This window comes from Granulosicoccus sp. 3-233, from assembly GCF_052681095.1.
Genome location: NZ_JBQYLE010000014.1, coordinates 53,365 through 110,280 on the forward strand (window position 1 = coordinate 53,365; position 56,916 = coordinate 110,280).

Here is a 56,916-nt window from a genome sequence, read left to right on the forward strand (position 1 = left end):
GTGTTCCGTGTTCCGTGTTCCGTGTTCCGTGTTCCGTGTTCCGTGTTCCGTGTTCCGTGTTCCGTGTTCCGTGTTCCGATTCTGTGTGATACAACTCTGGCTCTATACGTAGCAGATGATCCTTGTTCGAGTACATGGCCAGCTAGTTGGAGAGCGCTACAAATCAGCGCTCCAGGCTGCTACCGATTGTCACGTCTGGTCGTGAATAAAATATCAACCGATCGTCGACGATGCCGCTGCGCCCCCTTGTTGATTGATGTGCATGAACTCGAGGTGGGCAGTCTGGCTGCTTGACTCGCACAACGTCGTGAAGTTCCACGAGGGTTATCGATACACCCATTGCCGTTGACAAGCCCCTGTTTCAGATATTACTATTGGGTGTAACGATAACCCTTCAGTTACGTTTGCATCATGAGCGAGGAGCAAGCAGTGAACTTGAGCTTCAAAGCATGGGATGTACGACGACTGGCCAGCAATGATGGCTTCAGGTGTATCGTTAACCCACAATGGTGACATCTGTTAAGACTTTCGATATTCGCTTCGGCCAATTTGCGGGCAACGGTGGTCGGGCGCGATACCACCTTTCCCTGGTCTGACCTGGAGAACGATCATCTATGAATTTCATGCATGAAGAAGCCTGTCCTGTCCTGACGCTTGACTCCGGTTGGCAGCTCTCACTCGTTGGGGGCGAGACCAGTCTGCAAGTCGACATACCGTTCGATGTGCACTCCTCACTATTGCAAGCCGGACACATTCAAGATCCTTACTGGCGCGATCGCGAACCGGAAACCGATTGGGTCCATCAGAGTGATTGGCTATTGAGCCGTGAGTTTGATATCCGTTCGCTCGAAGGGCGTTATACCCTGACCATGGACAAGGTGGATTGCCATGCGGTTGTCAGTCTGAACGGTACTCGAATCGGAGAGCTCGGGAACCGATTTCAGCGTCACGATCTGGATGTGACTGATGCGCTTGTTGAAGGTTGCAACCGGCTGGAAATACGTTTTCTGTCGAACTCTGCGGAAGCCAGACAGCGTGCTGACAGTGCACCGTTTCCGGTACCTCATATCGACTGGAATAACCGTATTCCGCATTACAACTTTCTGCGAAAGCCTCAGTGTGATGCCGGCTGGGACTGGAATATCGCACTGAGCCCTCTGGGGATCTATGGTGAGGTGCGTCTGCAGCGAACTGGTCCGCTGCGCCTGGACGATATTCTCGTGCGTCAGTTTCATCATGACGGACGGGTTCGTGTCGAATTCGACTTGCATATCGATGCCACTCGGCCGGTAGAGACCGATGCCCGCATGAGCGTGGGTGAACAGAACATAACAAAACCGGTGCAGATCTGGCCGGGAACCAATACAGTGCGTATGTCTGTCGAGATCGAACAGCCGCGTCTCTGGTGGCCGGTAGGGCATGGCAATCAGGAGATGTATGATGTGTCGGTATCGATCGGCGGTCAGGTGCGCAATCTACGCATCGGATTGCGAGAGATCGAGTTACTGACCGATAAAGACGAGATCGGACAGCGATTCGCCTTTCGCGTCAATGGCCGTGAGATCTTCATGCGCGGTGCCAACTGGATTCCTGCAGACGCTCTACCGCAACGCGCAACCCCCGGAGCCGTGGAAGACCTGCTGGACAGTGCAATCGACGCCAACATGAACATGCTGCGCATCTGGGGGGGCGGCACCTATGAGCCGGATTGGTTCTACGAGATGTGTTCGGAGCGAGGTCTGATGATCTGGCAGGATTTCATGTTCGCCTGCAATCTCTACCCTGCGCAGGACCGTGCCTGGCTGAACGGCGTACGTAGCGAGGCACGACAGCAGGTCCGCCGCCTGTCAGTCCATCCCTGCATGGCGCTCTGGTGTGGTGACAACGAACTGGTCGGGGCTCTCAGTTGGTTCAAGGAAGCGCAGGAAGACAGGGATCGATATCTTGCGCTCTACGACCGCCTCAACCATGCGTTGGAAGAAGTCATCGCCGAGGAGTCGCCGGATATTCCCTGGTGGCCATCTTCACCGAGTGTCGGTCCGCTGAATTTCGGCGACGGCTGGCATGACGATACCTCGGGCGACATGCATTTCTGGGATGTCTGGCACTCGGCCAAGGACTTCGAACACTACCGTTCGGTGCGTCCGCGCTTCTGCTCCGAGTTCGGTTTTCAATCCTTCCCCTCCATGCGACAGATCGAGAGTTTCACCGAGGAACGGGATCGCAACGTCTCATCCAGGGTGATGGATGTACATCAGCGCAACCGCGGGGGCAACAGCCGGATCGTGGAAACCATGGCGCGCTATTTCCGTTTTCCGGAGAAATTCGAGGACATGGTCTGGCTCAGTCAGATTGGACAGGGTCTGGCGATGAAGACTGCCATCGAGTTCTGGCGTTCGAGCAAGCCACGCTGCATGGGTACTCTCTACTGGCAACTCAACGACACCTGGCCGGTGGCCAGCTGGTCGAGCCTGGAGTACGGTGGCGGCTGGAAAGCGACCCATTACCTGGCGCGGCGATTCCACGCGGCTGTGTTGGTCACGGCGCAGCCGGACGCTGAAAGCGGTGACATCGTGCTATGGGCGGTCAACGATACCGACAGTGATGTGTCGCTATGCATCAACGCCCGTTCTGTCCGTTTTCAGGGAGAGATCATGGAGCTGGGCCAATGGCAGGCAAGTTGTCCCACAGACCGTGCGGTGGAAGTCGCACGCATCGAGTCCGGTTCCCTGGCCGAGGATGCCTTTGTGCATTTCGATTGGACTGATCCGAGCGATACACACGAGGGGGAGAGCGAATATCTGCCCAAAAGACCCAAGGAGTACGACATCGGCCTTCCATCCATCACGGCAGAAAAAGGCACTGCCGCTGATGGCACACCTCAGGTCACTCTGCACACCAATCGCCCGGCACTGTGGGTGACGTGGGACCTGGGCGGCGATATGGTATGGTCTGACAACTGTTTGACTCTGCTGCCCGGGCGCCCGAGAGTTTTACGAGCTACCCGTAAGCGGCAGTCGCAACTCCCCGATCGCGCTCCCGAGGCGCTGTCTCTGAAAGGATAGAACATGGCCCGGAACAGTCTCGGCGGTGAGCCGGTGACCTTGAAAACCATTGCAGCCGAACTGGGTGTGTCGGTGACGACGGTTGCGCGTGCTCTGAAGGATGGCCACAAGGTCGGGCCTGAAATGGTGCTCAAGGTGCGCAAGACCGCCGACCGTCTGGGCTACGTTCGCAATCTTGAAGGTGCGAAACTGCGCACCGGCAAGACGCTGGTCATCATGGCCTTTCTCAGCTTCACCGAGGAAGAGGAAATCGGCGATTCAGGCTCGGTGGGGTTGCTGCAAGGCATTCACAAGCGGCTTGCCGACACCGATTATTCGGTGCGTGCGGTGCCGGTGGCAATGGGCGATCTGGCACTTGAACAGGTCAGCGATGTGGTTCGAGGACGCAGTGCTGACGGCCTGATACTGGATCACACCGAGCTGCAGGATGAACGTGTCAAGCTTCTGCTCGAGGTCGATGTTCCCTTCGTGACTTACGGTCGCACCGAATTGCTGTCGCCACACGCCTGGTTTGATATCGACAACGAGTTTGCCGTCTGGCAGAGCACCACTGCCCTGCTGCAGGACGGATACAGGCGCGTGGCACTGGTCGATGGTGATCTGCGTTACAGCTATGTTCGTCAGCGCGTACGAGGTTATGAAAAAGCGCTTCACGAGTATGGTATCGAACTCGACCCGGCGCTGATTCACCACGACATGCTCAATGCAGACCGCGCTCGCAAGGCTGCCGTCAAACTGCTGGATTCCGGTGCCGACAGTTTTGTCTGCGTCAACGAGCTCACGTTTCTCGGTGCTCGCGCTGGTGCGCGTGATCGGCTCGGAGCCGGTGTGAATCGCCTGGGCTTCGCGTTGCGCTCCGGCACCAATATTGGTGAATACGTAGCTACCAAGGTCTACACCTCACACTATTCCAGACAGGAGGCGGGTTGGAAATTGGCAGACCTGTTGCTCAAGCGCATTGAAGGCACTTCTCCTGAGGACTGTCAGGAACTGGTGAAAACCACCTTGCGTGTCAACGGTGCAAGCCATGAAGCGCTGTGATCATGGCTACGTTCAGCCTGTCGTGCATGATGGATTCACTGTTTCAGCAGTTGGCCATCGCAGGTGAATCGCAACGGCTCTGACTCGCCAGACACACTCAATTGGGGGTGGGAGTCAACGTCTGGCAATAGCGCTGGGGAGACTCGAATGTGACTGATTTCCAGTGTATTTCTGATCCTGACGATCCTTGCATTGTCCACTGTTGTGCGGTTGCAGGTTTTCAAGGCAACCGCTATTGCCTCTCGGTCCGAATTCATGATGATCGGGAGCTTGGCCGGACCGGGGATCGTCGCAGTGATTGCGTTGGTATACATGGCTCCGAGGTCGATTTTCTCCACGCAGTGGCGTGTGGTGAAGTCAGCCATGCCAATACCCACGGCGTTGCCCTGCGATTGCGGCGTGACATCAAGCACCACGATTTTCTGGATGTTCGGAGATTCAAAACCTGGCAGACCCGACCCGGGGCGGCCTGTCACATTCGGATCCATGCCTTCGCCACTGATGTTCTTGCCGATTTCATCGACAATCAGTAAATCGATATCGGTAAAAAGGAGGCGCGCCAATGAACCTTTTGCTCGTTCCAGAAGTGACATTTCTCGCGACATTATCTGCTCCGCCGGTATGACCTCAAGCTCCATCAATTCATCAAAGGCGTTCTCCAGTATGGCAAGCCCGAGGACTACCGGTAGCTTGTCCAGCAATAGCCTGGCAGCTGAGGGCAGTAGCTCGTGGAACCGGGAAAAACCATGGTCGTGCAAGGCAACAGCTCCCTTGTGTTTGGCCAGACCGATGCTCAGCATCTTGACCAGGCCACTTTCGTAGCTTCCCTTGAAATCGGCGTGGGGTTTGATCTTGTTTGCAACCACAATGGCGTCAGCTTCAAAGGCAATACGATCACAATACAGGGGCGTGCCATCCTCAAGCCGAGCGACTTGCACCACCTCCATTGAGGAACGTATCGGGGCGCCAATACGCTCTTCAGTAATGCCATAGCCGGCCAGGACCCGAGTTTGACCCTCGGCGGTTGCCCCGCCATGACTGCCCATGGCGGGCACAATGAAGGGTTCAGCGCCCTTGTTACGCAGGCCGTCAATCAGGGCTTTTGTTATCTCCTCGATTCGTGAAATTCCGCGACTGCCCACAGTCAAGGCAATGGACTTGCCACTGATCAGAGAATCCGGAATTTTCTGCAGTTCATCGGCAATGTGTGCCCCGACATCCTTCAGGCGTTGTCTCTCGAAGTGCTGTTCCACCGGTGTTAGCGGTGGAAAGGAGAAGTCGAGCCCTCCTTCCACCGTGACATTGATTGAATCCAGTTTCATGGGTCTCACCACAATGAGGGAAGGGTCAGAGACAATGAGGGTACATAGGTAATCAGCAGCAACAAGATGAGCATTCCCGCAAAATACGGCAGTATCGCGCGACTGATCCGCTCTATCGATACTCCGGAGATGCCGCTGGCAACGAACAGATTGACACCCAGTGGCGGAGTACAGAATCCGATGGCAAGATTGACAGTCATCATCACGCCAAAGGCAATCGGGTCTACGCCAATGGCTATTGCCACAGGCAACAGAATCGGGGTCATTATGATGATCGAGGAAATCGTTTCCATGAACATCCCGATGACCAGAAGCAGCAGGTTCATCAACAACAGTATGATGACGGGGTTGTCGGAGAGACCCGTGATTGTCGTTGCAAGAGTAGATGGTATTTGCAAAATGGTGATCATTCTGCCAAAGGCCGTGGCCATGATGACCAGTATCAGAATCGTGCCGCTTGTCTTGGCACTCTCGGCCAGGATTTCAGGCAAGTCGGTCAGTTTGATATTCTTGTAGACAAACAAGCCGACTATTGCCGCATACACAACCGCGACCGCACCTGCCTCTGTGGGGGTGAACACACCGCTATAGATTCCTCCGAGGATTATGCCCGGTACCAGCAATGCCCAGATGGATTCACGAAATGTCTGCCGTACGCGGCGCCATGCAAACGGATGGCTCGATTCCTTGCTGGTTGGGTCCTTGCGTAGTAGCAGCCACGATATGAACATGAACATCAGCGCAAAGAGAATTCCGGGTACCACGCCTGCGAGAAAGAGCTTGCCGATTGACACTTCAGCGGTGACACCATAGATGATGAACGGAATGCTGGGAGGTATGAGCACTCCAATCATTCCCGACGACGCTGTGAGCGAACTGCTGAAACTACGTGTGTAGCCCACCTTCTCCATTTCAGGGATGAGATTCGAGCCAATAGCCGCTACGGTTGCCGGTGAGGACCCGGAAATTGCTGCGAAGAAGACACAAGCCAGGACATTGACGTAGGCCAGACCCGCTCGCACATGGCCGATCAACGAATTTGCGAATGCAACAAGTCCACGCGACATGCCACCTTGCTGCATCAGATCACCGGCAAGTATGAACAGTGGTACTGCAATCAGTGGAAAGGAGTCGGCGCCCGTGACGACCGATCTGGCAAGCAGAACTATCGGTGGCGCCCCGTCAACAAACAACATCACGAACAGTGTTGCAAGGCCGAGACAGATGCCTATGGGCGCGCTGATCAACAGCAAGATCAGCAATACGGTAAACAGAACGCTGGCTATCATGTCAGGCAATTCCTGTAGTTGTCTGGCGCAATACCTTCAGGGTTGCGAGCAGATGCTGCACGATTCGCACAGACGATAACAATGCCCCGGCAGGCGCAGAGGCGTACAAAATGGGAATCGGCAACCCGAGAACAACCGAATTCTGGCTGGCCACGAAGGGCTGTCTCATCAGATCGAGACACTCCCAGGACAAGACGAGCATGAAGGCGAGAACAAGTAGATCGACCACCATGTTCATCATCAATCGACCGCGCTCAGGCAGTAAATCTCTGAATACGGTGATTCGCACGTGTGCGTTTCGCTGGAAGGCATAGCTGACAGACAGCCAGACAAACCAGACGAAAATCCACAATGTGAGTTCTTCCCCCCATGAGAGGGAATCGTTCATCACATAGCGCATTATCACGTTGACAGTAATCAGCACTACCGTTGCGGCCAGTAGTGTCGCGATCAGATACTTCTCCAGATTGGCGTCTAGCCACCTCAGAACTGCCATGATTTCCCTCCGATTCAAGCGTGTAAGGGGGCGCTCATTCCGAGCTGAGCACCCCTGCTGGAGATAACGATTGCGCAGAAATCAGTTGCCTGCTGCGTCGTCTATTGCCTGGATCCAGCCGTCATAGATCTCGGCACCGACTTCTTCCTTGTAGTCGCTGCGAACGGCCTCTGTCTGAATCGCAAAACCCTTGCGCTGCTCTGCAGTCAGATCGGATATCTGCACACCGGCTTCGCCGATTTTCTTCAATTGCCCTGCCTCTTCGGCATCGACCAGTTCCTGCTGGTAAGCGGCGGCCTCCTGCATGGCATCACGGAGCAGGGTTTGCTGTTCTTCAGGCAGACTGCTCATGAAATGCTGGCTGATTACCGGTATGTAGACGGTGAATACATGCCCGGTAAGAGACAGGTATTTCTGAACCTCCTGAAATCGTTGTGAATCGATGATCGCAATGGGGTTCTCCTGTCCATCGATTACGCCCTGCTGTAACGCCGAATAGACTTCACCGAAGTTCATGGGTGTGGGATTGGCACCCAGTGTCTCGAAGGTCGCCACGTGGGCGGGTACCTTCATCGTGCGTAGCTTGACGCCTTGCAAGTCTTCCGGGGTTTCGATGGCACGTACATTGTTCGTGATATGACGCAGGCCGTTTTCCATCCATCCCAGCCCTGTCAGGCCCAGAGGTTCCAGACGCTCCAGCATTTGCTTGCCTGTGTCTCCATTGAGTACGTCAAGCGCTACTTCCTTGCTGGGATACACATAAGGCAGTTCCACGACTGCAAAGGCAGGATCCCATCCGGCAAAGAATGAGGACGGCGAGACCGCCATTTCAAGAACACCGGACTGAACGCCTTCGATCATTTCCCGGTCTGGGCCCATCTGCGATGAAGGAAATATCTGTACATCGATCTCTCCCTCCGACCTCTCCTCCACCAGTTCTTCAAAGTGGAGCAGCGCTCGGTGCATATGGTACTGCTCGTTTGCACCATGACCGATTTTTATCGTCGTTGCCGCATTTACCTGCGTCATCACGCCAAGGGTCAGCGCAGTAGCGAGTGAGCAAGTGAGTAAATTCTTGTTGATCAAGACAGCCTCCAGTAGTTGATGTCAGACCCAATACATTGGAATCTGATGTGTAATGTATCAGACATCAAATTGCACTACAAGCATTTGTGGTAGCGTATCGTCCATCTTCAATTTCGTAGAACCACAGTTCGCATGCACAGCCATCAGATCGACAAGATAAAGACGCCGTCTGCGTTGTCAGACATCGCTGCCGATGCCATTCGGAATGCAATCGTCACGGGCCAATACGAGTTGGGTGCGCCGCTATCGGAGAACGCCCTGTCGGAGGCAACCGGGATCAGCAAGACACCGATTCGCGATGCGCTGGCTCAGCTCAGACACGAAGGTCTGGTGAGGATCGTGCCGCGCAAAGGCACGTTCGTTTTCACGCTGAGTGTTGATGATGTCGCGCAGTTGGGACGCTACCGCTATCTGCTGGAATCTGCCGCGTTGGAACTGTCGTGGCGGCATAACGAGGAAGCTCTTCTCCAGGCTCTGAGAAAGACCTGCGAAGAGATGACACTGGCGCACGGAGAATCAGACCTGGCATCCTATCTCGCAATTGACGGACGTTTTCACCAGGAGCTCGTCAGCTTTTGCGACAACGATTTTCTGCTGCGGGGATACAAGGGAATCAGTAGTCAGGTAGCGGCAATTCGAACTCACTTGTCTCAGTATCCTGAACACACGGACAAATCCAAGCATGAGCACTTTGAAATTCTGAGGCTGCTGCAGAACCGCTCAATTGAAGAGGCGAAGCAGGTGCTGGAGCGACACGTCACGCGAGGTGAGCGTACATTTGCCGCGGGTACTGCTGATATCACCGCCGCAGGGCGCGACGGGAAAAAGACAAGAGGCAAGTGATCGAGGGCTTCTTGCAACAGGTACAAGAGCCCTCCGTATCGATTGAACTCGTCTCCTACTGATCCTGTGGGTTGACAAGTTTCGTATGTGCCTCGATAAATGCCGAGGCACGTTCGGCAATTTCCACGCTCTTGAGCTCTGGTTTGAACAGAGCCGATCCCAAGCCGAAACAATTGGCTCCCGCAGCATGATAGTGAGCCAGTGTCTCGGGTGTGATGCCCCCAACGACAGCAACCATCGTGTCGTCCGGCAGCACTGCCCGCACTGCCGAAATCGCTCCAGGAGAAACCAGTTCGGCTGGAAAGAACTTCAGTACCGATGCACCAAGGCTTAGCGCAGAAAACGCTTCGGTGGGTGAAAGCACACCGGGGCACCATGTTGCGCCGAGCTTCACCGCCCTTCTCCCTACCCGGGCATCCGTATTGGGCGAAACGATGATCCGCCCACCCGCTTCGACAACCGAGTCGACCTGGTTGGCGCTCAGTACCGTGCCAGCCCCCACGATGATCTGCTGGCCGTAGCGCCTGGCAATGCGTTGAATTGATTCCAGAGGTGCCGGGGAATTCAGGGGCACCTCCAGTATGCGAAAACCGGTTTCGACCAGCAGGTCGGCAACGTCGAGTGCTCGATCCGGGTCCAGTCCACGCAGGATTGCGATCAGTGGGCGCTCCGAGCTGGCTTCTTCCCAGGTAATCATGGTATGAGTCCTGCCGCTCGTGCGATCGCAATGTGGCCTCGTGAAACTACATTATCCGGTACTCTGGTGCAGGGTATTCCTGCGACACCCAACGCTACTTCGTAGCGTTGGGCCAGGTCGTCACGACACATGACGGCAACGCCGGTACATGTCTCGCGACCTCTGGCCAATGGTGAAGCTATCTCTGCGCCAATCAATAGTCCCGACAGATAATCACTGACCATGCTCTTGTCGATGATGTCGAACAGCGGCAAGGTGCGAACCCGAAACAATCGGTGCAGCAGATCCTGTCCCGCCTCCAGGCCTGCATTCACGCCCGACAGAAAGCCCTTCTTGCTGAATGAGGCGTCTTCGTCATCCATCAGCTTGCCTAGAACGGAGTGAGAACGAAGCAGGCTGAACATTTCCCCTGTCATGAAGGTGGAGAAACCCTCGATACAGCCCTTGTTGACTCTGATCCACTTGCTATGTGTGCCAGGAAGCACGAACAGATTCTCGTTCATGCCCGTATCCACCGCACCTAGAATCTGTGTTTCCTCGCCTCGCATGACATCGGGAGCACCGCCATGTTCCGCTTTCACGCCCGGAACAAGATGAACACGGTAGCCCTGGCTTGTCGTCCGGGTCGTCAAGGCACCAGCCAGAGTGTCCACTTGCGCAGGTGCCTCGATGTAGGGGGTTTCCATCCAGCCATTGCGACTGCCAATCATGCCCGATGCCACGATCGGTAGATCACGCCACTTCGCCCAGACCGCTACCTGTCGGTGTAGCTCTGCCTCGAAATCACAATCCCTGATTTGCATGATGCCCTTATCGCTGGATCGACAATCGAGTACAAGCCCTTCCCGGTCCAACAGGTGCGCACGAAACGAGGACGTGCCCCAATCAAGCCCGATGAGGGCGGGGTCAGATGCGACCGAACTCATTGAGCAGGTCCTCGATGGTCTTGCCTTGAGCGACCCATTCTCGCGTCGTTGCTTCGCGATCAGCCTGCTCCTGGGCCTTTTCAACGATTTCCTCCGCCTTGTCGAGAGGAATCACGGTCACTCCCATCAGGTCGGCGACAATGAAATCGCCGGGGTTGACGGCAACGCCACCACAGGCAATCGGTACATTGATGGACAGTTCTTCCTTGCGTCCGGAGAACATTGTATGAGTTCCCCTGGGTGTAATGGCCCGTGTCCAGATTGGCCAGTTGATGTCCTCGAGCTCATCGGTGTCACGCCCTGCACCATCCACGATCATGCCGCGAATGCCTCGGTTCTGCGCAAGCCCACCCATCAAGCCACCGCATACGGATGTATTGGTATCTCCGCCGGCGTCGACGACGATGATATCGCCATCCTGGCCCATTTCGAGTGCTTTCAGCGGATCCACCAGATCGCCCTTGGAAAGCTGCACGGTAATAGCCTGACCCGTGATCTTTGCGCGAAAAGCGGGCTTGATGCCACTGTCCATCACGCCTGTCCGGTATTGCACGTCGGCAAAGACAGCGGCAGCGGAGTAGCATTCCAGAACCTGGTCGAATTTCTTCAGAAGTTCCGGGCGACGTTCAAAGTCATTGTATATCTGTAGCATGTCTGTTTTCAGTCAGTGGTAGCGAGTTTGGGCGAGTGCATCGGCATTGACAGGGAAATCGGGAGATTGCCCGGTCAGGACCTTTGCAACCTGGGTTGCAGCACGTTCACGTGCGGATTGAATCGATTCTTCCGAATAATAAGCAGCGTGCGGTGTGACCAGCACGTTGGGTAGTGAGAACAAGGGATTGTCTTGCGGGCTCCATGAAGAGCACTTTGCCGGCTCCTCCTCGGGGTCATCGAGCCCTGCTGCGGCAACTTGTCCTTCCTTCAGTGCTCGATAGAGGGCCTTGTTGTCTATCGTCGGTCCGCGGCCTGTATTGACGACGATCGCGCCTGGCTTCATGGCGGCGAACTCGCTGTCAGACAGAAAGTGATGAGTCTGTGTCGACATCGGGGCCTGCATCAGCAAGTAGTCCGATCGGGCGAGCAGTTGAGTCTTGTCCACGAGCTCTACGCCATGTGCTTTTGCGGCGGATTCCGAGAGGTAGGGGTCATAGGCAACGACATTGACGCCAAAGGCCTTTGCACGTAGTGCAATGGCTTGACCAATCTTCCCGAACGAGACCACACCCATGGTGCGACCGCGAAGTCGGTACACGGGTTTGCCACTCTGCCAGCGCCAGATGCCCTGGTGCGTCGCACGGTCGTAATCGGTCAGTTTACGAGCCAGTGTCAGCCATAGTGAAATTGCATGATCGGCAACCTCCTCCGTGCAGTAATCAAGCACATTGGTGACGAGGATACCGCTACGGGTTGCTGCCTCAACGTCGACGATGTCAACCCCGACGCCGTAGCGTGCGATGACCTTGCAATGTTGCATTCGGGAAATCGTGTCAGCGCCGACGCGAGCGTATTGATTCATCATCGCGAAACAACTGCTCGCTACCTCGAAGAGGTCTTCCTCGCGTTTGGCCTGCAGGGCGATGACTTCAGCGCCGAGAGGCTCAAGTATTTCTCGTTCAACATCTGTATCGCCATAGTCATAGTCGGTAATGACGACCTTGGGTCGCGGGTTCATGTACTTCTCCTGAATGTCGATCTGTCGGGGTTGCATCCGATCCGCTATCGATGACCGGCATGGCCACCCTCGCCCGGATACCGACCGATGGCAGCAACAGCGCGGATGGAAGGGGTCGTGTGAGCAGCAATTTCAACGATGAAATTATGATATCTGATGTATCAGACATCTGTCAAACTTTTTTTGCATCGTTGAAGTCTGCTGATATTGCGACGAAGAAGAGACAGGACGGCGCAGGTAGAGCACATTTGGCCAGTGAGGTTGCAGACAAATTCTGAATGCCGCTGCGCTGCGTCTGGCGTTCGCCCTGATGTTGCGCAGGCGAGGTTCCGCGTCAGCGGTGCTGCACAGATTCGATGTTGCCTGGGAGCAGGTATTGGTGCTGCCTGGTGCTGAACGAGGGCGAGAAGTCGCAGTGATGCCCTCTCTCGGCGGGTCAGCAATATCTCTCGACCTTGCCTTCGCGCGACTGGGTGATCGAGGTGTCCGGTCAGTCTGCGGAGGCCGGATCAGGTGTATCAATCCTGTCGAAGGCTACTGAGCACCACTTCCCTGCCCAAGCCTGGCGGGATACAACTCTGGCGCAATCAGAACCAATTGGTTTTCGTCCTGGCCACTGTCCAGCAGATCGAAGGCCGTCCGAATCAGTTGCCGGTGCCGTTGCCTGATCATGTGCACTGGAAAACGTAGCCACTGCCCGTAAGGTTCATAGTCGAAGCAGCCGATGGAGACCTTGTGCAACTCGGTTTCGGGTCGCTGCACCAGAAACTGCAGTATGGATTCGAAGACATTGATCGAATTGACGAACAGGCCGGCGGGTAGCCCACCAAGACGGCTTGCCAGTTCTTCCATGGCAGCGAGAGCCGGCGCTGACTGATAACCGCAGGCAATGATCTGATCGTCTCTGCATGTGCCCAGACGTTCGGTGACAACATCGCGGAAGCTCGCAATTCGCGATGCCGAGGCATGCAGCGTGGCGTCGCCGCCGATCAGGTACACCTGGTTGCGTTTTTCCGGCACTTTTGACGGCAGGGTATCGAATATTGCTTCGGTCAGCTGTCGAGCACCGACAACATTGTCGGTGACGGCTGATCTTGCTCCCTGACAGGGTTGGTCGAGAAACACGGTAGGCAGGCTGGCTGCCTCACTCACGCGATGAATATTCTCTGGATGCGCAGCACCGGCAACAAACAGAGCGTCGATCGAGTAGCTCAGAAGGTTCTGGACAGCGTCGGTTTCAGCCTTGCCGTCCCTCTGGGTGGCGATGATGATCGGGCACTGCCCACGCTTTCTGGCTTCCTGGGTGAAACTCTGCGCCAGATCAGAGAAGAACCGGTTGTCGTGTTCGGGAATCAGGAGCCCGATCAGATCGGATCGAGCTGTGCGCAGTCCACGCGCCTGTCGGTTGATCGCATATCCCATCTCATTGGCCGTGCTGATGATCCGCTCGGCAGTTTCGGGGCGAATGCGGCGTGACTTCCAACGGCCGCTGAGTGCCGCACTGACAGTAGACGGCGATGACCCCGTTTCGCGGGCAATGTCATAGATCGTGGTCGATTGCTTGCGGGACTCGGTTCGCTGGCCCTTGCTCATGAGAAATTTGTTCCCGATTCATGTTCCGTGGTTGACACAGTACCTCATGCGGGAGTACGGTGCACCATCGATTGTGCAACACAATATCACAACGTTCGGACCGGATTCATCAGATCGACCTGACAGTGGCTCTTGTACAGACAGCCACATCAGAAACCAAGCAGGAGAATGCACCACATGAGGAAGACACACATGAAAAAGAACGTGATTGCCGCTGCAGCACTATTGTCAATCGGCCTTTCCGGCAACGTACTGGCGACCGACATCGGTGTGGTCGTCAAGATTGGAGGAATACCCTGGTTCAACGCGATGGAGGAAGGAATCGAGAACAAGGCAGAGGAGCTGGGTGTGACGGCCGAGATGATCGGTCCCGTCTCGGCGGACCCGTCACTGCAGGTACAGGCCATCGAGGATCTCATTGCCAAAGGAGTGGACGTCATTGGAGTCGTACCCAATGATGAAGCGGCGCTCGAACCTGTATTGGAAAAAGCGCGGAATGCAGGCATCAAGGTAATATCCCACGAAGGACCAGGCTTGCAAAATGTCGATTGGAACTTCGAGCTTGCTTCGGCGCAGGGTTTTGGCGAAGCACATGCCGAGCTGCTGGCGTCGAAAATTGAAGGCGCAGGCAAATATGCCGTGTTTGTCGGCTCACTGACGGTGCCGCTGCACAACGCCTGGGCCGATGCAGCCATTGCCTGGATGGAGGAGAATCGTCCGGATGTGGAATTGGTCGGTGAGCGTTACGGGGTAGCGGAGAACGTGGATGACAGCCGTGCCACGGCCCTCGACCTCATGGCTGCCAACCCTGACCTGAAAGGCTTCCTGGCCTTTGGCAGTCAGGGACCCATCGGTGCAGGACGGGCAATCGAAGAGCGACGCAAGGTTGGCGAAATATTCGTGCTGGGCCCCTTCTCTCCGGGTCAGGGCGCGAAACTGGTTCACTCCGATGTGCTTACCGGCGGTTTCATGTGGAATCCGATGCAGGCCGGTGAGGTATTCGTGACGCTCGGCAAGATGCTGGTGGACGGCGATGAAATCACGGCGGGAACCGATATTCCCGGTCTTGGTGTCATCGAGCCTGACGCAGTGAACAAGGACATCATTACGGATAACCTGCTGGAGCTCAACAAGGGATCGGTAGACGAACTGGCTGCCAAGGGGCTTTGATTACTGCCAGAACGATGTACTGAAACCCGGCCGCGAGTACGCAAGTCGACTCGCGGCCTTCATTGTCCGAGCATCCTTTCCTGAGTATTCCCCATGACATCGTCTGACGTGACAGATAGTCAGCAACACGCCTTGCGCCTGAACAGCGTCACCAAGATCTTTGGTGGCGTACGAGCATTGGATGAGGTCGATTTCCAGGTTCGCCGAGGCGAAGTGCATTGCCTGGCGGGCGAGAACGGCAGTGGCAAGTCGACCCTGATCAAGATCGTGACTGGAGTGCACCGACCCGAGACAGCCGAACGGATCGAACTCTTCGGCGAAACGCTCGACACGATCACACCGGTTATCGCCCGTGCCCGCGGCGTGTCGGTTATCTGGCAAGACCTCGCGCTCTTCCCCAACATGAGCGTGGCAGAGAATATTGCCTTCGACGATATGGTGGGTCTGTCGCCACGAGGTGTCGACCAGGCCGATATGAGAACGCGCGCGAAGGCCGTTCTATCGAAATTGCAAGTCACTCTCGACCTGTCGGCTTCACTGGAGTCGTTGCCGATTGCACAACGTCAGATCGTGGCAATCGCGCGCGCTCTGATGAACGAATCACAGCTGATCTTCATGGATGAACCCACGGCATCATTGACCCAGTCGGAAACCGATGCCCTTCTCGAGATCGTTCGCACCTTGTCCAGTGAGGGGGTGGCAGTTGTTTTTGTCAGTCATCGCCTGGCCGAGGTGCTCGACATTGCAGAACGTGTGACCGTGCTGCGTGATGGTCGCCTGGTGGACGTCTTTCCCACGGAAGGCATGACACAGTCTCGTCTCGGCGAACTGATGACAGGCCATGTGCTGGACGAGAAGGTCGTTGCCCGAGACAGACAGGGTGCACCTTGTGTTTTCAGGGGAGAAAGCCTTGCACGACATGGTGAGTTCAATGGTATTGATCTCAGCATACGGGCGGGTGAGGTCGTCGGTCTGATCGGTCTTATCGGTGCGGGCCGTACCGAGCTGGCCCATGCGATGACGGGTATGACTCGTCTCGATCAAGGTAAAATGCATCTGAATGGAAAGCCCTTTGCGCCCTCCTCTCTGCGTCATGCCATTGCTCAGGGAGTGGCCTACGTGTCTGAAGACCGACTGCAGTTGGGGCTCTTGCAGAAACAGTCGATTGCAGACAACACCGTCATCTCGGTACTCGATCGTATCCTGAATGCTGTGGGTCTGATATCAGGACGCAGGAAGAACGCTCTCGTGTCCAGCTGGGTACAGCGTCTCGGCGTCAAGATCGGCGAACCAGACGATGCCATATCCACCCTGTCGGGGGGTAATCAGCAGAAGGTGGTACTGGCCAAATGGCTGGCAACAGAACCGAAGCTCTTGATTCTCGACTGTCCGACAGTGGGAGTCGATGTAGGGGCTCGGGCTGGTATCTTTCGCATCGTGCGCGAGCTTGCCGAGCAAGGCCTTGCCATCCTTCTGATCACCGATGAGGTGACGGAAGCCCTGTTCAACAGTGACCGGGTCATCCACATGGCCCATGGTCGCATCGTTGACACTCACGATCCTCGCAGTATCTCGGTCAACGAGCTGGAGACAGTCATCTATGTCTGATTTTCTGCGACACCGCCAGGTAGAGTTTCGCCTGTTCGTGGTTCTGTTACTGTCTTGCGTGGCACTCGGTATCGCAACCGATACCTTTCTGACCTTGGGCAACCTCACATCGCTGCTGAACAACAACTCGGTGAACCTGATCTGGGCGGTTGGACTGCTGGTCGTGCTGATTGCCGGTGGCATTGATATTTCCTTTGCTGTCGCCTCCTCGGTCGTTCAGTTTGTGGCAGCAAAGGTACTTGTCAGCCTGGGGGGGGGTAATTGGGCGCTGGGCTTCCTGTTGTGCGGTTGTGTCGGCATTCTGCTGGGGCTGGTCAACGCCTTCTTCATTCATCGATTCCGTATCATTTCCATAGTCGTCACCATTGCGACATTCAATGTGTTTTTCGGTCTGTTGATGTGGCTAAGTCGTGGACGCAGCATCTATGCTCTGCCGGATTGGTGGACAGAGCGCATCATTCTGTTCGAGCATCAGTCTCCTGATGGCACCTGGTCAGAGTTGATCCTGCCTGTTGCAGTCATGGCGCTCTGCGTCGGCACTACCTGGTTGCTGGTCCGGCGTGTGAACCTGGGTCGTCAGCTGTACGCCTTTGGTGATAATCCGGAGGGTGCACGCCGAGCTGGTGTCAATATCGCTGCCATGCAGGCACTGGCATTTGGCTGGAGCGGCTTGATGGCGGGTATCGCAGCGCTGATGCAGGTCAATATCGTTCAGGAGGTGGTACCAAACGCCCTGTATGGGCGAGAACTCGAGGTTCTGGCCGCCGTGGTGCTGGGTGGTGCTCGTCTCGGTGGTGGCAAGGGCACCATCACTGGTTGTGTCCTTGGCGTTCTGTTCGTTGCCGTGATGCAGAACGGTCTGAATCTGCTGGGAATCTCTCCGTTCGCTTTCCAGATGCTGATCGGGGCTGCCATTCTGGTCGCCATCTCCACGTCGAATGTTCGTCTGGGTGAGTTGTTGGCTGCACGTCCGCGGAGGCATGGGTCATGAAAGGTATCGAGCGAATGCGTCGTCTCCTTGGCAAGGAGACCGTTGATCTGTTGTTGTTGATGGCGATGCTGGTGCTGATCTTCAGCTTTCTCAGTCCGCGTTTTCTGACCGTCGCCAATTTCGCATCGATGGGCTATCAGGCCCCTTTGCTGGGATTGCTGACGATTGCAATGCTGGCACCGATGATCTCGGGTGGACTCAATCTGGCGATTGTCTACACCGCCAACATTTCCGGGCTGACGATGGCAGCCATCGTGCTGGCGTTCGGCGGGCCTGAAGCCGGTACATCGGCAATCCTGCTCGGGGCTTTTGCAGCAATACTGGCGGGTGCAATTGCAGGTGCCGTCATGGGATTGATCATCGCCTATGTGGGAGCGCATCCGATTCTGGTTTCACTTGCCATGATGATTTTTCTGCGTGGACTCGGTGAATTCCTGACGCGTGGCGGTGATGTTTCCGGCTTTCCCGCCGAATTCGCGTCACTGGGCCACGGTAGTCTGTTCGGCCTGCCAGCCCCATTGCTGCTATTCGCGGTGGTGGCGCTTGCCTGGCAGATACTGCTCCGAAAGAGTCGCCATGGTTTTTCAGTCTATATGGTTGGATCCAATATTCGAGCGACTGCCTATTCAGGACTGCCCACTCGGCGCACTCTGGTACTGATCTACACCCTGTCCGGCGTGGTTTGCGCCATTGCAGGAATTCTGATGCTGGCGCGCTTCAACTCGGTACGAGTCGGCCATGGCGAGGCGTTGCTGCTGGTGACAGTGCTGGCGATCTTCCTGGGTGGTATCGATCCGTTTGGTGGGCACGGCAAGGTGCTGCCTGTCATCCTCGCGATATTGATCTTGCAGATGCTGTCTTCGGGACTCAGTCTTGTCGGTGCCAACCCGCACCTGTCGACCGCTGTCTGGGGTCTGTTCCTGATCCTCGTGATGGTGCTGCGCTCCGAACAATTCACATTATTCAGAAAACGAAAAGGCATCAAGACATGAAAGGCTTTGGCGTACATACAAGCATGTGGACAATGAACTGGGACCGTGAGGGCGCCGAGCGAGCGGTAGCCGGTGCGCTCCAGTACGGTGTGGACTTCATCGAGATTCCGATGTTGCGCCCGAACGATATCGACACGGAGCACACTCGAAAACTGCTTGAGAAAAATGATCTCAAGGCTATCTGTTCGTTGGGCCTGCCCGAGGAATGCTGGGCGTCAGTGCATCCGGACAAAGCCATCGATTACCTGAAACTTGCCTTGAAGAAAGCCAGGGACTGTGGAGCCGAAGCCCTTTCCGGTGTGACCTACGGCGGTATTGGCGAGCGCACCGGACTGCCACCGACTGAGGCGGAATACAGCAACATCGCACGTACTCTGGAAGCCGCGGCGGCAGAGGCCAAATCGATCGGGCTGTTGTTCGGTATCGAGCCTGTGAATCGCTACGAGAATCACCTGATCAACACGGGTTGGCAGGCGCGAGACATGATCCATCGCATCGGTTCCGACAATATCTTCATTCACCTGGATACCTATCACATGAATATCGAGGAAAAAGGTGCGGGTAACGGTATTCTCGATTCAAGGGAGTTTCTGAAGTACATTCATTTGAGTGAAAGCGACCGAGGTACACCGGGTGAAGGCACCTGTGACTGGGATGAAATCCATTCGACGCTTGCAGCCATCGGTTTCAAGGGCGGCCTTGCAATGGAAAGCTTCATCAACATGCCACCGGAAATCGGCTACGGACTTGCCGTATGGCGTCCGGTAGCGCGAAATCATGATGAGGTGATGTCGAAGGGGTTGCCCTTCCTGCGCAACAAGGCGGCGCAGTATCGGTTGATCTGACTGGTCGGGCGAGACTTACCCGGCTTCGCGCGGCCGCGCCACGTCATTGCTGCCTTCAGGATCCGGCGCTTGACCATAGCTCATGCGCCGCATCTGCTCGATGACCCGTTCCATCTCGTCGTCGGGGAGTATTGGCGGTTCGCCCAATGTCAATGCCTGAACGTACATGCGTGACAGTGTCTCGACTTCGATAGCGAGCCACAGGGCTGATGAGAAGTCCTTGCCCAGCGAGATCTGTCCGTGTTGTCCGAGCAGACAGGCCAGTCTGTCTTCGAGGGCCGTCAGTGCGTTGTCCGACAAGGCCTGGGTGCCGAAAGTCGCATAGCCGGCGCAGCGTATCGAGTTGCCGCCGGCCACCCCGGTCATGTAGTGAAAACTCGGTATGGTGCGATGATGGCAGGCAAGCGTCGTGGCATAGAGTGAGTGACAATGCAGCACCACATTGATGTCGTTGCGTTGAGCAAGAATGTCACGATGAAAACGCCACTCCGAAGAGGGACGACGTCCGACGTAGGTGCCATCGAAGCCCATCTCGACGATGTCCTCTGCTTGCATATCGTCATAAGGCAGAGAGGATGGCGTAATGAGAAATCCATTGTCGATACGTATCGACAGATTGCCGGCGGTGCCCTGATTGATACCGCTCTCGTTCATCTGCCGACAGGTCGCGACCATCTCCTGACGTACTGATTGTATATCCTTCAAGGTCGACTCCGGTGTTTCCAGCGCTCGGCATAGACGCGCAATGCGTCAACGTCGCCGGTGTAGGTTGATGGTGATTCGAGTGTGATAGCTGCTGGTTTTTGCCGAGTTTCATGCTCTGTGAGCAGAGCAGCGCCGGCTGCCACGCCATAGCTTTCACGATTGTAAAGTGTTCGGCCATCGGGTCTCAATGCCGCTACCAGGGTTGCAAACAATGGATCTGAGAGGGCGGTGCCATCGAGAACGACAAGATCACTGGCACCGAGTGCATCGATACACTCAAGAGTCAGTAGAGCGCTGTACAGCACGGCCAGCGTCTTTGTTTCCACGCTCGTTTCAGGAAGCGGGCCAATGACGACTCCGCGTCGCGCACTTCCCGGAAACAGGCCATCGTCATCACCGAAGGATGGTAGCGCCATTGTCTGTCGAGAGATCAATCGTTCACAGACGGATGCATCTGCAGCCACCTCCTCCTGACCTTCGTTATTCCCCATCACTTGTGCGTATTCGCGGCCCCCCATGATCAGGGCTCCGCCCACAACGCGTCCCGTGACATCGCTGTTCAGGGTCATGCCTCTTTGCTCATCGATGTTTTCGAGCGGTGTTTCCGTGCTCATGCCAACGAACCAGGTTCCGGTGGACACCAGGCAGACATCGGTGAGCCCCGCGGCGTGATAGCGATAGAGATTGAGACTGCTGTCATGCCCGCCTACCAGAATGTCGATCTCGCGTGGAGAATCGATAGCCTTGGCAAGCGGAGCTCGCAACGGCCCCAGGCGATGCCATGCGGGAGCTATCGGCGGCATCAAACGGGTCCAGTCGCGATTGCCGACAATGTCGGCAAAGCGTTGCTCGACAGCATTCCAGAGATGCGATTGGGCTGATAGCATCGTGTATTCCGAGACAGCCTTGCCCGTCAGATACCACGTCCAGTACTGCGGCAGGCACAGGTAGCAATGGGCCTCGGCAACCGCCTCAGGTGCAATCTGCTCCTGCCAATAGAGTTGTCGCGCCTGGTGCGTTGCCTGCAGCATCATCGCACTTCCCCTGTCGTGAAAACTGCCGGCAATGGCGGCATAGGCGTCACGTATGGACGTTGGCAGGTCCTGTTCGTAGTCGATCATAGGCAATGCCACGCCGTTGTTCCTGTCTGGATCCCCGGTGACCAGTAAACCTGCGGCACCGTGTCCGACAGGTACCAGGCTCGCAATGTCATGGCGTTTCACCAGTTGAGCCAGCGACTCCAGTAGCCAGACAGAAATGGTGCTGAGGTCGTGGTAATGCCACAGCGGTCCTTCAAGGGTCGGATTGGCAAGGCTCAACGTCTCGACAATCTGGCCATCTGCCCTGGCCACCGACAACTTGATATTGGTTTTCCCCGTGTCGAAGACTACGATCAGCGGGTCGCTGGCAGGTGGCGATGAACTCACGATTCGATTGAAAGCCCGACTCTGCAAGTGATGAATTCAAGTATACACAAACCGGCCAAACCGATTCTGGTGGCGTGGTGCCGCAAACCTGTTTCGATCAAGTACGCGCGTGATGTCTGCGCACGGCACCCGGAGATACGCCTACCTCGCGTTTGAAGGCTCGGTTGAACGCCTGCTCCGACTGGTAGCCCACGCGCTCCGCGATCCGGGCGAGTGAGTCGGATGTCTCGCGCAACTCACGATGTGCCAATTGCATTCGCAATGTGGTCAGATACTGTTTGACCGACTCCCCTACCATGGCCGTGAAGCGCGCTGAAAAACCCGATCGTGACATGCCGATCTCATGCGCCAGGCTTTCCACATGCCAGTCGTGTTCCGGTTGACGATGCATCAGTGACAGGGCTTTCCCGATTCCAGGATCATGCAAGGCGGCTATCCAGCCTCGTTCCTCGTCGCGTACGCTCTCTATCCAGGTACGAATTGCCTGAATCACGAGAATGTCGGCCAATCGGGTAATGACGGTTTCGCTGCCGGGCAAGCGTGCCTGAGCCTCCTGTGCGATGAACTGAATGGTGCTTTGCAACCAGCTGCCATCGTTGACATGAGTGCGCAGATGAAGCATATCCGGGAGTAATCGAACCAACCGATTCGCCAGATAGGGGTCGAATCGCACACCGTAATACGTGATCCGGGTAAGCCGTCCACCACCGCCGAATTGCATGTTCTCGAAACGATCTCCGATTCGTTCTACCGGAATGTCCTGAAGCCAGGTGGCCTTGTCGCCAGGGTTGCCACGCAAGATGTGTCGATCTCCCCGGGGAATCAGCACAAGACTGCCCTGCGGCATGTATACCGGTGATTTTCCAGCGAGTTCGATCCAGCAATGACCGGACGTCACCACTTCCACATTCATGACTCCGGGCAATTGTGGCAACTCGATGCCCCAGGGATCACTCAATTGAGCGTTGCAATAGAGAACGCCAGTCAATTGCAGTAGATGCAGGACTTCGCCAAACGGGTCCGAGCTCGGCGGTAACTCCGGGTCGATACGTGGCGGCTCCAATCGAGTGTTCGTCATGGTCTGAGACGTCTCTGGACGATTGGCTAAATATCATAGACATTCTGTGATTTCAACTCCAGTGCAAAGCCGACAGAATGCTCCACACACCAGCAGACTTTATCGCTGCTGGTCTCTACACAAGCTGCACAGGAGAAAGAGCAATGAAAGAATCCCCCATGCTGATCATCGGTAGAAACGCCAAAACCGGTCTGCGAGTCGACAAGCGACTGCAATCGCTGGGCTACGTCACGCGAGGCGTGTCGCGCACCTCATCACCCGCCTTCGACTGGGAGGATGCAAGGACCTGGCGCGCCGTACTGGATGGTTGCGAATCGGCCTACGTCACCTACTACCCTGACCTTGCCATGCCGACTGCCGAGAGCACCTTGCGGAAGTTCGTCATTCTGGCCAGGGAGGTCGGACTGCAACATCTGGTACTGCTGTCCGGCCGTGGTGAGCAGGGAGCAGAACGCGCGGAAACCCTGTTGATGAACAGCGGGCTCGACTGGAATGTGGTTCGCGCCAGTTGGTTCATGCAGAACTTCAGCGAAGGCTTCATGATCGAAGGCGTCTTGCAAGGTGAATTGACCTTGCCAGCTGGAGACATCCCGGAACCCTTCATCGACATTGATGACATCGCGGATGTTGCAGTGGCCGCCCTGACTCGTCCTGAACTGCGCAATCGCCTGTTCGAAGTCACGGGGCCGCGTTCGATGACCTTCACCCAGTGTGTCAATGAAATTTCGGAGGTCGTGGGATACCCGGTCAGTTTCACGAAATGCAGCGTGGAAGACTTCACTCGGGGACTTCGCGAACAGGGGGTGCCCGAGGACATGTTGTGGCTCATGCATGAGTTATTCACGGTCGTGCTTGATGGTCGCAATTCGATCCCGACAGACGGTGTCGAGCTGGTGCTGGGACGGCCACCAACCGACTTCAGCGAATACCTGCGCAAGGTCATGGACTCCGGCGCCTGGCATCGCTCAGGTCTCTTGCAGCAGGTGTAGTCACGCTGTCGTCCCCTTCAATATCTGTCAGGAGAGTCAACATGAACTCACGATTTGCGAAAACCCGGATAGTGATGCTGCTGCTGTCAGGATCGCTTCTTGTTCTGGTCGGCGCATCCATCCTCGTATCACCGGTTGCATTCTTCGCACACAACAGGATAGAGCTCGGCGCGAACATCAGCTTGCTCAATGAACTCAAGGCTCCGGCTGGACTCCTGCTGGTGGCCGGTCTGTTCATGATCGCCACCGTTTTCCGGAGAAGCCAGGCTGATGTCGCACTGAGGCTGGCTGCTCTTATCTACCTGTCCTATGCATTGACTCGCGGCTTGAGCCTCATGATCGATGGCATGCCGGCTTCCGGTCTGGTCCAGGCAATGGCCCTGGAGGGCGCTATCGGTCTGTCCTGCATGCTGCTCGTGATGTTCGACAGGACGCTGCCGGAAAAGGTGCTGTGATGTTTGACTCGCTGTTGACTGCAATTCTGTGCACCGCCGCGATCGGCGCCGGTCTCATGGCTGGCGTCTATTTCGCTTTCTCCGCATTCATCATGCGCGCCCTGGATAGTCTGGACGCCGGACAGGCGACAGACGCCATGATTGCCATCAACTCGGTCATCCTGCGCTCCTGGTTCATGGTGCTGTTTACAGGTTCAACCTTGCTGTACGCGATGCTCAGCATCATGGCATTGGTTGAAGTGGAGCTTCCCGGACGCTGGCTGTTGTTCTTCACCGGCCTGATTTACGTGTCAGGCATGTTTCTATGTACCGTTGTATTCAACGTACCGCTCAATGAGCGGCTGACGGGAAACGATAATGACGGCAGGCTGCCATCCGGGTTCTGGAGCCACTATGTGGATCGATGGACACGATGGAACCATCTGCGGTGCATTTGTTCCTTGGCAGCGCTGGGTCTCAGCATGCACTATCTGATGACCTACTCCTGATACAGCCCCTCGTCAATGTTTCATTCCCCGGTCAGGGATGACCGAGTCAGTCCTGTCGACGCTGATCCAGTACCAGCCATACCTGCTCGATCGCCCGTCTGCGTGTGATGCCCAGGTTCGGGACAATCTCCTCCAGCTCCCTGTCCGATTCAATGCGGGAAAGCTCTCGATGCAGGTACTCGACTGCCTTCAGAGGTGCATCATGCAGCATTGAGTACAGAGGCTCTATTGGCAATGTTGGCTGTGGCGATCTGGTCGGCAATAGCTCGAATTCATCCTCTGACATACGAACCTCTGGTCTGTTTCGCTGAAGCCCATGCTGCACTTGATAATGATCGATAGCACATTCGATTGCAATTCGTCCCGGCAAGATTCCCTTCTAATGCGATGTCCGTCGCCCTACACTGAGTGCCTGTCGATTCACACCAACCCAATGATGAGGATCATTCTCATGCAGACACCACTTCGTGCCGTGATTTTCCTGTTTACCATTGCCATCAGTGGCGTGGCCACAGCAGATCTGCCCAGGGTCACCGGACTTGCGCTGGACGATAACCGGCTCAGCTGGGATGCACAGGAGGGCGCCACAGGCTACAACATTCATCTGGATTACGCCTACTACGATACCGTCCGGGGCGATACGCAATATCTGGTTACCGAGCCGGGAAACTATCATGTCATCTCTTTCAATGACGAAGGTGAATTCGGGGTGACACGAAATCCGGATGAAATCGGTCAGCCCTACATCTTTGTCGAATATGCCGGTTCCGACGGCGACGACTCAGTGTCACTCGATGGACGCTACAACGTGCTGATTGTCACCAAGACCTGTACTGACGTTGGTCCTGGCGAATCGTGTATCGCCAGATGCCCCTACAGTTACGAGACCGAGTTCGGGGGTACCCGATCCATCGATTATCTGTCGGGTGGTGCCTGCAGTACCTCTGACATCGTGGAAGCCGATGCCGCGGTGAGCCCGGAAACCTATCGCTGTACCGTCCCTACCTTTTCGGGTGAAGTGACAGCACAGGCCATCTGTGTGCCTTATCGCTGAACCAGCACGTCATGACAAGGAGGTTGGTAAACCCATTACACTGGGCGGATGAGTATTCGCATCCCCATTCGCTTCATAACGGTTTTCGGTGTAACCACACTGGTGGCGCTGGCGGTCGGCATCGTGTTCGTGCTCGGCCTTGTCAGTGCCACCCAGAACACACGTTTGCTGATGAGCGATCAGGCGAAAACTCTCATCATTGCCATGGAACGCGATATCGGACTGTGGCTTCGCCCAGTCCATCAACAAGCCGACTGGATCGCCGAGCATGTTGCCCACCACGCTCTGGATATCCATCAGCTGGAGCGATTTGATGAATTCATGCTGGGAGCGCTGGCGGCCACGGATCAAGTGGCGGGCATTGCACTGATTACCCCGGATGCGCTGGTACGTCGCTGGCATCGCTCCAGTGCCAAGGCAGTTACCGCTGACTGGTCCAATCGAGAGGGGATCGAAGAATGGATTGACACAGGCAGACAACGAACCGAGCCCTCCTGGGTCGAACCGTTCTTTACCGATACCATCGGCAAGACCATTCTGCTGCACGATCTGCCCATTCACGGAAAAGACGGGCAGTTGCTCGCCATGTTGGCGCAAATCGTGCCGATCGAGGAACTGTCGCGACATATGGTGGAATTGTCTCCTCGCGAAGGAATGACGCCATTTGTTCTGTATGGCTCGGATCGCGTGCTGGCTCACCCGTCTCTGACCGATGAAGCCGTGCTCGATGCCCCTGGCGACTCCCCGCTGATACCATTGAGTGAACTTGATGACGATGTTCTGCAACGCATCTGGACACCGGATGAAGAGGAGCTCTTCTTTCTCAGCAACGACAACCAGCTTCATACCTCCGGGGCCTTCATTCGAGCGCATGAACGCTTCTACGTGTACCTGTATCGGTTTATCGAGGAATATGGTCCTACACCCTGGATCATCGGTGCACATCTGAATACGGAAACCTATGGCGGAGCCGAGGGAGATCGGCTCATGCGCAGTCTGCTGGCGGGACTGGTCGTCCTGCTGGTTGCCGTGGTGGGGGCATTCTTTCTGGGACGCTACATCACGCGGCCGGTGACAGCCATTGCTGCTGCGGCTCGTCAGGTCGAAGCCAATGAGCTTGACGAGATCCCGGCCTTGCCTTCCAGTCGCATGCGTGAGTTGGATGATGCTGCTCGCTCCTTCAATCAGATGGTGGTGGACTTGCGAGAGCGCACGCTGATCAGGCAGACGCTGGGTCAGTTCGTCCCGGAAGAAGTTGCACGAAGCCTGCTTTCAGATGGTGGCCGACTGAAGACCGAGAACGCCATGGCCACCCTGCTGTATTCCGATATCGAGGGTTTTACCCGCTTGACCGAGACTCAGGGCTCAGCAGGAGTCGTGGCCATCCTGAATGCCTACTTCTCGGATATGGTGGAGATTCTTGAACGCCATCTGGGAGTCGTGACGCAGTTTCACGGGGATGCCATTCTGGCCACGTTCAATGTCCCCATCGATAACCCGCAACATGCTCGTAGTGCCATCCTGGCGGCGAGGGAAATGCTGGGCAATGTTCAGCGAAAAGCCTATGCTCACCATCGACTGCGCATACGCATAGGCATCGATACCGGTCCTGTTGTCGCCGGAGCCGTGGGTGCAGCCGGCAGGTTGAGTTATACGGTCTATGGAAACTCGGTGAATCTGGCTGCCCGGCTCGAAACGCTCAACAAGGAGTTTGGTACTCGCCTGCTGATATCGGAAAACACAGCCAGACTCGCTGGGGATGCCATCCCGCTACGCCTGGTGGGCGATGTGGAGATTCGTGGCCAGGCGAAGACCATCAAGGCCTTTACCGAGGAAGAGTCGTAGGCTTTGGCGGCATCGCTGTTATACCACCGCTTGTCCCGCTTATTCGTTATCCTCCAACATCATCTGTTTTCTGAAGAATCTCATCATGAAATACGTTCTCATCGTGCTTGCTATCGGCGCCATCTGGTATTTCGCCCAGCAATTCATGAACTCCGGCAAGGCCAGGGAAAACACCGAGCTGGGTCAGGCCTTTCTGGACAAGAATGCCGAACTCGAAGGCGTTCAGACTACCGCCTCGGGCTTGCAGTACCAGGTTCTCGAGCCAGGTACTGGCAGTGAACATCCCGGCGCCACGGACAAGGTCCGGGTTCACTATCATGGCACGTTGATAGACGGGACCGTGTTCGACAGTTCCGTTGATCGCGGAGAGCCGATATCGTTTGGTCTGAACCAGGTCATTCCAGGCTGGACAGAGGGTCTGCAGCTCATGGTGGAAGGAGAAAAGACCCGCCTCTTCATACCCAGTAGTCTGGCTTACGGCAACCGTTCGGCCGGGAAGATCGAGCCGGGATCGACTCTGATATTCGATGTCGAACTGCTGGGCATCAACGCCGATTGAATGTGCTCCCGGTGGCGGCTTGCCGATGTGCTCGAGAAAGTCGTTTCCGCCATCGGGATCTGCCCGGTTTTCGGGATCAGTCGTCAGACAATTCCCGCTTCAATTCGTCCTTGTTGATCTGGTTCTGATCGCTCTGCACCATGGGCAGGGATTTTCTGTACACGATACGGCTGGGCACCATGTAGGAAGCCAGATGCTTCTTCAGCTCGAAGGTGATTTCCTTTTCGGAAATCTCGCTCATCGCGGAATACACCATGACAATCTCTTCCTCGATCTGAGGGTTGCTCATGCCGAATACAGCGCATTGCTGAATCTGCGGCAGGTGCCTGGCAACGACCGATTCCACTTCATACGGCGACACGCGGAAGCCACTGGTCTTGATCATGTCGTCACGGCGGTAGGCAAAGTAGAAATAGCCTTCTTCGTCCTTGTACACATAGTCACCGGTAGCCACCACGATCTCGTCGGCAAGCTGCCCCTCGAGGTTGATGACGTCCTTGAGGATCTGGACCGACTTGAAGCGCTCGGCAGTCTCTGCGGGAGCGTTCCAGAAACCCCGGTAGATGTAGCCTCCACGGTGGATCAACTCCCCTGTTTCGCGAGGCGCGCATTCTCGGCCCTCATCGTTGATTACATAGAGCTCGACATCGGGAATGGCCTTGCCGATGGAATCTGGCCGAATCCGTATCTGTGCAGGATCAAGATAGGTAGAGCGAAAGGCTTCGGTCAATCCATGCATGGAGTAGAACCTGGCATTTCTGAAGGTTCTGGCGCAGGATTCGACCATCTGTTCGGTCACGTTTCCACCTGATGAGGTGATGATTCGTACCTTGTCGAGCAAGTCGACGCTGTGGTGGACGTGCAGGTCTTCATCGAACATCTGCGAAATATTGACCGGCATGAGTGGCAATACGGTCACCTGATCGTTGACCAGGTGATTGAAGAAGTCTTCGGGAAGAATGAAACGATGCAGCGCCAGAGTTGCCTTGTTCAGCAGTGAGCAGAAGATCTGATTCAGGCCGTAATCGAGGTTGAACATGAGAAGGCCGGAAATGACATCGTCTTCGCCAAGGTCCAGATACTGCGACACGACACGTGCGGAATCGATCAGGTTACGATGCGATATCACGATGCCTTTGGGTGTGCCCGTCAGACCGAAGGAGTAGGTAATGACGGCGTTGTCGTGACCGTTGATATCGCAACTGAATGGCTTGTTGTAATACTTGAATATCTCCTCGAACGACGGAATGTCCTTGTCAACGGTTTCAATGGAGATGATATGTCCGTCGAATTCGATTTCCTCGATGCTCTTGAGCTTGAGCCTGTCGGTAATGACACACTGTATGTCGCAGTCACCGATGATGTACTGGACTTGCTCCGGCTTGAGCAGCCGCGTCAATGGCACCAGGATATAGTCGGTCGAGAGGATCGCCAGTATGGCGATGACCTGTGAGATGTCCTTGTTGGCATAGAGCCCGATCCGTGTGCCCTTGGGCAGGTTCAGTTCCTGCAGGTAGAGGGCAACATGGTCTACCCGTTTCAGCAATTCCGCATAGCTGAGTTGCTGATCATTGTGCGTCAGTGCAATCTTGTCCGGCTGCTGTTGTGCAGCCTTGTCAAGAAGAATACGAATACAGTTTATTGACATGATGCGTGTTCCCTTGCGCCAATGGTCCAGATGTCGTAGTTGGTATCCAGTACCGTCACGGGCTTGTGATCCGAATTGAGAATCTTGCGGTAGAAAAAGGCCACGACATCCTCGATGTCTTCGGTATTCAGAACTTTCGTGATACCACCGGTGAACACGATGGAATTCATTGCAAGCAGCTTCAGGGTGACGTAACTCGGCCTGTAATGAGACATCTTGCACAGCACCAGGAAGATCGCCAGCTGCATGAGGATCCGGGTTGCCTTTTCACTGTGTTCGTTATAGATGTTCTCGGTGACCTTGAGGTGCATGAGCAGCTCGTAGGAAAATTCGTTGTTTTCCGCCGTGAAAATCAATGATTGCCTGGATTTGTAGACCCCCAGCTTCTTGAACACGATGCGGTCATGGCCCTGCTCCGTCACGATGTTGTCGCTTACCAGATCCTTGGAGTAGTGCACATCGGTGGTAGCGCCACCGATGTCCAGCAGAATGAACGGGTCGGTCACGGAGAACGAGTCATGGATCAACGGCAGAGACTTGTTGACGACATAGGGTGTCGGATAGATCTGGTTGGCGGTGACCTGATACAGATGCTTGATGTCTTCCTTGCCCTCGATGTCCTGCTGGTAGAGATTGGTAAGGTAGTCTTTCAGGTGTGTTTCGACGATATGCAGTCGATCGTCGATGATATTGGGCAGCACCACCAGCTTGTCTACCCGGGAGCCGACAAGGGCTGCATCCGGTGCATTGCCGACGTAAACGACATTGGAATACTGAAGTTTGCTCAGGTAGCTGATGAGCCGCTCGTCGAAAAGGCCGCCGTTCGAGTCTATTCCGCCAACGATGATCACGACGTCAATGAGATCACTGGGTATGGAGTAGTCTTCTATATCCTGGAATACGATGGAATCGATGATATTGATTCCGGCATTGAACGCGATATTGGTCGCGTACTTCAGCGAGTAGGATTGAGTCAGACCGATTATCAGTGTGCTCAGTCCACCGTTGGCAGACGAGCAGATATGAATATCCTGTGCATCGAAGCGCTGAATGGTTTCGCCGCACTTGTGCATCAGGTCATCGAGGATCTGCTTGTTGAAATCCCGGAAGTGCTGCTCGATGGAGTTCGAAGTGCTGACCTTGAAGTAGGTACTGCCGATATCGATCAGCAGCTTTTCGTTGTTGGCACTCACTGCATGATTCCTATATCGTGGATGATGTCGTTGACGATGCTGGTGGTGTCCTTGTCGAGGTCGCAACATGACTTCTCATAGGCATAACAACGATCGGGAATCGGTACATTGCCGCGTTCGATGATGCGAATGTTCTTTTGCGCATCGCGAATGGTGATCATCTTGTTGTGGTTGATGATATGCGGTGAGAAAGGCACATCGATGATGCCGTTCTTGATCGAGTTGAAGACCTTGCGCCACAGTGTGTCAGCCGGATCATTGAATACGGCCTCCATGATGGCGTGCACTTCCGCAGTCAGAATCTCTTCCTCGTGCTCGTCAACAATGGCGGGCAAGCCACTGAGTATTCTCAATGTGTACTGGGTGTTGGCAACAGTCTGGGCATTGGCCTCCTTGGTGGGAATGCCTACGGCCTCCTCGCGCGTCTTGGTGATGATCTTGTCGGCGCCGCACATCGAGGCGATCACCGTGGACATGTTGATGAGCTGATCGGCAGAATCCCTGTTGGTCGGGAAGGCGCCCATCCACTGGTGATACACGAGATGGATGGAGGCATCATCGCAACCAATCTGCGCTGCGTAGTGATCTGCCAGTTTGCGAGTCACCTTGCCGGTGACGATATCCTGAATCATCGAGCCCTGCTGTGAAAATGACACGGAGAAGGATTTGACCCCCTCCTCCAGAGACAGCAGCATTTCCAGCAACTGGATCACGATCGTGATCGATGGCGGCACCAGCGTTGCGGTCAGTGGGCCGAAGGACTCCCGGTTGATGGGCTTGTTGAGCGCCGAATAATCGGCGCAGACGCGCTCGACGTATTTCCAGTACAGAAAGGCCTTGTCCAACGGGAAATTCTTGGAATATGGCAGCAGGTAGGTGATCGGTCCACCCTCGATCTCGAAGATGCCCGAGGCGATGGCGATTTCAATCAGCAACCTCGCATCCGGCGTACCATGACGCAGGCTGACGGGATGGTTGAAGTGCGTCATCATCTTTCGCGTGTTGCGATAGCCATGATTGACCAGTGGGTAGCCGTTGAGCATGTCCACCTCGTTGGCTTCGCTCAGACGCAGCATCTTCTTGGCCGTGGCGTAGTCGTTGAGCCGGGTGTTGGAGTCGATGGTCAGTGGCAGAACGTCGACATTGGCGTCCACGAAAAATTCGTACAGGGCGAACTGCTTTTCATAGGTCGGGAAGCCACCACGAGGCTGCACCAGCATTTTTTCCCTTTTATCGAAATGGTGAGAGATGAACAGCCGTTCATCGGCACCTTTCACGAATTCGCGTACTTCATCGAAATCGAAGGAATCGACATTTTCATTGCCGAGAATGATTTCCCGTTCTTCCTGTAGCTGGCTCATGCGTCTGATGCTTCCTGTGAGCGTTCCCGGATGTAGTCTTCGAGCATGTCCAGACCGGTATTCAGATCCACCTGATGGCACACGAGATCGAAGCCGTAATTCTTGTAGCGAGGTACGATGGCCTCCGCATTGCCACTACCCACCGTGAGATTGCCGCCGATCATCATGATGAGCTTGTCAAGGCTCTTGTATCGGGCTTTGAGCAACTTGACCTCTCGAGCCCAGCCCTCGGCTTCCCCGTTGAGAGAGGAAATCAGCAGAATCTCGGCGCCGGTCTCGACGGCAGCATCGAAGAATTCCTCCAGGTAGGTGTTTACCCCCAGGTTGAAGACTTCATAGCCTCTCGCATTCAGCGACAGATCCATCAATCGGTTGGCAACCACGTGAATATCGTTGCCAATCACCCCCGTTACGACTTTCATGTTCCACGCGCCCCGTATCCAGCAGATCATAGTACCAAAAGTACCCCCGGCACAGAGACAACGAGATGATAGAATCTGCGGTTTGCGCCCCGCCGAGTGGGCCTGGTATCCGTTTCAGAGAGCAAAACATGGCCGACTTCACCGCAGATTTTTGTGACACCTTCCCAGACAAGGTATCGGTTCTCGGTCCGGGCTACTCGAACTACGGTGGTGCCCCCGTGTGTCAGGGCGAAGTTGTCACCCTGCGGCTGGATCGCAACAACAGCGATCTCATCACACTATTGCGGGATGAGGACGGACACGGAAAAGTGGTGGTGGTGGATTCCGATCAGGCCTATTACGCGATCGTGGGCGAGAATCTGATGAAGTTCGCTCAGGCCAGCGGCTATGCGGGAATCATCGTCAACGGCTACATCAGAGATACGTTTCAGATCAAGGACATTCCCGTGGCATTGTACGCGCTGGGAACCTGCTCCAGAAAATACATTCCCGTGACTCAAGGCGAGCGTGACATTGCCGTGTCATTCGGCGGTGTCGAGTTCCGCCCGGGTGATCATGTCTACACCGACACCGATGGAGTCATCGTGACGGCTGAACCGTTGAGCCAAGGCTCGCTGTAGGCACTGACTTCCACTCCAGGCAACAGGCCTGGCGCGCGCGCTCCGGCGTGACCGGAAGGACGGCTCGGCGTCACCCGGTGGAGCTACACGCTACGGGTATTGTACGTTGCTCGATTCAATTGCTGTTGTGCATGTTCTTCAATGAGCATGCTGGCCGAGGGTTACAGACATAGACTTCTGCTCAGACAAATTGATCTGTAACAGCAGGAGAAAGACATGGAAATCGGATTTGGTGGCGGCATACTCGGCTTTATCATTTTCGTTCTGGATATCTACGCGATCATCAAGATCGTTGGCAGCACAGCGAGTACGTTGAAAAAACTCATCTGGGTTTTGATTGTTGTTTTCTTGCCGGTCGTCGGACTCATTGCGTGGTTCATTCTCGGTCCGAAGTCGTGAGCATTGCGGCTGATTGCCCGTCAGGTTCTGGCGGGCATTCAGTCGCGTTTGCCGGCCTGCCGTTCTGGCGGGTCTGTACCACTCTCCCGGTCGACCGCTTGCAATTCGGGGTATCGACTACGGTCCGTCAAACGGGTATTCTGGAGTGACGGCATGTACTGAATGAGGGGCGGATGGCATCCGAATTGCGGTCGAGCAAGTACCAGAAAGCCATTGCAGAATCCTGGGATCGCTGCAAGCACGACTTCAGTCTCGTGCAGGAGGCGATGTATCCCGTGATGCGTTTGCAGTCCACGGAGGTCACGCCCCGACTCGAAGCCATGGTTGACAAGATTGGCGGCCGTCGAGGTATCTTTCAGCGGTTGGCCGATATTGCCGGCCACGCAGGCCATTGTCTGGTCCTGTGCGATGCTGATCAGGTCGTCGTCCGCCTCGAGGCCCGTGACAAGGGTCATTCTCGTTTCGAGCGTCACGGAATTGCACTGGGCAGCTGCTGGAATGAGCGCATTGCGGGTACCAACGGTGTCGCCATGGCGATGACTCTGGGTGAGACCGTGACAGTCCGGGGCAATGAACACTTCTTTTCCAAACTGAATTCCTTTTCCTGTACCTCGGTACCGCTACTGGATGCCTGCAATCGCATGATTGGAGCTGTTTCATTGTCGACAATGGATAGTGGCAATGCAGCAGAATGCATTTTTTCGCAACAATTGCTCGAACAGGCGTCGAGGCGAGTACAGAATCTACTGTTCGAGCAACACTACAAGGATGCATTGATAGTTACCGTCAGCAGTCCAACCGGGACGGGATTGAGTGCCAGCGACACGCTCATCGCTCTTGATGATTCCGGTTGCATTCTGGGGGCCACTCGCGGCGCTGGGTTATTTCCTGGCGAAGGCCGGTTGGAAGTACTGACCGGTACCAGCATGGATACCATTGCCGGTCTGAGTATCGAGGACCTTGTGAGAACACCCGGGCAGGTTCATGACGTGCACCTTGACTCGGGAGACGTTCTGAATATCTCGGTGCGCGAACAGGTCGCCTGCTCCTCGTTCTCCACCGTATCGGGAAGCGGTCCGAAGCGTAGGAAACAGCGTGATTTCGGTCGGCGCAGACTCTCCCGCTCATTGCGAAATCTTGCTATCGGCAGTCGGGCAATGGCGGACTCACTTGAGCAGGTTCAGGTCTGTTTTGCCAACCGAATACCTCTGTTGATTGAAGGAGAATCCGGAACCGGCAAGACTCGACTGGTCACATCACTGCATGCGGATTTGGGGAATAGTCCGACTCAGTTGGTGAGGATGGATTGCACAGTGTTCGACGAGTCGGTGATGGATCGGTTGCAGACAGGTACATTCATGAACAAGGTATCGACTGTTGCTGAACAAGCGGACATCAACCGTTTGTCTGTGACGCTGTTGGTGGAGAACGTTGCCGATCTGCCAGCCAGTGGTCAGGCTCGTTTGAGAAACCTGCTCGAGACCCTGGAGTCCATGGAGCACGACGCCAGCGCCCGGCACAGTGCTCTGCCGATGAACGTGGTCGCGACGACTGATCACGATCTGCTTGCGGAGGTGGATGCCGGGCGCTTCAGAGAGGATCTTTACTATCTTCTGTGCGGTGCGCACTTCGTTCTACCCGCTTTGCGCAATCGAGAAGGGGTAGACACCTTGGCTTCAGCAATAGCAACTACACTTGCCGGCAATACAGTCGAGCTGACAAACGATGCCAGAGTGGCCATCCGGCATCATGACTGGCCCGGCAATGTCAGAGAACTACGCAACACACTGCGTCAATCACTAATTGCGGGTAACGGCGAGCGTATTTCGCTCTGCGACATCACGTTGCGCTCACATTCGGTCAACAGCGACGAGTCTGCCGCAGAGGGTGCTTCACGGCCGGCGCTGGTTTCATCTCCCTGTGATGAAAAGACAGCCATCATGGATGCTCTTGATAGTACTCACTGGAACGTGTCACGGGCAGCCAGAAAGCTGGGTATCGGTCGGGCCACCATTCATCGAAAGATGCTCAGACATGGAATAGTCAGACCCGACAAGGAGCGTTAGCGTCCCTGCCGAGGTCCGAACACTCCCTGGGAATCAGGCGAGATCGTCTTTTCCTTCGATAAGGAAATGATGACTTTCCGAGCCTTCCGTTCTGCTTTTGAAGTAAGGTGCGTAGTCTGGATCCCCAACGAACGCCTTGGCGGCTTCTGCCGAAGGCCATGCAATGATGATGCGCAATGCGGCGTCTTCGCCCTGACCTTCAAGGCGTTCGTGACTGACCGTACGCGCCAGATATTCTCCTCCGTGTTTGGCTATCAGAGCATTCACCGGAGCTATATAGCCCGGTATCCAGTCTTCATTGGTCGGTGTGACTGCAAGTACTGAATAGTGTGTCATTGTCTTTTCCTCATGATTTTCAGTGGTGGTCAGATCGCCTGTGCCTGATGCGGCTATCCCGGAATGGCATCAGGCACTGGGAATTCATTGATATGGGCCATGCTCATTCAAGCCGTATGCAATCGTGCTGTTCGTGCTGTTCGTGCTGTTCGTGCTGTTCGTGCTGTTCGTGCTGGTCGATACGTACCAGTTGATCTTTCTGCTCTGTTCAAGCGCCAATGACAGCCTCCGACACCCTGCGAGATCTGAGCGGCGTTGGGGTCAGATCTGTAGTAGTATGCTCCAGCAAAGCATCATGGTCGTTGATATGTCTCGTCAGGAGCTCTGCGAAAGAAACTTCACTCATTGGTCTTCCCGCAGCTTCCACCGTCGTGTGGGTGTGTTGGTGGACAGGGACGTCGAGTCCGAGATCCTGATGAAAGGCATTGATGGCCTGCACCACTTCCCTCACGTTTGCTGACTGCAGGATCAATGCATGTACAAGGATGCGGTGACCGCCTCCTGAGCGAGGCGGGCGCCAGCGCTGAGCAGTACCCACCAGCTTCTGACCACGGTGTACGATGTTGAACTCACCGTCGCAGAATGAACCGGGTACGGCTTGACATGTCGTCCGCATGCCCAGTTCCTCGAAGGCTCTCTGTAGCGGCATGCAGATTCGGCGATAGGCAGCATGAATCGAGGGCCGTGATGTGGGTGAAAATGCAAGACAGACATTGAGAATCCCCTGTCCTTGCGGCGTGGTCCCTCCCCCTGTGGCTCGGGATGCGACAGGCCAGCCTCTCTCCTTGCTCGCGTCGACGGCCTCCCCGAAGCCAGGTCGGGCTGCAAAGCTGGCGGGTACAACCAGAGACTGACTGGTCCGCCATACGAGTGACTGAGTGCCATGAGCGGCGTGAGGTGCAAGCAGCAAATCCATTTCTGCCTGCAAACCATCGCTGACATGATCGAAAATGCGAAGTGCTTGCGCAGCACCGTTCATGAGAGTGCCTCTATCGTGTTGCACAAGTCAGTCAGTATGTCACCTGCCGGCCCACCGTCGATTGCACGGTGATCGAACGTCAATGACAGGCCAACGTACGGTCGCAGTGTGATATTGCCGTCGCTATCGGATACAGGGCGTTCGGTCGAACAGCCTATGCCGAGTATTCCGATTTGCGGAGCATTGATGATCGGAGTGAAGTGTTCAACCCGTGTCAAACCCAGGTTGCTGACGGTAAAGGTCCCCGAGGTCATCTCGGTGACACTCAGCTTGTTTGACTGTGCACGGCTAACGAGATCACGACGTGCTTCTCGCAAGCTGGATGGGTCCATTTCATTGGCACCAAAGATGGCGGGGGCTACCAGGAGGTTGCCTGGCAGCGCGATGGCGACACACAAGTCAACTGATGAAGAGAGGTGAATTTCCTTGTCCTTTACAGTGCCATTGATGTCCGGATGACGCTGCAGAACCTGAACAACACAGTGATTGACGATATCCTCCACCGACAGCTTCACACCGTCGGCAGCCATACGTTGCTTGAATCCGAGCAGGCCACTGATATCGCAGCTTCCGTGATGTGTCAGCTGCGCTCCCTCTCGCAGACTGCTAGCCATCTTGTCCGCAATCATGGCTCTCACGCCACGCAGAGGCACGACCGTCCGGCTGTCGGTTGAGGCTGTAACTTGCTCCATTGTCGTCATCCCCCGCCGAACTAGTTGACAGTTCCGATGATGTCGCCCTTGGCCACCACATCATCTACCTGCTTCAGAATGCTGACCGTGCCACTGCTCGGCGCAAGGATTTCATACTGCACCTTGGCCGTCATCAGCTCCGCAACCAGAGAGCCGGCTTCAACCTGGGTACCATCATCAACCAGCCAGCTGGTGACGACAGCTTCTTCATCTTCTTCGTAAAGGTCCTTCGGGACCACGATATCCGTTGACATGTTTCACCTCATGAGTTCGATTCAAGTGACACGACGGCGCGTGTCGGAATGCAGTTGTAGGAGTGGCTCAGGCAGTCGCGATCTCACGATAGGCTGCAATGATCTTGTCGACATTCGGCAGGCAGAATTGCTCCATGCCGCGTTCGAAAGGAATCGGCACATCGGGAAATGCAACTCGACGCGGTGCAGCCTTGAGAACGGAGATGTCGTGTTCGGTTACCGATGCGATGATTTCTCCGGAAACACCGAAGCTGTGATAATCCTCATCGACCACAATGAGTCGTCCGGTCCTGGCGACAGATTCGCGAATGGTGTCGCGATCCAATGGAACCAGCGAGCGCAGATCCACAACCTCTGCCTCCACACCTTCCTCGGACAGTGTCTCGGCGGCCTTGAGTGCATGATGAACCCCCAGTCCCAGACTCACGATCGTGACATCGCGACCCTCGCGTGCGATGGCAGCCTTGCCGATTTCCACGGTGTAGCTTTCCTCCGGCGTCTTGACGGTCGCGCCGGGTTCGGTACCCAGCCAGCCCATACCCTGCAAGCGCTTGTGATACATGAAGACAACGGGGCTGTCGTCTCGTATTGCTGCGGTCATCAGCCCCTTGGCGTCATGGGCGTTGGATGGCGCAACGACCTTCATGCCCGGCAGGTGTGCAAAGGTGCCATAGAGGCATTGCGAATGCTGGCCGCCATCGGAGTAGCCTCCGCCAGTGGATGTCATCAGGACCATCGGTACCTTGAGAGATCCACCGGAAAAGTAGATGTTCTTGGCCATGAGGTTGTAGATGGCATCGAAACACACGCCGAAGAAGTCGACGAACATCAGTTCGACCACCGGGCGCATCCCGTCCTGGGCAGCACCGACGGCAGCGCCGATGAAGGCTGTTTCGGAAATGGGCGTATCACGTATTCGATCCTTGCCGAACTCCTCCAGCAGTCCACGGGTATTTCCGTAGACTCCTCCCAGTTCGCCGATATCTTCACCCATGACGAAGACTCGATCGTCAGTGCGCATCTCCTGTGCGACAGACTCCGCCATGGCTCGGGCTATCGTCAGTTTTCTATTGTTTGACTGTGTCATTGTTTCCTCCGATATATCCTGCTGGTTCAGTCCTGAGCAAAGACGGCTGTCAAGGCGTCTTCGGGGCGTGGATCAGCACTCTCCCTCGCGAATCTGATCGCTTGATCGATGCGCTCTTCGGCCTTTTTCTCGATGTCGCTCAACTGCTCATCCGAGGCGTCGCCATCCTCAAGCAGACGTTTTCGCATCCTTGGAATCGGATCGATTTCAAACAATGCATCCTTTTCTCCCTCTGGTCGGTAGCCTTCCGCATCGCCCATGAAGTGTCCGGCCAGGCGGAATGTTTCCACCTCTATCAGGCTGGGACCCTCACCGGCACGGGCTCGGGCAATTGCTTCACCGGCAACCTCATGAATTCGATAGGGATCATTGCCTTCCACGTAATGCCCCGGAATGCCATAAGAGGCTGCTCGTACATCATTGCGTGGTACCGATGTGGATGCCTCTTTCGAGACCGATATTCCCCAGGCATTGTCTTCAACAACGCAAACGAATGGTACGTTCCATACTGCTGCCAGATTGAGTGCTTCGTGGAAGGCTCCCTGGTTGGTAGCACCTTCACCAATGAATGCGACGGCAACACCGGGTTTGCCTTGCATCTTGCGTGATAATGCAGCTCCGACAGCAGGTCCAAGACCCTGACCGATGATGCCTGAGCAGGCGAAGTTGACGGCAGGGTCAAACAGGTGCATATGCCCCCCTCGACCACCGCTGAGGCCAGTGGCCTTGCCAAAGATCTCTGCCATCATTCGGTCGAGATCCACCCCTTTCGCGATAGCCTGATGATGTGGACGGTGAGTCGCGGTGACGATATCTTCTGCATCCAGGTGTGCACAGACGCCAACAGCTACGGGTTCCTGCCCATCGGACAGATGCATTTCTCCCGGAATGGTACCGTTGGCCATGTTGAATACCGGGGTTTTCCCTTCCATGTAGATCTTGGCTATCTGCTCCTCGCAACGGCGACTGAGCACCATTGTTTCGTACATCCACAGCTTCTGTTCAAGTGACGGCTGCATTGTTGATCCTCCTGTTTTCTGCCTGGGTGGTATCCCGGCATTGATCTGGTGTTGAAGTTGTAATCCGAATGACTGGCAGGCGACAACTGGAAAATTGCTGCCAGCTTCAAAGTGTCTCAACACGCTGTCGATGAGACACTTTTCCGCCTTTCAGTCGTTGATCTCCTGCACCTTGACAAGCATGTCTGGCCAGGTGCGCTGGTTGTCCATGTCAAATTGAGCTTCTTGCTCATCAGCCCATCGGAATCGTGTCAATGCCGATGTCTGACTGGTTGCCTGGTACAGCCAGTAGGCTTCAGCACGGAGTGCGTCTTCGATCGGGCGGTCGATCGACTCGAGAACAGCCTGTTTGGTCGCGTTGATGGAGGCCGATGGCCACAAGGCAATTCGCCTGGCCAGATCTTCGACGAATGGGCCGATCTCATCTGCGTCGAGAGCCCGGTTGATGGTGCCGTAGGCTTCAGCCTGATCGGCGTCGAAGTCACGCGCCCCCAGCACTATCTCCAGTGCACGACCCAGCCCGGTCTGACGTGCCATTCGGGAAGCGCCGCCGCCGCATGGCAGAATGCCCATGCCCACTTCCATCTGCATGAACATCGCCTTGCCGCGTGCCGCAAAACGCATGTCACAGGCAAGAGCAAACTCGTGACCGCCGCCACGTGCAAAGCCTTCGATCTTGGCAATGGTTGCCTGAGGCAGCTTGCTGATTCTCTCCAGTACCACCTGCAGATCCAGCAGCTCGACGTCATCGCGTGAGACGGCCTCGTGAGACATGTCTTTCAGGAAATTGGTATCGGCATGGGCCACGAAAATCTCCTCGTGTGCCGACTGAAAGACGACAACCTTGACCGAGGGATCACTCTCCAGCTGTTGTGCAAGTCTGTCCAGATCAGCCAGCATCGTCAGCCCCTGGATATTGACCGGTGGGAAGTCGAAAGTGACCCAGCCGATGCCGTTGTCAATCTGAACCTTGAATGTGGTGAAATTCGTGTATCCCATCTGAACAGTTCTCTCTCGTCATGTGCGTGGCACTGGGTGTACCTGTTTCGTGGTTACCGCAGTAGCCGTGTAAAGACAGAACTGGATTGCCTGCCCCGTGAGACAAACTGTATTTCTTCGTGCGATCAGGCAAAACCGGCTGCACCGATAATCAGTTTTCGTGTTTTGCGGGGTTTCAGAGGTGGGTGAAGGCAATGCTGCTTGACACAGGCACGCAGGATCGCAGGATCGCAGGATCGCAGGATCGCAGGATCGCAGGATCGCAGGATCGCAGGATAATACTGTCAGGGCGGCTGGCTTCGCCGCAAGTGCGTTCGTGAGTCTATTGCAGCGGCGAATGCATGATTCGCCGATGCTTGCCACTCACTTCGGGAACAGTGCTCGGAATCCTACTGATAGCGCACCAGTGTTCGACTTTCAATACTCTTGCGCACCGCCTTTTCACCGGACGCGCTGTCCATATCCAGCGCACTGTGTCCCAGGCAAGGACGACCGCGGTTGTCGTGAATGTTGAAGATCACCACCTCCTGCGGAGTCATCTTCGACAGGTAGAACCAGTCATGATCGTCATTTGCGGCGACTCCCAGTATCTGCCCTACACGATCGGGGTAGATCAACTCGATGTTCATCCAGTCCTCGGGTCTGACCGAAGACGGACGAATGAAGCCGAGTGGCGATGTTCTGATGGTTTGTTGAACGGGTCGCCAGACGTTGACGAAACCGTAGTGACCCTCCTGAAACTCGCTCGCTCGTTCTTCGCCGAGGATATCGATCAGCCTCTGCTGTGCCGCCGGCGCACTGTAATCGTTGTGTACATTGCGGGCAGGCTTGCGATCTGCATCGGGATCATCCACACGCACGGTGTGATCGAAAACGATGACCTCTTTCGCGGCAATTCGCTCGACCAACAACGCGCGCAATTCTTCCTCGTACACTGCCTGCCAGGCAGAACCGGTTTCGAAGTCCGTGATCTTGCTGATATGTCTGTCGAAGCGGATGCCGTCGCGGTTGAAGTCCATATTGGACGGCACATCGCGCAGATCCTGCACACTGACCTGAGTTGGCAGCAATGTCGGCGATACAAGCTTCCCGTAGACACCGTCGACATCGAATCTGAATGCCTGGGGTGTGTCACTTCTGACGTGATAATTGACCGTTGCGCTCTCTCTCATCAGTGTTACTCCCATCTCTGTCGGGGCAGCGAAGTCTATTCCCCGTTGTGATAGCGATAATCTATTGCAGATGGCTGCAGCGTAAAAGAGCGTTTGCGGCGATTCAGAATTCGTGTTTCATTGAAACTCCGGTACTGATGACAGAACTGGACAGAACTGGACAGAACGCGGTACGCCGGTGAAAACGTTCCCTGGTCACAGAGCCGTCAAATGGCCCGTTTGCTGCCAAGCGCGCACGGCTTGCCAACCGTGAATCGAACAGGACATACTGCGAGCGATTTTCATCACTGGAGTGCAACAGATCATGGACACTGAAGGTGTACAGCTTTTCGTCATGGCCGCTGACATGCTCAACATCAGCGCCGCCGGACGTCAGTTGGGTCTGGCTCCAGCTGTCGCCAGTGCACGGTTGTCGAAACTGGAAAAGCAGATAGGAGCCGACTTGCTGCACCGATCGACTCGCAAGATCTCCCTATCTCTGGAAGGTGCTGAATTTCTCCCCTATGCTCGCGAAATACTGGCCCAGGAGAATGCGGCGAGAGCCGCTCTCGGTCACGGCAATGCCGGGGTAAGCGGCACGCTGCGCTTTTCGGCATCGAGCACCTTTGCCCAGCTGTATATCGCACCCATCCTGCCCGAATTCCTCGATCGATATCCGGATGTGAATCTGGAGCTGAAGCTGTCCGATACCCAGATGAATCTGATAGAAGGAGGGTTCGACCTGGCGCTACGGAACTATGCCATCGAGGACAGCAGCCTGCGGGCCAGAAAGCTGGCCGATGACAAGCGCATTCTCTGTGCGTCTGTCGACTACCTGGCTCGCCACGGAACACCGAAGACTCCCGAGGACCTGGCAGAGCATCAATTGATGACGTTCATGAGCGGCACCTCGCGCAGGCTGTTGAAGGAGGGTGAAGAGTCTACACATACCTTTCCGCCGACCGGTGTCAAGAAGCGTGTGGTGTGTGATGACGGTGCCAGCATGAAAATAGCAACCACGGCAGGCGTCGGCATTGCGATGAATTCCATCTGGAGTGTGCACAAGGAGATCCAGGATGGCTTGTTGGTGCGCGTTTTACCGGAGTACGAAATAGAAGACCAGTCAGCGATATGGCTGGTTTACCCCAAGTCCAATGTGCTGACGGCCAAGGTACGTGTCTTCATCGATTTCCTGTTGGAGAAGATCGGTGACCCTCCCATCTGGCAGGATTGACTGCTCGTCCGGTCTGGCGGAAATCCGCGGGGCCCCGCAGATCATCCAATCGATTTCCCACATTCCATTGAATTTCGGAATACTGAATCCTCGAACCACCCGTTTTCCAAGGCCACGGCAGGCTCTATCGTTCACTGGTCAATAACTCAACCAGAGAGAGTATGTTTCATGAAAGCCATGGTTCTGAACGAATACGGTGAAGCGTCTGAATTTCGACCTGCCGAACTGGACAAACCGGTAGCAGGTGCTGGGCAAGTCCTGGTACGTATCGCTGCAAGCAGCGTCAACACTGTTGACACGATGATTCGGCAAATGGGCCAGGAAAATCTGCCGTTGTCGCCCGATCTGCCAGCGCTACTGGGCATGGACTTTGCCGGTACCGTTGAGGCCGTTGGCGACGGTGTGAGCGACTTTGCACCGGGTGATGAGGTTTACGGTTGTGCTGGCGGGCTGATAGGACTTCCGGGCGCACTGGCCGAATACATCGCTGCGGACGCCAGGCTGATCGCCCACAAACCCGAATCACTGTCCATGCGAGAAGCGGCAGCCATGCCACTGGTCGGTATCACCGCCCATGAAGGCCTGGTCAGAGCCGGCACACAAGCCGGGCAAAAGGTGCTGGTACACGGCGGTGCGGGAGGTGTCGGTCACCTGGCCGTGCAATTGGCCAAGCACATGGGTGCTGAAGTCTACACCACCATCACAGGGGACAAGCAATCGAAGATTGTTGCTGACTACGACGCAACTGCCATCGATTTCAAGACCGAAGAAGTGGCCGATTATGTGGCCAGACATACCGACGGTGCCGGGTTTGATGTGGTTTTCGATACCGTCGGTGGAGCCAATCTGTCAAATTCCTTCGCCGCGGCAGCATTGAACGGCAACGTCAGTACCACTGTTTCCCTGGTGGAGCTGGATCTGACACCGATTCACTTTCGCGGCCTGTCACTGCATGTTGTCTTCATGTTGATTCCCATGCTGCATGATCACAAGCGGGAAACGCACGGAGCCATCCTTGCCAGATTGGCAGAACTGGTTGATTCTGGCGCAATCACACCACTGCTTGACGAGCAACGATTCGAACTGGCGCAGGTTGGCGATGCCTATGCGCGTCTGACCAGTGGTCAGGCAATCGGCAAGGTGGTGGTCGAGATCACTGATTGAGGAGATCTGGCCAGGAGCGGAATCATGATGGTCACGTCATGGTTCCGCTCACAATCCAGTTGTTGTCAGTGCTAGCCTGCAATAGCCGTATCAACCCGGTCAGGCATATGTTCGCCAGTGGTTGCATGACTGGTCAAGCGGCTGTCTTCCAGAATCATTCTGGCGCCCTTCTCGGCAACCATCATCACGGGGGCATTGATATTGCCTGACGTGATATTGGGAAAGATGGAGGCATCAACGATCCTCAGCCCGGGTACTCCGTGAACCCGTAGCCGCTGGTCCACCACGGAGGTCTCGGGATCCGGTCCCATGGTGCAGGAGCCACACAGGTGGTATATGGAGCCCCCGTTTTCACGAAAATACTGCAGCATCTCTTCGTCGGTCTCCACTGTCGCCCCCGGGATGACCTCCTCTTCCGTGACTGACTGAAGCGATCGGGATTGCATGAACGTTCGAATCAGACGACTCCCCTGAATGACTTCATTGATATCCTTTTCGGTTGCCAGATAGTTCGGTCGAATCAGCGCTGCATCGGTCGCTGTAGCCGACGCCAGCTCGATGCTTCCACGGCTGGTCGGTCGGCAGGGATTGAAGGCAATCAGAAAGCCCGAATAGGGCTCTGGGACCAGATCTGCCTTGGGATCTACCGGTATCTGATACGACATCGGGTTGAAGTAAAGTTGAATATTGGGTTCTTTTTCGCTGTCATCACCCTTGAAGAAACCACCTGACTGGTTGACACTCATGGACAAGGCTCCCTTGCGGGTGAACAGGTATTGCAACGCCGCCTTTGCCTTGCCGGTCCATGATCGGAAATCGTCATTCAGGGTCGGGATATTGGCCCGGTAGTAGTAGCTCACGCAGAGATGATCCTGCAGGTTTTTTCCGACAGCCGGAAGATGTTTCTGCAGTGAAATTCCATGCTTGTCCAATTCCGCGCTATCGCCGATGCCGGACAGGAGCAGCAACTTGGGTGTGTCCACAGCGCCTGCCGATACGATCACTTCCACAGAGGCGGAAAACGATTCCATGCCACTCTCGGTACGCACCTGAACCCCCGTGACTCGACCACTGTCGTCGAACAACAGCTTCTCTGCCATCGCGTGACGCCGAATGTGAAGATTCCTGCGTTTCAGCGCCGGTTTCAGGTACGCAGAATTGCTGGAAGCCCGCTGCCCCTTGTCGATATTGGTTTCGTAGATGCCGGCCCCTTCGAACTCGCTACCGTTGAAGTCCTCGTTCAGCGGCATGCCCAGTTCTTCCGCTGCGTTCAGAAAGTGCTGGCAGATTGCATGAGCCCCCTCCTTCATGGGCGTGATACCGATCAGACCCTGGCTGGAGTGGTGATCATTGTCGCCAGACGGGTGTCGCTCCAGCATCTTGAAGAATGGCAACACCTCGCTGGAAGACCAGCCGTCGTTTCCGGCGGCGGCCCAATCGTCAAAGTCCGAATCCTGTCCACGCACATAGATCATGGCATTGATGGAACCGGAGCCACCTTGCACCTTGCCGCGCGGTGCATAGAGTTTGCGCCCGGCCATCCCCGCTTCAGGCTCGCTGTAGTACATGTAGTTGTACTGCGGATTGTAGTAAGTCTTGGCAAACCCCACCGGCAGTCTGATCCAGGGGGAGATATCCCTGCCACCCGCCTCCAGCAGCAATACCGAATGCTCACCGCTCTCGCTCAGGCGATGGGCGAGAATGCAACCGGCAGATCCTGCGCCGACCACAATGTAGTCATATTGCATGTCTAGCGCTCCGGGGGCTCTTTCCAGCTGCTGGAAGATTGCCTCTGGTAGTCGTACGGCCTGGGGTCCATGATCAGGTGCAGGGTCTTGCCGGTGTAGGGAGAGTGTGCCTTGACGACATCCATGTTCAGTTCGACGCCCAGACCGGGTTTGTTCGAAGGAATGATGTAACCGTCTTTCCATTCGATCTTTTCCTGCAGAACCTCTGCATGGAAACCATCCCAGGTACCGATGCTTTCCTGAATCAGAAAGTTTGGTGTGGCGGCAGCCAGCTGGATACTGGCAGCTGCGCCAACCGGCCCATTATACAAGTGCGGTGCAATCTGGGCGTAATAGGCCTCGGCGATGCTGGCAATCTTCTTGCCCTCGAGGATACCCCCTACCCGGCCAAGATTCATCTGCAGGATGGCCGCAGCACCATGCTTCAATACATCATGGAACTCGTACTTGGTCGTCAATCGTTCACCGGTGGCAACCGGGATGCTGGTGTGCTGTGCCACCCTTGACATGGCTTCGTTTTGCCCGGGAGGGACCGGCTCTTCAAACCACATGGGGTCATAGGGCTCGAGTCTCTTTGCCAGACGTATGGCCGAGGCCGGGGTCATCTGTCCATGGGTACCGAACAGCAGATCGCAGCTGTTACCCACGGCTTCACGGATGCGGCGACAGAAGGTGGCACTCTTGTCCATGTCTTCCAGCGACAGCATATGCCCTGAATAGGCCGTATACGGACCCGCCGGGTCGAATTTCAGTGCGGTGAAGCCGGCTTCCTTGTTCTCGAGCGCACATTCGACGGCCAGTTCGACGTTGTTGTAATCGTGATTACCATTCTTGTCCTTCGGGTAGAGATAGGTGTAGGAACGCAGTCTGTCGTTCACCTTGCCACCTATCAGCTCATGTACCGGCTTGCCTGCAGCCTTGCCGATGATGTCCCAGCAGGCCATCTCCAGGCCACTGACAATCCCCATCATGGTCAGGTCGGGACGCTGCGTGAATCCACTGGAATAGGCTTCACGAAAGAATCGTTCGACATGATGAGGATCACGCCCTTGCAGACAGCGTTCGAAGACGTCGCTGATTGCCGGGCCCATGACCTTGGGGTGGAAGGTGGCCGCGTAGACTTCACCGACACCTTCAATGCCGCAATCGGTCCGCAGGGAAACAAAGATCCAGTACATGCCGCCAATGTGTGGCGGCGGTGTGGCTACGATATGAGTGTCACAGGATACGACTTTCATCATTTTGCCTTGTTGTGTGCTGTCATTGATTTCAACTTCAGGACCGCCAGTGTACCGATTGCACCCATGACGGCAATGTAGCCGAAATAGAGGTGATAGACGGTAACCCCTTCATGGCGTGCTGCGATGAAACCGTTGATCTGAGGGAGGAAAATGTCGGGTGTATAGGCAATCAGCGAAATGACGCCAATGGCAAGACCCGTAACGTGAAGCGGTATGTCGCAATCGTCGAGGATAGCCCAGTAAAGCCCCCGAATCGCATAGGTCAATACACCTATCAGCAACACGATGGCGAGTACGAAGTATATGGTATTGAGCTGTGGGAACAGGATCATGATGACCAATCCCAGCGTGGAACCTGCCAGGGCAATCGCCAGGATATTCTCCTTGCCATACTTGTCACCGAGAAATCCACCACCGATCCCGCCGATAGGCCGCATCCACAATTTGGCTACGGTGACGAAGCCGGCTGTGACCGCTGTCATGCCATGTCCCTCCTGCAGGAATGCAGAGAAGGAATACGTCGCCCAGAACAGCTGGTAGCCACAGAATATGACCAGGGCAACAATCCACATCTCGGGAATGGACATCAGGAACTTCAGATCCTGCAGAAGATTGCCTTTGCGCTTCTGCGTCACTTCGGCAGACTTTTCGCTGCGAACAAACAGGAAGGTCAGGACTCCGATGGCGATGCAGGTAAAGGAATACATATGAATTACCTGCTGCAATGCGACGGCATTACTGTCACCTTTGGTCTCGATGGCATAGGCAAAGATCGCAATGGCAATCGAGGCCAGAATGGCTTCGACAAACCCGCGACCACCGTCGAGGATGCCAAAGAACTTGCCCTGCTCGTTCTTGTGAGCCAGCATCTTCACGCCCTTGAGCATCGACGCCCAGAACGTCAGGCCCGCAGCGATGCCCCATGCCATGAAAATATAGACCAGAACGTCTCTGGATGGAATGGTGGCGAACCACAAGCCGAGTACGCCGGTGCCCACCATGGATATTGAAACCAGCAAGCGTGGTGAAAGTTTGTCCGCCAGCCAGCCGCTGGGCAGATAGCACAGAAAATACATCACGCCCAGCATGGAGTAGTAGTTGCCAAGATCACTGCTGCTTATCTGGAACGCCTCGAGAATCGGTGTCTCGAAATTCTGACGTAGATAGAGCAATGGGTAGATGGCTCCAGCGGCAAGCAATAGCAGCGAGAACTGGAAATATCGTTTCAGGTTCGTTCGTTTATCGTCAACCGGAATGACCTGGTCTATTGTCGCCGCCATCTTTACTTCTCCTTTATAAGCACATTTCTGTTTGGGTTTGGGGTACTACACGGTTGACGTCTGCCTCACATTCTGCAAGGCAGACCCCTGTCGGGCATTCAGTAATTCAACACGACCAGTCGCGTCTGGGTGTAATCGAGCATGCCGTGCTTGCCGTCATCGCCGCCCAGACCGGAGCGTTTCCAACCTGCGTGATATCCCTGATAGGGGTCGGCAGGCGTGCGATTGACATAGACTTCACCGGCTTCGATGTTGTTGGCCAGCTTCATCGCGGTACGGTAGTTTTCGGTGTATACCACTGAAGCAAGTCCGAACTGGTGGTCATTGGCCAGGCGCAAGGCTTCGTCTGCATCGCTGTACTTGAGCACGGGAAGAACCGGCCCGAATATCTCTTCCTGAACGATTTCCATGTCCTGGCGGCACTCCGTCAGCATGGTGGGTGGATAGAAGTAGCCAGGGCCTTCGGGAATGAAGCCGCCCATCTCCAGTCTGGCTCCATCATCGATGGCGCGCTCCACCATCTGGTGTATGTTCAGGCGAGAGCTTTCATTGATGAGCGGACCCATGTCACTCGGTTCGATACTGCGATCACCATAACGGCGTTCTTCCATATGAGTCCGCAACAGTTTGACGAAGGGCTCATAGACTGCTTCATGCACATAGACGCGTTCGATGGCCGTGCAGAGCTGACCACAGTTGGTTGTCTTGGACGCCGCAATCTCCCTGGCTGCCTTTTCCAGGTCGGCGTCGGCTTCCACGATGGCCGGACTCTTGCCACCGAGTTCCAGCGACGACTTGGATATGTTGACCTGCGAATATTCCAGTACCTTTCGACCAGCACCGACGCTGCCAGTCAGTGTGATCATGCCTACGGCCGGATGAGTGCAGACACGCTCGGCAATGGCGTGGTCCATGGTCAGGATGTTGACCACGCCTGCCGGCAGGCCTGACTCGAGTACTGCCTGGGCAATTTCAAATGCAGAACCCGGTGTGTTGTTGCTGGGCCGAACCACGACGGTGTTGCCGGTGATCAGCGCCGGTGCGATCTTTCGCAGAAGCGTATAGACAGGATAGTTGAACGGGATCAGGCAGGCGATGACACCGATGGGTTCACGCTGAAGCAACAGACTTTCTGACGGGGTGTCGCTGGGAATCACCTCGCCTTCGATGCGACGTGCCCATTCCGCATGGTAGCGAGTGATGTCTCCGGCATAGACAGCTTCATTGCATGCATCTTCCAGGCTCTTGCCGGATTCGTTGGCCAGTGCCAGGCCAATGGCATCCTTGCGTGCAACGAGTGCATCCGCCAGACGATGCATGTACGCCGCACGCTCTATGCTCGTCAGCTCGCGCCATCGCTTCTGCGCCTCTGCCGCGGCTTCAACGGCCTCGATGGCCTCTTCGGCGGTAGCCAGTTGCACTTGCCCCACCAGCTCTTCAGTCGCGGGGCTGTAGACGGACAGAGTTTCTGCCGTGTTGGATTGCTTGAACTCGTTACAGACAAAGTTCTTGTCGATACGCATGACAGACTCCTCAGAATTGATGGCGGCATCCTAGGGAGTTGAAAAAGGGCTGTCAATAAATAATTTCACATGTAATAATTTATTTCCATATATGGAATTAAATTGGTGAATGGAACAAGGCAATGCCCATGAAACCGCTAGGTATACTGCAGCCATGGATAAGTCAGACGTGTGGCGGTGTGTGGAATCATGCACGTAATGGCTCTGTATCAACCCTTGGCAGTCATAAGCGTGTCTGCTCCCCGGCTGTGTCACGGTTCGATACCTGATAGCCGGTTTTTCCCCGTATGGAAAATTTGTGATGGAACCAAAAACCAGATCCAAAGCCCCAGCAGTTGACAGCACCGTACTGATTCTGGATTTGCTCGCCACGTCCACTTATCCGATGACTCTGTCGGAGATTTGCGAACAGACCGGCATTGCAGTTGCCAGCGGGCACCGCCTCATCAAGGCGCTGCTCGATCATCAGCTGGTCGCCCTGGACCCCAGTCGCAAGAAGTCCTACTGCGTTGGCTCACGAATATTTCAGATAGCGTCGACCATCTATAACAGGCAGAATCTCATCCCCTATTTCTACCCGATAGCGGAGATCCTGAAAAACGAGATACACAAACCCATCTTCCTTTGCGTGCCCATCGGCAACAGGGTGGTCGTGGTTTCCAAGGTCGAGTATTCGGCGAACAGTGCCTTCAATATCCACATCGGACTGACCATGCCGATGCACCAGTCGGCATCTGGCAAGGCTATTCTGTCCATGCGCTCCGAGGCGTTCAGGCGAGACTATTACAGCAGTGAAGAGTGTGAAGACCTGAAAAGCAAACGCGTTCTGGACGCGAATCAGGAGGACATCAGCAGAGCCAAGAGGCTCGGCTATGCGGTGACCCAGGGCGAAATCGATAGCCACATCAGTTGCATTGCCGCGCCGATACTGAACCAGCGCAACGAGCCCGTAGCCGCCATCAGTGCCGCGATCAACGGCGAGTCACTCGATACACAAACAGCGAGAAACTACGCCAAGTATCTGGTGCAGTCGGTACGACAGCTGTCCTCCCGAATCATCTGATTCTGGTTCAGATATCGAATCGGTGCTCGCATCCCGCTATGGGGCTGGCATGAAGGGTTGCCCCGAGCTCATATTCGATCTGACCATCGGTGCGGACAATCATTTCCCCCAGGCCATCGACGTCGAGATGCAGCGTGGTATCCGCCCCCAGGCGCTCGATATGCCGGATGCGACCGGTCCACATCCCGTCACTTCCCAGGGTGATGTGTTCGGGTCGTATACCGTAGGTGGTACATCCCATCTGGCGAGCAACATCCCCCGTGTACAGATTCATTTTCGGACTTCCGATGAACCCCGCGACGAACGGTGTAGCCGGTGAATTGTAGAGTTCCATGGGGGTGCCCGTCTGTTCGATATGCCCGTCATGCAGAACCACGATCTTGTCAGCCATGGTCATCGCCTCGACCTGGTCATGGGTGACATAAATCATGGTCGCACCCAGTCGGGCATGCAAGTCCGTCAGCTCGATGCGCATTTTACTGCGCAGGGCGGCATCGAGGTTCGATAGGGGTTCATCAAAGAGAAACACCTTCGGGTCGCGCACGATAGCTCGTCCTATGGCGACACGCTGGCGTTGACCACCGGACAATGCCTTGGGCTTGCGATCGAGCAAGGCGGTCAGTTGCAGGGTCTCTGCTACAGCATCGACTCTGGCCTTGATCTCGGATTTCGCCATTTTGGTCAGACTCAGCCCGAAGCCGACATTCTCGCGAACCGTAAGATGGGGGTAAAGGGCATAACTCTGAAATACCATGGCAACGCCCCTGTCCACCGGTTCAAGAGGCGCAACATTCTTCTCGTCGATGAAGATCTCACCGGATGTCTCCTCTTCCAATCCGGCTATGATGCGCAACAAGGTCGATTTTCCACAACCTGAGGGACCTACGAACACACAGAATTCGCCACTTTCCACACTCAGGTCGACGCCCTTGATGACGTCGATTGCAGCGAAACTCTTGACCAGGTTCTTCAGCTCTACTCGGGCCATCGATTTATCCTTTCACAGCGCCGGCGGTCATGCCGGCGACAATCTGTCGGTTGAAGAAGATGAACACCACCAGTGGTGGGATGGTGACCAGCAGGATGTTCATGAAAAGCAGATTCATCTGGCTGACGAACTGCGATTGAAAGTTGTAGAGCGTCAGCTGTACGGTGACGTTGTCGCGACCTGGCAGATAATAGAGGGGATGCGTGAAATCGTTGAAAATGGAGATCGATTGCACGACGATGACCGTAACAGTGACAGGCTTGAGTAATGGCATGATGACCTTGAAGAAGATCTGCAATGGGCTGGCACCATCGATTCGAGCAGCCTCGTCCAGGTCGCGCGGTATGGTGCCGATGAACTGGCTGAAGAGCAGAATGGAAAAACCCAGACCATAGGCACACTGGATCAGGATCATTCCATAAATGGTCTTGAACAGGTTCAGCTGCTGCAGTACCCAGATTGTCGGTACAACCGCCGGCGGTATCATCAGTCCCGCCAGCACAAAGGCCATGATGACCTTGTTCCATGGCGAGCGGCGACGGTTGAGAATATAGCCAACCATCGCTCCGAAAATCACCAGCATGGTGACGGCAAAAACCGTGATGAGCGTGGAATTCCAGTAGGCGAGCAACAGGATGTAATCCCCCGTTTTCAGCACCTCCTTGAAGTTTTGCCAGAACTGCCACTGCTCCGGCCAGCTGAAATCCATGGACGCGGCATCAGCCGGTGATTTCACTGCCGTCAGGAAGATGAAGAGAAATGGCACCACGAAGATGAACAGCGCCCCGGCAAGTGACGCGACTCCAATCAGATATTGACGAGTTTTCAAAGGTCGACCTCCCGACGGTTGAAGAACCAGACCAGTGGCAGAATGATCAGCGAGATGAGAAGAAACAGAATGACGTTACCGGCTGTTGATAGTCCGAAGAAACCGGCCTGATACTGCTTGTAGATGATGCTGGCCAGCACGTCCGAACTGAACCCCGGTCCGCCCCGAGTCATGGCCCAGATCAGGTCGAACAGTCGCATCCCGCCAATCAACGACAGAATGACGACAGTCACGGTAGCCGGACGCACCAGGGGGACGGTCACTCGCCAGAACTGTTGCAGGCGAGTTGCGCCGTCCATCCGAGCGGCTTCGTAGTATTCCGGGCTGATCGAGGCCAGTCCGGCAATGAAGATCAGGGTGGCCAGGCCGACGCCGCGCCAGACATCCACCAGCGATACCGACAGAAGAGCCAGCTGGGGGTCCGTCAACCAGCCCGGTCCGGCGATGCCAACGACGTCGAGCGCCATGTTGATCGCGCCCTTTGTCGGGTGCATGAGTTCCGTAAAGGCAAGGCCCACACCTATCGTGGACACCAGTACGGGAAAGAAGACAACCGTGCGCAGAAAGCTCTGTGCCCAGATTCCCGAAGTCAGCAGCACGGCAAGCAACAGGCCGATAACAGTCTTCATGCTCGACGTGATGCCGGCGAACAGGAGTGTGTTCAGCATGCCTTCCACCAGGAACGGTTCCGAGAAGAACTGTTGGAAATTCTCGAAGCCGATGAACGTCAGATCGAACAGATCCCAACGGGTCAAAGCGAAATAGAAGGATGTCAGAGTCGGAACAACGAAGAAGACGGTGAAAATCACACCGGCTGGTGCAACGAACCAATATGGATAGGGAGTCTTGCGTCTCATGATCGGCAAAAGCTCGGGTCAGGAGGAATCAGGACCCACCCGTGAGGTGCACGAGTGGGCACGTGAGGATTGCGTGAAAAGCTGATCGCTACCAGTTTTCCAGTCCCAACTGTCTGGCCTGTTTCATGACATCCTGGTCGTAGAGCGCTGCGCCTTCTTCAGCAGTGTTGATACCGCTGCCAACGGCTACCGTTATCTGTTCCAGAGAGGGGCCCTTGACTGGTGAGAGGTATTCCAGCGCCGGCCAGGTGCGTCCATCTTCCTGGAAATAGGCCGACATGTCGGCAATGGCAGGAGGAATATCTGCGGGCAGCTCACAGCCCTGCGTCACATGTGGTCCGGCTGCGCCAATGGCTTCGATAATGGTCTCGCACCCTTCCACCGAACCGACAAAATCGAAGAAGTCTCTGACGATATCGGCATGTTCAGTGCTTTTCGGAGAGTACAGTGCCGCAGGCATCCACACGGTCAGTCCGTTCTTGTCGGCGTGATCTCCAGGTTGGGCGAAAAAACCGATGTCTTGCAGTTGATCGGTATTGTTCTGCTGGATAGCGCTGATCGAATGAGTCAACATCGGGTAATGAACAGCCTCTCCAGAGGCCACCATTGCCAGGCCGTCAGCATACGTGGCCGCACCGAAATCCTCATTGAAGTAGCCTGCGGCATGAGCTTCCTGCAGATGCTCGAAACCACGCATGGCGGCGGGTGTCGTGGAAAATTTCGCTTCGTTTGCCGTGAATGCCTTGTGCCAGTCGGGGCTTTCAGCCTGCACATTGAAATAATCCGAGAGGACGAACAGTTGTGATGTCCAGGTATCGCGATACGTCTGGGCGATTGGCGCCTGATCGGTCTCCTCGGCAATGCGCTTGTTGTTTTCCATGAAGGCATCCCAGGTCATCGGAATTTCTAGACCCAGTTTTTCATAGGTCGGGATGTGATAGAGGATGCCTCCGCCCATTGCCGCGGCCATCGGCACTCCGTAGATTCCACCTTCAGGGCCGGTCACAGCCTGCTTGAAACTGTCGAGCGTGACCTCCATCGCTGGAAGGTCGCTGATTTCCAGCAGGGTGCGGTTCGGTCGCAATGCCTGAAGAAGTGATCCAGAGTTGTAGTTGAAGATATCTTCCATTTCACCTGTCGCCAGCCTGGTCTTGATCAGGTTGTCTCCTTCTGCACCACCCGGCCGACTTTCCAGTCGGAAGGTTACATCAGGATGCATTGCCGTATACGCCGACATCAGTGCTTCCATGGTCTTGACATATTGCGGGGAACTGTCGGTAAGAACCGTCAATTCCTGTGCCTGGACCCCGTGTGCCATTGCAGCGCAGATTGCCAGGGCAGCCGTGGCCGCACTTGTGGATCGGTTGATGGTGGTCATCTGTTCTCCTCCCAGAGAGTTGGTATTGAAGGTGCCGATGGTGGATCGGCGGTATGAATGAAGTAGTGGTATCCGTTGGATTTCAGGCAAGCTCGAATGTGATCGTATGCGCTCCTGAGGCTATGCTCAGACCTTCCTCTGGCAGGTCGACGTCTACACCGTCCAGCGTAAAGCCGCTCTGACCATGGCGGCGGATCAACATGCCTTCGCAACCGTCCGGCAGATCGATGTCATACGTCACTTTATGGTTGTTCAGGGACCAGGCCGCACTGATCCGACCATGGCGGCACTCGTGCCACATGGAAACCTGGCCAAGTCTGTCAAGGATGTGTGGAGACAGCGTGACTCTGTTGAACCCGGGCCCATCGGCACGGGGTTTGACTCCGGCGACATCCTCGAACAACCATTGGCATACAGCGCCGTAGGAATAGTGGTTGTAACTGTTCATTTCCGGATCGTAGATCTCGCCGTCGGGGCTGATGGCGTCCCAGCGCTCCCAGATGGTGGTGGCCCCCTGCTCCACCTGATAGAGCCAGCCGGGTACCTCGCGGTTCAGGAACAGCTGCTGCGCCTCGGCTGTCAAGTTCAGTCTTGACAGGGCTGGCAGGAGAGCTGGAGTGCCGATGAACCCGGTACCGATCAATCCGTCGGCGTCTTCGATGACCTTGGCAAAACAGGATCGTGCAGCTTCCAGCTTGTCAGCGGGGATCAGATCACACATCGTTGCGAGTGCGTACGATGTCATGTCGTTATGAGCAAGCCGTCCGGATGGTGCGATGTATTCGTAGGCGAATGCGTCGCGGATACGGGCTGCCCGCTCGCGGAGTTCGCTGGAGTCCTCGCCTATTGTCTCCGCTATGACGGCGGTCAGGTCGGTCGAGAGATAGTGGTACAGAGTGGCCGCGCAGTCGGCCGCAATGGTCGGGCGTGGCAATCGATTGTCTCCGACTGGCTGTAGCCAATCTCCGAACGTGAATCCCGGCTCCTCTCGTCTGGCGCGTGTCTTGACGATCGGACCATTTCCGAGTGACCAGACATAATCCAGCCAGCGTCGCATTGCCGGGTAGCAATCGCGTAGCACAGCGGTATCTCCATAGTGCAGATAATGCTGCCATGGCATCACGGTGATCACGTCGCCCCAGCCGGTGG

Annotated in this window: 55 protein-coding genes and 1 pseudogene (1 of these 56 only partly in view); 22 read left to right on the top strand and 34 right to left on the bottom strand. The window is 55.6% G+C overall.

Annotated elements, in window-relative coordinates:
• Positions 1–614: 614 nt before the first annotated feature.
• A complete protein-coding gene (locus ACUNV4_RS26450) occupies positions 615–3,065 on the top strand; it encodes a beta-mannosidase (RefSeq protein WP_430881665.1) in 2,451 nt (816 codons plus the stop codon).
• Positions 3,066–3,068: 3 nt separating this feature from the next.
• Positions 3,069–4,106: a LacI family DNA-binding transcriptional regulator gene (locus ACUNV4_RS26455; protein ID WP_430881666.1), complete on the top strand. Its 1,038-nt coding sequence runs from the start codon at positions 3,069–3,071 to the stop codon at positions 4,104–4,106.
• Between the two features lie 35 nt (positions 4,107–4,141).
• Here ACUNV4_RS26455 and ACUNV4_RS26460 read toward each other — a convergent pair whose 3' ends face one another.
• From ACUNV4_RS26460 to ACUNV4_RS26475, 4 genes are all read right to left on the bottom strand, one after another.
• A complete protein-coding gene (locus ACUNV4_RS26460) occupies positions 4,142–5,428 on the bottom strand; it encodes a lactate racemase domain-containing protein (RefSeq protein WP_430881667.1) in 1,287 nt (428 codons plus the stop codon).
• Between the two features lie 5 nt (positions 5,429–5,433).
• Positions 5,434–6,717: a TRAP transporter large permease gene (locus ACUNV4_RS26465; RefSeq protein ID WP_430881668.1), complete on the bottom strand. Its 1,284-nt coding sequence runs from the start codon at positions 6,715–6,717 to the stop codon at positions 5,434–5,436.
• Position 6,718: 1 nt separating this feature from the next.
• Positions 6,719–7,213 (bottom strand): TRAP transporter small permease, encoded by a 495-nt coding sequence (locus ACUNV4_RS26470; RefSeq protein WP_430881669.1) that lies wholly within the window; start codon positions 7,211–7,213, stop codon positions 6,719–6,721.
• Between the two features lie 81 nt (positions 7,214–7,294).
• Positions 7,295–8,299 (bottom strand): TRAP transporter substrate-binding protein, encoded by a 1,005-nt coding sequence (locus ACUNV4_RS26475; protein WP_430881670.1) that lies wholly within the window; start codon positions 8,297–8,299, stop codon positions 7,295–7,297.
• Positions 8,300–8,431: 132 nt separating this feature from the next.
• On the opposite strand from ACUNV4_RS26475, the gene ACUNV4_RS26480 reads away from it, so the two are divergent.
• Entirely contained in the window at positions 8,432–9,142 is a 711-nt protein-coding gene (locus ACUNV4_RS26480) for a GntR family transcriptional regulator (protein ID WP_430881671.1), read from the top strand.
• A 55-nt stretch (positions 9,143–9,197) separates the two neighbouring features.
• On the opposite strand, the gene ACUNV4_RS26485 is transcribed toward ACUNV4_RS26480, so the two are convergent.
• From ACUNV4_RS26485 to ACUNV4_RS26500, 4 genes are read right to left on the bottom strand one after another with little or no spacing between them, the layout of a single operon-like run.
• Positions 9,198–9,839, bottom strand: coding sequence for a 2-dehydro-3-deoxy-6-phosphogalactonate aldolase (locus tag ACUNV4_RS26485; RefSeq protein ID WP_430881672.1), 642 nt, complete (start codon positions 9,837–9,839; stop codon positions 9,198–9,200).
• On the bottom strand, positions 9,836–10,765 hold the full coding sequence (locus ACUNV4_RS26490) for a 2-dehydro-3-deoxygalactonokinase (protein WP_430881673.1): 930 nt from the start codon (positions 10,763–10,765) through the stop codon (positions 9,836–9,838). Before ACUNV4_RS26490 ends, ACUNV4_RS26485 begins: the two co-directional genes overlap by 4 nt.
• On the bottom strand, positions 10,746–11,417 hold the full coding sequence (locus ACUNV4_RS26495) for an RraA family protein (protein WP_430881674.1): 672 nt from the start codon (positions 11,415–11,417) through the stop codon (positions 10,746–10,748). The genes ACUNV4_RS26490 and ACUNV4_RS26495 overlap by 20 nt, the downstream gene beginning before the upstream one ends.
• A gap of 12 nt (positions 11,418–11,429) precedes the next feature.
• Positions 11,430–12,437, bottom strand: a complete 1,008-nt coding sequence (locus tag ACUNV4_RS26500; protein WP_430881675.1) for a C-terminal binding protein — start codon at positions 12,435–12,437, stop codon at positions 11,430–11,432.
• A 59-nt stretch (positions 12,438–12,496) separates the two neighbouring features.
• On the opposite strand from ACUNV4_RS26500, the gene ACUNV4_RS26505 reads away from it, so the two are divergent.
• Entirely contained in the window at positions 12,497–12,715 is a 219-nt protein-coding gene (locus ACUNV4_RS26505) for a hypothetical protein (RefSeq protein WP_430881676.1), read from the top strand.
• Positions 12,716–12,971: 256 nt separating this feature from the next.
• Here ACUNV4_RS26505 and ACUNV4_RS26510 read toward each other — a convergent pair whose 3' ends face one another.
• Positions 12,972–14,030, bottom strand: coding sequence for a LacI family DNA-binding transcriptional regulator (locus ACUNV4_RS26510; RefSeq protein WP_430881677.1), 1,059 nt, complete (start codon positions 14,028–14,030; stop codon positions 12,972–12,974).
• Positions 14,031–14,222: 192 nt separating this feature from the next.
• On the opposite strand from ACUNV4_RS26510, the gene ACUNV4_RS26515 reads away from it, so the two are divergent.
• The 5 genes from ACUNV4_RS26515 (at position 14,223) to ACUNV4_RS26535 (ending at position 19,636) form a co-directional block, all read left to right on the top strand.
• Positions 14,223–15,200, top strand: a complete 978-nt coding sequence (locus ACUNV4_RS26515; RefSeq protein ID WP_430881678.1) for a substrate-binding domain-containing protein — start codon at positions 14,223–14,225, stop codon at positions 15,198–15,200.
• A 93-nt stretch (positions 15,201–15,293) separates the two neighbouring features.
• Positions 15,294–16,808, top strand: a complete 1,515-nt coding sequence (locus ACUNV4_RS26520; protein ID WP_430881679.1) for a sugar ABC transporter ATP-binding protein — start codon at positions 15,294–15,296, stop codon at positions 16,806–16,808.
• On the top strand, positions 16,801–17,799 hold the full coding sequence (locus ACUNV4_RS26525) for an ABC transporter permease (RefSeq protein ID WP_430881680.1): 999 nt from the start codon (positions 16,801–16,803) through the stop codon (positions 17,797–17,799). The genes ACUNV4_RS26520 and ACUNV4_RS26525 overlap by 8 nt, the downstream gene beginning before the upstream one ends.
• The gene (locus ACUNV4_RS26530) at positions 17,796–18,791 is read left to right on the top strand and encodes an ABC transporter permease (RefSeq protein WP_430881681.1); all 996 of its coding nucleotides are present in this window, start codon (positions 17,796–17,798) and stop codon (positions 18,789–18,791) included. The genes ACUNV4_RS26525 and ACUNV4_RS26530 overlap by 4 nt, the downstream gene beginning before the upstream one ends.
• A 32-nt stretch (positions 18,792–18,823) precedes the next feature.
• Positions 18,824–19,636: a sugar phosphate isomerase/epimerase family protein gene (locus ACUNV4_RS26535; RefSeq protein ID WP_430881682.1), complete on the top strand. Its 813-nt coding sequence runs from the start codon at positions 18,824–18,826 to the stop codon at positions 19,634–19,636.
• Positions 19,637–19,651: 15 nt separating this feature from the next.
• Here the strand turns inward: ACUNV4_RS26535 and ACUNV4_RS26540 are convergent, their stop codons facing one another.
• The 3 genes from ACUNV4_RS26540 to ACUNV4_RS26550 form a co-directional block, all read right to left on the bottom strand.
• Positions 19,652–20,311, bottom strand: a complete 660-nt coding sequence (locus ACUNV4_RS26540) for a class II aldolase/adducin family protein (RefSeq protein WP_430881735.1) — start codon at positions 20,309–20,311, stop codon at positions 19,652–19,654.
• A gap of 26 nt (positions 20,312–20,337) precedes the next feature.
• Entirely contained in the window at positions 20,338–21,768 is a 1,431-nt protein-coding gene (locus tag ACUNV4_RS26545) for an FGGY family carbohydrate kinase (RefSeq protein ID WP_430881683.1), read from the bottom strand.
• Between the two features lie 97 nt (positions 21,769–21,865).
• Positions 21,866–22,846, bottom strand: coding sequence for an AraC family transcriptional regulator (locus ACUNV4_RS26550; RefSeq protein ID WP_430881684.1), 981 nt, complete (start codon positions 22,844–22,846; stop codon positions 21,866–21,868).
• Between the two features lie 143 nt (positions 22,847–22,989).
• On the opposite strand from ACUNV4_RS26550, the gene ACUNV4_RS26555 reads away from it, so the two are divergent.
• From ACUNV4_RS26555 to ACUNV4_RS26565, 3 genes are read left to right on the top strand one after another with little or no spacing between them, the layout of a single operon-like run.
• Positions 22,990–23,835: an NmrA family transcriptional regulator gene (locus tag ACUNV4_RS26555; RefSeq protein ID WP_430881685.1), complete on the top strand. Its 846-nt coding sequence runs from the start codon at positions 22,990–22,992 to the stop codon at positions 23,833–23,835.
• Positions 23,836–23,876: 41 nt separating this feature from the next.
• Positions 23,877–24,290, top strand: coding sequence for a DUF4345 domain-containing protein (locus tag ACUNV4_RS26560; RefSeq protein ID WP_430881686.1), 414 nt, complete (start codon positions 23,877–23,879; stop codon positions 24,288–24,290).
• Complete coding sequence (locus tag ACUNV4_RS26565; protein WP_430881687.1) at positions 24,290–24,778, top strand: anthrone oxygenase family protein; 489 nt, start codon at positions 24,290–24,292, stop codon at positions 24,776–24,778. Before ACUNV4_RS26560 ends, ACUNV4_RS26565 begins: the two co-directional genes overlap by 1 nt.
• Positions 24,779–24,824: 46 nt before the next feature.
• Here the strand turns inward: ACUNV4_RS26565 and ACUNV4_RS26570 are convergent, their stop codons facing one another.
• Positions 24,825–24,989: a hypothetical protein gene (locus tag ACUNV4_RS26570; protein ID WP_430881688.1), complete on the bottom strand. Its 165-nt coding sequence runs from the start codon at positions 24,987–24,989 to the stop codon at positions 24,825–24,827.
• A gap of 240 nt (positions 24,990–25,229) precedes the next feature.
• On the opposite strand from ACUNV4_RS26570, the gene ACUNV4_RS26575 reads away from it, so the two are divergent.
• The 3 genes from ACUNV4_RS26575 (at position 25,230) to ACUNV4_RS26585 (ending at position 28,236) form a co-directional block, all read left to right on the top strand.
• On the top strand, positions 25,230–25,832 hold the full coding sequence (locus ACUNV4_RS26575; protein WP_430881689.1) for a hypothetical protein: 603 nt from the start codon (positions 25,230–25,232) through the stop codon (positions 25,830–25,832).
• A gap of 48 nt (positions 25,833–25,880) precedes the next feature.
• On the top strand, positions 25,881–27,677 hold the full coding sequence (locus tag ACUNV4_RS26580) for an adenylate/guanylate cyclase domain-containing protein (protein ID WP_430881690.1): 1,797 nt from the start codon (positions 25,881–25,883) through the stop codon (positions 27,675–27,677).
• A gap of 85 nt (positions 27,678–27,762) precedes the next feature.
• A complete protein-coding gene (locus tag ACUNV4_RS26585; protein ID WP_430881691.1) occupies positions 27,763–28,236 on the top strand; it encodes an FKBP-type peptidyl-prolyl cis-trans isomerase in 474 nt (157 codons plus the stop codon).
• Positions 28,237–28,312: 76 nt separating this feature from the next.
• Here ACUNV4_RS26585 and ACUNV4_RS26590 read toward each other — a convergent pair whose 3' ends face one another.
• Genes ACUNV4_RS26590 through glmS form a run of 4 tightly spaced genes read right to left on the bottom strand, consistent with a single transcriptional unit; the run spans position 28,313 to position 32,860 of the window.
• Entirely contained in the window at positions 28,313–29,884 is a 1,572-nt protein-coding gene (locus ACUNV4_RS26590) for an AMP-binding protein (RefSeq protein WP_430881692.1), read from the bottom strand.
• Complete coding sequence (locus tag ACUNV4_RS26595) at positions 29,875–31,077, bottom strand: glutamate mutase L (RefSeq protein WP_430881693.1); 1,203 nt, start codon at positions 31,075–31,077, stop codon at positions 29,875–29,877. The genes ACUNV4_RS26590 and ACUNV4_RS26595 overlap by 10 nt, the downstream gene beginning before the upstream one ends.
• On the bottom strand, positions 31,074–32,438 hold the full coding sequence (locus tag ACUNV4_RS26600; protein ID WP_430881694.1) for a hypothetical protein: 1,365 nt from the start codon (positions 32,436–32,438) through the stop codon (positions 31,074–31,076). The genes ACUNV4_RS26595 and ACUNV4_RS26600 overlap by 4 nt, the downstream gene beginning before the upstream one ends.
• The gene (glmS, locus tag ACUNV4_RS26605; protein ID WP_430881695.1) at positions 32,435–32,860 is read right to left on the bottom strand and encodes a methylaspartate mutase subunit S; all 426 of its coding nucleotides are present in this window, start codon (positions 32,858–32,860) and stop codon (positions 32,435–32,437) included. Before glmS ends, ACUNV4_RS26600 begins: the two co-directional genes overlap by 4 nt.
• 128 nt (positions 32,861–32,988) lie before the next feature.
• Between glmS and rraA the strand changes: the two genes are divergently transcribed.
• The 3 genes from rraA (at position 32,989) to ACUNV4_RS26620 (ending at position 35,945) form a co-directional block, all read left to right on the top strand.
• Positions 32,989–33,480 (top strand): ribonuclease E activity regulator RraA, encoded by a 492-nt coding sequence (gene rraA / locus ACUNV4_RS26610; protein ID WP_430881696.1) that lies wholly within the window; start codon positions 32,989–32,991, stop codon positions 33,478–33,480.
• Between the two features lie 216 nt (positions 33,481–33,696).
• Positions 33,697–33,879 carry a PLD nuclease N-terminal domain-containing protein gene (locus ACUNV4_RS26615; RefSeq protein WP_430881697.1) on the top strand — a complete coding sequence of 61 codons (183 nt, stop codon included), beginning with the start codon at positions 33,697–33,699 and terminating at the stop codon, positions 33,877–33,879.
• Between the two features lie 173 nt (positions 33,880–34,052).
• Complete coding sequence (locus ACUNV4_RS26620; protein WP_430881698.1) at positions 34,053–35,945, top strand: sigma-54-dependent Fis family transcriptional regulator; 1,893 nt, start codon at positions 34,053–34,055, stop codon at positions 35,943–35,945.
• A 33-nt stretch (positions 35,946–35,978) separates the two neighbouring features.
• Here ACUNV4_RS26620 and ACUNV4_RS26625 read toward each other — a convergent pair whose 3' ends face one another.
• Positions 35,979–36,281 (bottom strand): DUF1330 domain-containing protein, encoded by a 303-nt coding sequence (locus tag ACUNV4_RS26625; protein ID WP_430881699.1) that lies wholly within the window; start codon positions 36,279–36,281, stop codon positions 35,979–35,981.
• Between the two features lie 124 nt (positions 36,282–36,405).
• Between ACUNV4_RS26625 and ACUNV4_RS26630 the strand changes: the two genes are divergently transcribed.
• Complete coding sequence (locus ACUNV4_RS26630) at positions 36,406–36,741, top strand: hypothetical protein (RefSeq protein WP_430881736.1); 336 nt, start codon at positions 36,406–36,408, stop codon at positions 36,739–36,741.
• A gap of 24 nt (positions 36,742–36,765) precedes the next feature.
• Here ACUNV4_RS26630 and ACUNV4_RS26635 read toward each other — a convergent pair.
• From ACUNV4_RS26635 to ACUNV4_RS26665, 7 genes and pseudogenes are all read right to left on the bottom strand, one after another.
• Positions 36,766–37,260: pseudogene (locus tag ACUNV4_RS26635) on the bottom strand (lipoyl protein ligase domain-containing protein); the annotation flags it as partial.
• On the bottom strand, positions 37,257–37,952 hold the full coding sequence (locus tag ACUNV4_RS26640) for a 2-oxo acid dehydrogenase subunit E2 (RefSeq protein WP_430881700.1): 696 nt from the start codon (positions 37,950–37,952) through the stop codon (positions 37,257–37,259). The pseudogene ACUNV4_RS26635 and the gene ACUNV4_RS26640, both read right to left, overlap by 4 nt.
• Positions 37,953–37,972: 20 nt before the next feature.
• Positions 37,973–38,206 carry a biotin/lipoyl-containing protein gene (locus tag ACUNV4_RS26645; RefSeq protein WP_430881701.1) on the bottom strand — a complete coding sequence of 78 codons (234 nt, stop codon included), beginning with the start codon at positions 38,204–38,206 and terminating at the stop codon, positions 37,973–37,975.
• 67 nt (positions 38,207–38,273) lie between these two features.
• The gene (locus ACUNV4_RS26650; protein WP_430881702.1) at positions 38,274–39,293 is read right to left on the bottom strand and encodes an alpha-ketoacid dehydrogenase subunit beta; all 1,020 of its coding nucleotides are present in this window, start codon (positions 39,291–39,293) and stop codon (positions 38,274–38,276) included.
• A gap of 26 nt (positions 39,294–39,319) precedes the next feature.
• Positions 39,320–40,312 (bottom strand): thiamine pyrophosphate-dependent dehydrogenase E1 component subunit alpha, encoded by a 993-nt coding sequence (locus ACUNV4_RS26655; protein WP_430881703.1) that lies wholly within the window; start codon positions 40,310–40,312, stop codon positions 39,320–39,322.
• A gap of 150 nt (positions 40,313–40,462) precedes the next feature.
• A complete protein-coding gene (locus tag ACUNV4_RS26660; protein ID WP_430881704.1) occupies positions 40,463–41,311 on the bottom strand; it encodes an enoyl-CoA hydratase/isomerase family protein in 849 nt (282 codons plus the stop codon).
• 389 nt (positions 41,312–41,700) lie between these two features.
• Positions 41,701–42,483, bottom strand: coding sequence for a CmcJ/NvfI family oxidoreductase (locus ACUNV4_RS26665; protein ID WP_430881705.1), 783 nt, complete (start codon positions 42,481–42,483; stop codon positions 41,701–41,703).
• Between the two features lie 304 nt (positions 42,484–42,787).
• Here ACUNV4_RS26665 and ACUNV4_RS26670 point away from each other — a divergent pair, with 304 nt between their 5' ends.
• Together ACUNV4_RS26670 and ACUNV4_RS26675 are read left to right on the top strand one after the other, a co-directional pair.
• Positions 42,788–43,696, top strand: a complete 909-nt coding sequence (locus ACUNV4_RS26670) for a LysR family transcriptional regulator (protein WP_430881706.1) — start codon at positions 42,788–42,790, stop codon at positions 43,694–43,696.
• A 168-nt stretch (positions 43,697–43,864) separates the two neighbouring features.
• A complete protein-coding gene (locus ACUNV4_RS26675) occupies positions 43,865–44,860 on the top strand; it encodes a zinc-dependent alcohol dehydrogenase family protein (RefSeq protein ID WP_430881707.1) in 996 nt (331 codons plus the stop codon).
• Between the two features lie 71 nt (positions 44,861–44,931).
• Here ACUNV4_RS26675 and ACUNV4_RS26680 read toward each other — a convergent pair whose 3' ends face one another.
• The 4 genes from ACUNV4_RS26680 to aldA form a co-directional block, all read right to left on the bottom strand.
• The gene (locus ACUNV4_RS26680) at positions 44,932–46,608 is read right to left on the bottom strand and encodes a GMC family oxidoreductase (RefSeq protein WP_430881708.1); all 1,677 of its coding nucleotides are present in this window, start codon (positions 46,606–46,608) and stop codon (positions 44,932–44,934) included.
• Positions 46,609–46,610: 2 nt separating this feature from the next.
• Positions 46,611–47,846 (bottom strand): mandelate racemase/muconate lactonizing enzyme family protein, encoded by a 1,236-nt coding sequence (locus ACUNV4_RS26685; protein WP_430881709.1) that lies wholly within the window; start codon positions 47,844–47,846, stop codon positions 46,611–46,613.
• The gene (locus tag ACUNV4_RS26690; protein WP_430881710.1) at positions 47,846–49,129 is read right to left on the bottom strand and encodes an MFS transporter; all 1,284 of its coding nucleotides are present in this window, start codon (positions 49,127–49,129) and stop codon (positions 47,846–47,848) included. The genes ACUNV4_RS26685 and ACUNV4_RS26690 overlap by 1 nt, the downstream gene beginning before the upstream one ends.
• A gap of 98 nt (positions 49,130–49,227) precedes the next feature.
• Positions 49,228–50,652 (bottom strand): aldehyde dehydrogenase, encoded by a 1,425-nt coding sequence (aldA, locus tag ACUNV4_RS26695; RefSeq protein WP_430881711.1) that lies wholly within the window; start codon positions 50,650–50,652, stop codon positions 49,228–49,230.
• A gap of 301 nt (positions 50,653–50,953) precedes the next feature.
• On the opposite strand from aldA, the gene ACUNV4_RS26700 reads away from it, so the two are divergent.
• Positions 50,954–51,715 carry an IclR family transcriptional regulator gene (locus ACUNV4_RS26700; RefSeq protein WP_430881712.1) on the top strand — a complete coding sequence of 254 codons (762 nt, stop codon included), beginning with the start codon at positions 50,954–50,956 and terminating at the stop codon, positions 51,713–51,715.
• Between the two features lie 7 nt (positions 51,716–51,722).
• On the opposite strand, the gene ACUNV4_RS26705 is transcribed toward ACUNV4_RS26700, so the two are convergent.
• The 5 genes from ACUNV4_RS26705 to ACUNV4_RS26725 form a co-directional block, all read right to left on the bottom strand.
• The gene (locus ACUNV4_RS26705; protein WP_430881713.1) at positions 51,723–52,703 is read right to left on the bottom strand and encodes an ABC transporter ATP-binding protein; all 981 of its coding nucleotides are present in this window, start codon (positions 52,701–52,703) and stop codon (positions 51,723–51,725) included.
• A gap of 4 nt (positions 52,704–52,707) precedes the next feature.
• Positions 52,708–53,532, bottom strand: a complete 825-nt coding sequence (locus tag ACUNV4_RS26710) for a carbohydrate ABC transporter permease (RefSeq protein WP_430881714.1) — start codon at positions 53,530–53,532, stop codon at positions 52,708–52,710.
• Positions 53,529–54,389 carry a carbohydrate ABC transporter permease gene (locus tag ACUNV4_RS26715; RefSeq protein WP_430881715.1) on the bottom strand — a complete coding sequence of 287 codons (861 nt, stop codon included), beginning with the start codon at positions 54,387–54,389 and terminating at the stop codon, positions 53,529–53,531. The genes ACUNV4_RS26710 and ACUNV4_RS26715 overlap by 4 nt, the downstream gene beginning before the upstream one ends.
• 88 nt (positions 54,390–54,477) lie before the next feature.
• Positions 54,478–55,767 (bottom strand): ABC transporter substrate-binding protein, encoded by a 1,290-nt coding sequence (locus tag ACUNV4_RS26720; protein ID WP_430881716.1) that lies wholly within the window; start codon positions 55,765–55,767, stop codon positions 54,478–54,480.
• An 82-nt stretch (positions 55,768–55,849) separates the two neighbouring features.
• Positions 55,850–56,916, bottom strand: the end of a protein-coding gene (locus tag ACUNV4_RS26725) for an alpha-L-rhamnosidase (protein WP_430881717.1). Its footprint extends 1,246 nt past the window's final position; the window shows 1,067 of its 2,313 coding nt (coding positions 1,247–2,313); its start codon lies off the right edge, out of view; the stop codon is at positions 55,850–55,852.

Coding starts and splice junctions, on each gene's coding strand:
- ACUNV4_RS26490 (WP_430881673.1), bottom strand. CDS start 10,765: ATGAGTTCGGTCGCATCTGACCCCGCCCTCATCGGGCTTGATTGGGGC.
- ACUNV4_RS26525 (WP_430881680.1), top strand. CDS start 16,801: ATGTCTGATTTTCTGCGACACCGCCAGGTAGAGTTTCGCCTGTTCGTG.
- ACUNV4_RS26685 (WP_430881709.1), bottom strand. CDS start 47,846: ATGAAAGTCGTATCCTGTGACACTCATATCGTAGCCACACCGCCGCCA.
- ACUNV4_RS26505 (WP_430881676.1), top strand. CDS start 12,497: ATGGCCACCCTCGCCCGGATACCGACCGATGGCAGCAACAGCGCGGAT.
- ACUNV4_RS26485 (WP_430881672.1), bottom strand. CDS start 9,839: ATGATTACCTGGGAAGAAGCCAGCTCGGAGCGCCCACTGATCGCAATC.
- ACUNV4_RS26705 (WP_430881713.1), bottom strand. CDS start 52,703: ATGGCCCGAGTAGAGCTGAAGAACCTGGTCAAGAGTTTCGCTGCAATC.
- ACUNV4_RS26720 (WP_430881716.1), bottom strand. CDS start 55,767: ATGACCACCATCAACCGATCCACAAGTGCGGCCACGGCTGCCCTGGCA.
- ACUNV4_RS26670 (WP_430881706.1), top strand. CDS start 42,788: ATGGACACTGAAGGTGTACAGCTTTTCGTCATGGCCGCTGACATGCTC.
- ACUNV4_RS26625 (WP_430881699.1), bottom strand. CDS start 36,281: ATGACACACTATTCAGTACTTGCAGTCACACCGACCAATGAAGACTGG.
- ACUNV4_RS26655 (WP_430881703.1), bottom strand. CDS start 40,312: ATGCAGCCGTCACTTGAACAGAAGCTGTGGATGTACGAAACAATGGTG.
- rraA (WP_430881696.1), top strand. CDS start 32,989: ATGGCCGACTTCACCGCAGATTTTTGTGACACCTTCCCAGACAAGGTA.
- ACUNV4_RS26510 (WP_430881677.1), bottom strand. CDS start 14,030: ATGAGCAAGGGCCAGCGAACCGAGTCCCGCAAGCAATCGACCACGATC.
- ACUNV4_RS26480 (WP_430881671.1), top strand. CDS start 8,432: ATGCACAGCCATCAGATCGACAAGATAAAGACGCCGTCTGCGTTGTCA.
- ACUNV4_RS26615 (WP_430881697.1), top strand. CDS start 33,697: ATGGAAATCGGATTTGGTGGCGGCATACTCGGCTTTATCATTTTCGTT.
- ACUNV4_RS26450 (WP_430881665.1), top strand. CDS start 615: ATGAATTTCATGCATGAAGAAGCCTGTCCTGTCCTGACGCTTGACTCC.
- ACUNV4_RS26540 (WP_430881735.1), bottom strand. CDS start 20,311: ATGGTCGCGACCTGTCGGCAGATGAACGAGAGCGGTATCAATCAGGGC.
- ACUNV4_RS26460 (WP_430881667.1), bottom strand. CDS start 5,428: ATGAAACTGGATTCAATCAATGTCACGGTGGAAGGAGGGCTCGACTTC.
- ACUNV4_RS26675 (WP_430881707.1), top strand. CDS start 43,865: ATGAAAGCCATGGTTCTGAACGAATACGGTGAAGCGTCTGAATTTCGA.
- ACUNV4_RS26590 (WP_430881692.1), bottom strand. CDS start 29,884: ATGTCAATAAACTGTATTCGTATTCTTCTTGACAAGGCTGCACAACAG.
- ACUNV4_RS26470 (WP_430881669.1), bottom strand. CDS start 7,213: ATGGCAGTTCTGAGGTGGCTAGACGCCAATCTGGAGAAGTATCTGATC.
- ACUNV4_RS26650 (WP_430881702.1), bottom strand. CDS start 39,293: ATGACACAGTCAAACAATAGAAAACTGACGATAGCCCGAGCCATGGCG.
- ACUNV4_RS26580 (WP_430881690.1), top strand. CDS start 25,881: ATGAGTATTCGCATCCCCATTCGCTTCATAACGGTTTTCGGTGTAACC.
- ACUNV4_RS26565 (WP_430881687.1), top strand. CDS start 24,290: ATGTTTGACTCGCTGTTGACTGCAATTCTGTGCACCGCCGCGATCGGC.
- ACUNV4_RS26665 (WP_430881705.1), bottom strand. CDS start 42,483: ATGAGAGAGAGCGCAACGGTCAATTATCACGTCAGAAGTGACACACCC.
- glmS (WP_430881695.1), bottom strand. CDS start 32,860: ATGAAAGTCGTAACGGGGGTGATTGGCAACGATATTCACGTGGTTGCC.
- ACUNV4_RS26555 (WP_430881685.1), top strand. CDS start 22,990: ATGAAAGAATCCCCCATGCTGATCATCGGTAGAAACGCCAAAACCGGT.
- ACUNV4_RS26575 (WP_430881689.1), top strand. CDS start 25,230: ATGCAGACACCACTTCGTGCCGTGATTTTCCTGTTTACCATTGCCATC.
- ACUNV4_RS26570 (WP_430881688.1), bottom strand. CDS start 24,989: ATGCTGCATGATGCACCTCTGAAGGCAGTCGAGTACCTGCATCGAGAG.
- ACUNV4_RS26550 (WP_430881684.1), bottom strand. CDS start 22,846: ATGACGAACACTCGATTGGAGCCGCCACGTATCGACCCGGAGTTACCG.
- ACUNV4_RS26585 (WP_430881691.1), top strand. CDS start 27,763: ATGAAATACGTTCTCATCGTGCTTGCTATCGGCGCCATCTGGTATTTC.
- ACUNV4_RS26690 (WP_430881710.1), bottom strand. CDS start 49,129: ATGGCGGCGACAATAGACCAGGTCATTCCGGTTGACGATAAACGAACG.
- ACUNV4_RS26680 (WP_430881708.1), bottom strand. CDS start 46,608: ATGCAATATGACTACATTGTGGTCGGCGCAGGATCTGCCGGTTGCATT.
- ACUNV4_RS26530 (WP_430881681.1), top strand. CDS start 17,796: ATGAAAGGTATCGAGCGAATGCGTCGTCTCCTTGGCAAGGAGACCGTT.
- ACUNV4_RS26660 (WP_430881704.1), bottom strand. CDS start 41,311: ATGGGATACACGAATTTCACCACATTCAAGGTTCAGATTGACAACGGC.
- ACUNV4_RS26640 (WP_430881700.1), bottom strand. CDS start 37,952: ATGGAGCAAGTTACAGCCTCAACCGACAGCCGGACGGTCGTGCCTCTG.
- aldA (WP_430881711.1), bottom strand. CDS start 50,652: ATGCGTATCGACAAGAACTTTGTCTGTAACGAGTTCAAGCAATCCAAC.
- ACUNV4_RS26600 (WP_430881694.1), bottom strand. CDS start 32,438: ATGAGCCAGCTACAGGAAGAACGGGAAATCATTCTCGGCAATGAAAAT.
- ACUNV4_RS26520 (WP_430881679.1), top strand. CDS start 15,294: ATGACATCGTCTGACGTGACAGATAGTCAGCAACACGCCTTGCGCCTG.
- ACUNV4_RS26515 (WP_430881678.1), top strand. CDS start 14,223: ATGAAAAAGAACGTGATTGCCGCTGCAGCACTATTGTCAATCGGCCTT.
- ACUNV4_RS26495 (WP_430881674.1), bottom strand. CDS start 11,417: ATGCTACAGATATACAATGACTTTGAACGTCGCCCGGAACTTCTGAAG.
- ACUNV4_RS26455 (WP_430881666.1), top strand. CDS start 3,069: ATGGCCCGGAACAGTCTCGGCGGTGAGCCGGTGACCTTGAAAACCATT.
- ACUNV4_RS26465 (WP_430881668.1), bottom strand. CDS start 6,717: ATGATAGCCAGCGTTCTGTTTACCGTATTGCTGATCTTGCTGTTGATC.
- ACUNV4_RS26715 (WP_430881715.1), bottom strand. CDS start 54,389: ATGAGACGCAAGACTCCCTATCCATATTGGTTCGTTGCACCAGCCGGT.
- ACUNV4_RS26645 (WP_430881701.1), bottom strand. CDS start 38,206: ATGTCAACGGATATCGTGGTCCCGAAGGACCTTTACGAAGAAGATGAA.
- ACUNV4_RS26620 (WP_430881698.1), top strand. CDS start 34,053: ATGGCATCCGAATTGCGGTCGAGCAAGTACCAGAAAGCCATTGCAGAA.
- ACUNV4_RS26560 (WP_430881686.1), top strand. CDS start 23,877: ATGAACTCACGATTTGCGAAAACCCGGATAGTGATGCTGCTGCTGTCA.
- ACUNV4_RS26700 (WP_430881712.1), top strand. CDS start 50,954: ATGGAACCAAAAACCAGATCCAAAGCCCCAGCAGTTGACAGCACCGTA.
- ACUNV4_RS26535 (WP_430881682.1), top strand. CDS start 18,824: ATGAACTGGGACCGTGAGGGCGCCGAGCGAGCGGTAGCCGGTGCGCTC.
- ACUNV4_RS26500 (WP_430881675.1), bottom strand. CDS start 12,437: ATGAACCCGCGACCCAAGGTCGTCATTACCGACTATGACTATGGCGAT.